Origin of the sequence: Aquimarina sp. U1-2 (genome assembly GCF_017897595.1) — a bacterium.
Taxonomy (GTDB): domain Bacteria; phylum Bacteroidota; class Bacteroidia; order Flavobacteriales; family Flavobacteriaceae; genus Aquimarina.
The window spans coordinates 1-57,671 of the sequence record NZ_JAGKIK010000018.1; the positions used below are offsets into that span (position 1 = coordinate 1).

The 57,671-nt window shown below is 34.1% G+C and carries 52 protein-coding genes (1 of these 52 running past the window's edge); 26 read left to right on the forward strand and 26 right to left on the reverse strand.

Annotated features, from left to right (window positions below; genetic code table 11):
• Positions 1–541: 541 nt before the first annotated feature.
• Positions 542–1,174, forward strand: coding sequence for a hypothetical protein (locus J8281_RS16960; protein ID WP_210198851.1), 633 nt, complete (start codon positions 542–544; stop codon positions 1,172–1,174).
• 680 nt (positions 1,175–1,854) lie between these two features.
• Positions 1,855–2,361: a histidine phosphatase family protein gene (locus J8281_RS16965; RefSeq protein WP_210198852.1), complete on the forward strand. Its 507-nt coding sequence runs from the start codon at positions 1,855–1,857 to the stop codon at positions 2,359–2,361.
• Positions 2,362–2,370: 9 nt separating this feature from the next.
• Here the strand turns inward: J8281_RS16965 and J8281_RS16970 are convergent, their stop codons facing one another.
• Positions 2,371–3,123, reverse strand: a complete 753-nt coding sequence (locus J8281_RS16970) for a DUF6503 family protein (RefSeq protein WP_210198853.1) — start codon at positions 3,121–3,123, stop codon at positions 2,371–2,373.
• 362 nt (positions 3,124–3,485) lie between these two features.
• Between J8281_RS16970 and smpB the strand changes: the two genes are divergently transcribed.
• Positions 3,486–3,941, forward strand: coding sequence for an SsrA-binding protein SmpB (gene smpB / locus J8281_RS16975; RefSeq protein ID WP_210198854.1), 456 nt, complete (start codon positions 3,486–3,488; stop codon positions 3,939–3,941).
• 6 nt (positions 3,942–3,947) lie between these two features.
• Here the strand turns inward: smpB and J8281_RS16980 are convergent, their stop codons facing one another.
• Positions 3,948–4,589, reverse strand: a complete 642-nt coding sequence (locus J8281_RS16980; protein WP_210198855.1) for a protein-L-isoaspartate(D-aspartate) O-methyltransferase — start codon at positions 4,587–4,589, stop codon at positions 3,948–3,950.
• 482 nt (positions 4,590–5,071) lie between these two features.
• Between J8281_RS16980 and J8281_RS16985 the strand changes: the two genes are divergently transcribed.
• The 7 genes from J8281_RS16985 (at position 5,072) to miaA (ending at position 12,309) form a co-directional block, all read left to right on the forward strand.
• Positions 5,072–6,034: a Gfo/Idh/MocA family protein gene (locus tag J8281_RS16985; RefSeq protein ID WP_210198856.1), complete on the forward strand. Its 963-nt coding sequence runs from the start codon at positions 5,072–5,074 to the stop codon at positions 6,032–6,034.
• A gap of 45 nt (positions 6,035–6,079) precedes the next feature.
• Complete coding sequence (locus J8281_RS16990) at positions 6,080–6,967, forward strand: 3-hydroxybutyryl-CoA dehydrogenase (protein WP_210198857.1); 888 nt, start codon at positions 6,080–6,082, stop codon at positions 6,965–6,967.
• 21 nt (positions 6,968–6,988) lie between these two features.
• Complete coding sequence (locus J8281_RS16995) at positions 6,989–8,227, forward strand: DUF1015 domain-containing protein (RefSeq protein ID WP_210198858.1); 1,239 nt, start codon at positions 6,989–6,991, stop codon at positions 8,225–8,227.
• Positions 8,228–8,331: 104 nt separating this feature from the next.
• A complete protein-coding gene (locus tag J8281_RS17000; RefSeq protein WP_210198859.1) occupies positions 8,332–8,994 on the forward strand; it encodes a YggS family pyridoxal phosphate-dependent enzyme in 663 nt (220 codons plus the stop codon).
• A gap of 168 nt (positions 8,995–9,162) precedes the next feature.
• Positions 9,163–10,533 (forward strand): exonuclease domain-containing protein, encoded by a 1,371-nt coding sequence (locus tag J8281_RS17005; RefSeq protein WP_210198909.1) that lies wholly within the window; start codon positions 9,163–9,165, stop codon positions 10,531–10,533.
• Positions 10,534–10,574: 41 nt separating this feature from the next.
• Entirely contained in the window at positions 10,575–11,411 is an 837-nt protein-coding gene (locus J8281_RS17010; protein ID WP_210198860.1) for an ion transporter, read from the forward strand.
• On the forward strand, positions 11,404–12,309 hold the full coding sequence (gene miaA / locus J8281_RS17015; RefSeq protein ID WP_210198861.1) for a tRNA (adenosine(37)-N6)-dimethylallyltransferase MiaA: 906 nt from the start codon (positions 11,404–11,406) through the stop codon (positions 12,307–12,309). Before J8281_RS17010 ends, miaA begins: the two co-directional genes overlap by 8 nt.
• 39 nt (positions 12,310–12,348) lie before the next feature.
• On the opposite strand, the gene J8281_RS17020 is transcribed toward miaA, so the two are convergent.
• From J8281_RS17020 to J8281_RS17045, 6 genes are all read right to left on the reverse strand, one after another.
• Complete coding sequence (locus J8281_RS17020) at positions 12,349–13,062, reverse strand: response regulator transcription factor (RefSeq protein WP_210198862.1); 714 nt, start codon at positions 13,060–13,062, stop codon at positions 12,349–12,351.
• 3 nt (positions 13,063–13,065) lie between these two features.
• Positions 13,066–14,634, reverse strand: coding sequence for a HAMP domain-containing sensor histidine kinase (locus J8281_RS17025; RefSeq protein WP_210198863.1), 1,569 nt, complete (start codon positions 14,632–14,634; stop codon positions 13,066–13,068).
• 84 nt (positions 14,635–14,718) lie between these two features.
• Positions 14,719–15,297, reverse strand: coding sequence for a dephospho-CoA kinase (gene coaE / locus J8281_RS17030; RefSeq protein ID WP_210198864.1), 579 nt, complete (start codon positions 15,295–15,297; stop codon positions 14,719–14,721).
• Positions 15,298–15,305: 8 nt separating this feature from the next.
• The gene (locus J8281_RS17035; protein WP_210198865.1) at positions 15,306–16,265 is read right to left on the reverse strand and encodes a CdaR family protein; all 960 of its coding nucleotides are present in this window, start codon (positions 16,263–16,265) and stop codon (positions 15,306–15,308) included.
• 166 nt (positions 16,266–16,431) lie between these two features.
• Positions 16,432–17,436, reverse strand: a complete 1,005-nt coding sequence (locus tag J8281_RS17040; RefSeq protein ID WP_210198866.1) for a glycosyltransferase family 2 protein — start codon at positions 17,434–17,436, stop codon at positions 16,432–16,434.
• A gap of 229 nt (positions 17,437–17,665) precedes the next feature.
• Positions 17,666–18,484 (reverse strand): enoyl-ACP reductase, encoded by an 819-nt coding sequence (locus J8281_RS17045; RefSeq protein ID WP_210198867.1) that lies wholly within the window; start codon positions 18,482–18,484, stop codon positions 17,666–17,668.
• Between the two features lie 637 nt (positions 18,485–19,121).
• On the opposite strand from J8281_RS17045, the gene J8281_RS17050 reads away from it, so the two are divergent.
• From J8281_RS17050 to J8281_RS17060, 3 genes are read left to right on the forward strand one after another with little or no spacing between them, the layout of a single operon-like run.
• Entirely contained in the window at positions 19,122–22,172 is a 3,051-nt protein-coding gene (locus tag J8281_RS17050) for an Ig-like domain-containing protein (protein ID WP_210198868.1), read from the forward strand.
• Between the two features lie 7 nt (positions 22,173–22,179).
• Positions 22,180–23,115, forward strand: a complete 936-nt coding sequence (locus tag J8281_RS17055) for a type IX secretion system membrane protein PorP/SprF (RefSeq protein WP_210198869.1) — start codon at positions 22,180–22,182, stop codon at positions 23,113–23,115.
• 10 nt (positions 23,116–23,125) lie between these two features.
• Positions 23,126–25,060: an OmpA family protein gene (locus J8281_RS17060; protein WP_210198870.1), complete on the forward strand. Its 1,935-nt coding sequence runs from the start codon at positions 23,126–23,128 to the stop codon at positions 25,058–25,060.
• 22 nt (positions 25,061–25,082) lie between these two features.
• Here J8281_RS17060 and J8281_RS17065 read toward each other — a convergent pair whose 3' ends face one another.
• From J8281_RS17065 to J8281_RS17125, 13 genes are all read right to left on the reverse strand, one after another.
• Positions 25,083–25,577 (reverse strand): CAP domain-containing protein, encoded by a 495-nt coding sequence (locus J8281_RS17065; RefSeq protein ID WP_210198871.1) that lies wholly within the window; start codon positions 25,575–25,577, stop codon positions 25,083–25,085.
• A 251-nt stretch (positions 25,578–25,828) separates the two neighbouring features.
• Positions 25,829–27,487: a DNA repair protein RecN gene (gene recN / locus J8281_RS17070; RefSeq protein ID WP_210198872.1), complete on the reverse strand. Its 1,659-nt coding sequence runs from the start codon at positions 27,485–27,487 to the stop codon at positions 25,829–25,831.
• An 80-nt stretch (positions 27,488–27,567) separates the two neighbouring features.
• Positions 27,568–28,455, reverse strand: coding sequence for a DUF4835 family protein (locus J8281_RS17075; protein ID WP_210198873.1), 888 nt, complete (start codon positions 28,453–28,455; stop codon positions 27,568–27,570).
• On the reverse strand, positions 28,448–29,659 hold the full coding sequence (gene coaBC, locus J8281_RS17080) for a bifunctional phosphopantothenoylcysteine decarboxylase/phosphopantothenate--cysteine ligase CoaBC (RefSeq protein ID WP_210198874.1): 1,212 nt from the start codon (positions 29,657–29,659) through the stop codon (positions 28,448–28,450). The genes J8281_RS17075 and coaBC overlap by 8 nt, the downstream gene beginning before the upstream one ends.
• 4 nt (positions 29,660–29,663) lie before the next feature.
• Positions 29,664–29,996, reverse strand: a complete 333-nt coding sequence (locus tag J8281_RS17085; RefSeq protein WP_210198875.1) for a DNA-directed RNA polymerase subunit omega — start codon at positions 29,994–29,996, stop codon at positions 29,664–29,666.
• A gap of 14 nt (positions 29,997–30,010) precedes the next feature.
• Positions 30,011–30,805: an outer membrane protein assembly factor BamD gene (locus tag J8281_RS17090; RefSeq protein WP_210198876.1), complete on the reverse strand. Its 795-nt coding sequence runs from the start codon at positions 30,803–30,805 to the stop codon at positions 30,011–30,013.
• Positions 30,806–31,195: 390 nt separating this feature from the next.
• The gene (locus tag J8281_RS17095) at positions 31,196–32,128 is read right to left on the reverse strand and encodes an ion channel (RefSeq protein WP_210198877.1); all 933 of its coding nucleotides are present in this window, start codon (positions 32,126–32,128) and stop codon (positions 31,196–31,198) included.
• Between the two features lie 7 nt (positions 32,129–32,135).
• A complete protein-coding gene (gene dapA, locus J8281_RS17100; RefSeq protein ID WP_210198878.1) occupies positions 32,136–33,011 on the reverse strand; it encodes a 4-hydroxy-tetrahydrodipicolinate synthase in 876 nt (291 codons plus the stop codon).
• Position 33,012: 1 nt separating this feature from the next.
• Entirely contained in the window at positions 33,013–33,534 is a 522-nt protein-coding gene (locus J8281_RS17105) for a hypothetical protein (RefSeq protein ID WP_210198879.1), read from the reverse strand.
• Positions 33,535–35,210: 1,676 nt separating this feature from the next.
• Positions 35,211–35,900, reverse strand: a complete 690-nt coding sequence (locus tag J8281_RS17110) for a lysoplasmalogenase family protein (RefSeq protein WP_210198880.1) — start codon at positions 35,898–35,900, stop codon at positions 35,211–35,213.
• A complete protein-coding gene (gene ligA, locus J8281_RS17115; protein WP_210198881.1) occupies positions 35,897–37,891 on the reverse strand; it encodes an NAD-dependent DNA ligase LigA in 1,995 nt (664 codons plus the stop codon). The genes J8281_RS17110 and ligA overlap by 4 nt, the downstream gene beginning before the upstream one ends.
• An 84-nt stretch (positions 37,892–37,975) precedes the next feature.
• On the reverse strand, positions 37,976–38,827 hold the full coding sequence (prmC, locus tag J8281_RS17120; protein WP_210198882.1) for a peptide chain release factor N(5)-glutamine methyltransferase: 852 nt from the start codon (positions 38,825–38,827) through the stop codon (positions 37,976–37,978).
• Between the two features lie 11 nt (positions 38,828–38,838).
• Positions 38,839–39,327 (reverse strand): GNAT family N-acetyltransferase, encoded by a 489-nt coding sequence (locus tag J8281_RS17125; protein WP_210198883.1) that lies wholly within the window; start codon positions 39,325–39,327, stop codon positions 38,839–38,841.
• 635 nt (positions 39,328–39,962) lie between these two features.
• On the opposite strand from J8281_RS17125, the gene ribD reads away from it, so the two are divergent.
• From ribD to J8281_RS17145, 4 genes are read left to right on the forward strand one after another with little or no spacing between them, the layout of a single operon-like run.
• Positions 39,963–40,985, forward strand: coding sequence for a bifunctional diaminohydroxyphosphoribosylaminopyrimidine deaminase/5-amino-6-(5-phosphoribosylamino)uracil reductase RibD (ribD, locus tag J8281_RS17130; RefSeq protein WP_210198884.1), 1,023 nt, complete (start codon positions 39,963–39,965; stop codon positions 40,983–40,985).
• Positions 40,978–41,586, forward strand: a complete 609-nt coding sequence (locus J8281_RS17135; RefSeq protein ID WP_210198885.1) for an HAD family phosphatase — start codon at positions 40,978–40,980, stop codon at positions 41,584–41,586. The genes ribD and J8281_RS17135 overlap by 8 nt, the downstream gene beginning before the upstream one ends.
• Complete coding sequence (locus J8281_RS17140) at positions 41,583–42,452, forward strand: DMT family transporter (RefSeq protein WP_210198886.1); 870 nt, start codon at positions 41,583–41,585, stop codon at positions 42,450–42,452. Before J8281_RS17135 ends, J8281_RS17140 begins: the two co-directional genes overlap by 4 nt.
• Positions 42,453–42,468: 16 nt before the next feature.
• Entirely contained in the window at positions 42,469–43,080 is a 612-nt protein-coding gene (locus tag J8281_RS17145; RefSeq protein ID WP_210198910.1) for a YigZ family protein, read from the forward strand.
• On the opposite strand, the gene J8281_RS17150 is transcribed toward J8281_RS17145, so the two are convergent.
• Positions 43,066–43,479, reverse strand: coding sequence for a thioesterase family protein (locus tag J8281_RS17150; RefSeq protein ID WP_210198887.1), 414 nt, complete (start codon positions 43,477–43,479; stop codon positions 43,066–43,068). The genes J8281_RS17145 and J8281_RS17150 overlap by 15 nt on opposite strands.
• A 194-nt stretch (positions 43,480–43,673) precedes the next feature.
• On the opposite strand from J8281_RS17150, the gene dnaA reads away from it, so the two are divergent.
• The 3 genes from dnaA (at position 43,674) to J8281_RS17165 (ending at position 46,424) form a co-directional block, all read left to right on the forward strand.
• Entirely contained in the window at positions 43,674–45,101 is a 1,428-nt protein-coding gene (gene dnaA, locus J8281_RS17155; RefSeq protein ID WP_210198888.1) for a chromosomal replication initiator protein DnaA, read from the forward strand.
• Between the two features lie 32 nt (positions 45,102–45,133).
• Positions 45,134–45,598 (forward strand): low molecular weight protein-tyrosine-phosphatase, encoded by a 465-nt coding sequence (locus tag J8281_RS17160; RefSeq protein WP_210198889.1) that lies wholly within the window; start codon positions 45,134–45,136, stop codon positions 45,596–45,598.
• Between the two features lie 97 nt (positions 45,599–45,695).
• A complete protein-coding gene (locus J8281_RS17165) occupies positions 45,696–46,424 on the forward strand; it encodes an SAM-dependent methyltransferase (protein WP_210198890.1) in 729 nt (242 codons plus the stop codon).
• Between the two features lie 101 nt (positions 46,425–46,525).
• On the opposite strand, the gene J8281_RS17170 is transcribed toward J8281_RS17165, so the two are convergent.
• The 4 genes from J8281_RS17170 to dapF all read right to left on the reverse strand — a co-directional run bounded on the left by J8281_RS17170 (position 46,526) and on the right by dapF (position 49,862).
• A complete protein-coding gene (locus tag J8281_RS17170; RefSeq protein WP_210198891.1) occupies positions 46,526–47,170 on the reverse strand; it encodes a peptidoglycan-binding protein LysM in 645 nt (214 codons plus the stop codon).
• 353 nt (positions 47,171–47,523) lie between these two features.
• A complete protein-coding gene (gene mltG, locus J8281_RS17175; RefSeq protein WP_210198892.1) occupies positions 47,524–48,567 on the reverse strand; it encodes an endolytic transglycosylase MltG in 1,044 nt (347 codons plus the stop codon).
• Positions 48,557–49,084, reverse strand: coding sequence for a GNAT family N-acetyltransferase (locus J8281_RS17180; RefSeq protein WP_210198893.1), 528 nt, complete (start codon positions 49,082–49,084; stop codon positions 48,557–48,559). Before J8281_RS17180 ends, mltG begins: the two co-directional genes overlap by 11 nt.
• Positions 49,065–49,862 carry a diaminopimelate epimerase gene (dapF, locus tag J8281_RS17185; RefSeq protein WP_210198894.1) on the reverse strand — a complete coding sequence of 266 codons (798 nt, stop codon included), beginning with the start codon at positions 49,860–49,862 and terminating at the stop codon, positions 49,065–49,067. Before dapF ends, J8281_RS17180 begins: the two co-directional genes overlap by 20 nt.
• A 159-nt stretch (positions 49,863–50,021) precedes the next feature.
• On the opposite strand from dapF, the gene J8281_RS17190 reads away from it, so the two are divergent.
• The 6 genes from J8281_RS17190 to J8281_RS17215 form a co-directional block, all read left to right on the forward strand.
• Positions 50,022–51,446, forward strand: a complete 1,425-nt coding sequence (locus J8281_RS17190; RefSeq protein WP_371812631.1) for a trypsin-like peptidase domain-containing protein — start codon at positions 50,022–50,024, stop codon at positions 51,444–51,446.
• Between the two features lie 192 nt (positions 51,447–51,638).
• On the forward strand, positions 51,639–53,087 hold the full coding sequence (locus tag J8281_RS17195; RefSeq protein ID WP_210198895.1) for a glyceraldehyde-3-phosphate dehydrogenase: 1,449 nt from the start codon (positions 51,639–51,641) through the stop codon (positions 53,085–53,087).
• Between the two features lie 894 nt (positions 53,088–53,981).
• On the forward strand, positions 53,982–54,596 hold the full coding sequence (locus tag J8281_RS17200; protein WP_210198896.1) for a tRNA (guanine-N1)-methyltransferase: 615 nt from the start codon (positions 53,982–53,984) through the stop codon (positions 54,594–54,596).
• Positions 54,597–54,749: 153 nt separating this feature from the next.
• Complete coding sequence (gene trmD / locus J8281_RS17205) at positions 54,750–55,427, forward strand: tRNA (guanosine(37)-N1)-methyltransferase TrmD (RefSeq protein WP_210198897.1); 678 nt, start codon at positions 54,750–54,752, stop codon at positions 55,425–55,427.
• Positions 55,428–55,539: 112 nt separating this feature from the next.
• A complete protein-coding gene (rplS, locus tag J8281_RS17210; protein ID WP_210198898.1) occupies positions 55,540–55,890 on the forward strand; it encodes a 50S ribosomal protein L19 in 351 nt (116 codons plus the stop codon).
• Between the two features lie 1,176 nt (positions 55,891–57,066).
• On the forward strand, positions 57,067–57,671 hold the 5' end (the start) of the coding sequence (locus J8281_RS17215) for an NADP-dependent isocitrate dehydrogenase (RefSeq protein ID WP_210198899.1). It continues 1,621 nt past the right edge of the window; only the first 605 of its 2,226 coding nucleotides appear in the window; it begins with the start codon at positions 57,067–57,069; its stop codon lies off the right edge, out of view.

Sequence of the window (57,671 nt, forward strand, 5' to 3'; positions counted from 1 at the left end):
TCCCCCAAACCCCCTCTTTTCAACATCATTATCGACATTTATTATTAGTTTTATTTTCAGAAAACAAATCTAAAGGCACCGCTACGGTGAAACTTAAAAATACAACGTAGTGCTTGGTTTTGCAGTAGTTTAAAGCCATAATAGATTTTCTAATGCATAAAACGGGTTAAATACTCACAATGCATTATGGAAGGAATAGTAACAGAAGTGACAATTCGAATGATTTTTTGTAATAACCTCTCGACTCCGCTCGAAATAACATGAAGAAAAATCAGCCTACCTTCAATTTAATTGGGGTATCGAGAATAGCTTTTTGGATCCAAAATCCTATGTTGTCCTGAACTTGTAGAAGGGCTCGACACACTTGTTCCTTTGGTAGAAGTATGCTAATTGACTGATTTTTAATAAAAAATCAAAATGCACGATGTGTGCTTTAATTATAATAATTACGGTTTTACCGTAGTTATTAACAACTATGCCTGTATCACGGTTAATAACTAAATCTAGAAAGAAAAGCGCTTTTAATTACATTGCACCTATAATGAAACCAACCGTATTTATTTTTTTTCTAATAGGAAGTCTCTGTTCGGGTCAAAAAAAAATTGGCCCTCTTTCAGATATTTCTAATAAGTATAAATTAATACGAGAACTAATAGCGTCTAATGCACTTAGACAGTACCATACCGACTATTCTTGTGATGAAACGTCAGAACAGGGTTCGCTTACATTTTATTTTAACAGTAGAGAGCTAAAGCATATTTTACATACCTATAAGAAAGGACATGTAGCATTTAGGGATGAGTATTATGTGTGGAATGATGAATTATTCTTTCAATATGCAATACATGATGTTACTTATAAAGATTACAAAAGAAATACATACGGTAAGCGCCAATTAGCAGATGTATCTCTAACTCTCGAAGAACGCTTTTATTTCAAAGATCAAAAGGTGATCAAATGTCAATTCAAAGACTATGAAAATAGAAGTGATCGCTCTAAAAAAATAAAAACGAATCATGTGCCTAATAAAAGTGTGGGCTGTGATCAAGCGACACAAGCTCTCGAAAAATATAAAACTTTACTACAACATAGCCATCTAAAAATCGAAGATGCTTGCAATTTACCACGTAGCATTTCGAATGCTGCTTCTGAAATAATTGCAGGAGAAATGTAGTGTTATTTTTAATGTAAAATACGCCCTTCGGTTTATTTTCTGGTACATCCAAAGAAAAGATGTTATACTCAAATCCGGATTATGTATTAGAATTTCGTAACGAGGGTTGAAATACCACGACAAAGTATTGCTTTGGGCGAGATGTAGCGTTGGAAGAGTGTTTTCTCAATTTTAGCATAGCAGTTTACCCTGAGCGGAGTCGAAGGGCTACGGTAAAATTGAAAAATACAGCGCAGCGTTTGTTTTTGAAGGTATTTCAAGCCATAATAGATTTTATAATGTATAATCCGTGTTAAAACTTCACAAAGTGTAACATTTACTTTTTTTGTAAGTCTATTATAAATAGACAACCACTTAAACAAGCCACATGAAACCTTCTGACGGCATTAAATCCTCTAATAAGAAGAGAAGTTACTATATTTATATAGGTTTTTTTATACTAGCCATTTTATCTATGATTATTGTGATATGGAAGACGGGAATGCTGGAGTAACCATCGCGTTTTGGTAGCATAGTTGATTGAAAAAGTTTAAACCTATAGTACCCATTTAAAATCCTAATGAGTACACATGACAGCATCTTTTTGTATATATTGAAATCTTTTTTCTATATTGAAAATGAAATATCCCCCGAGGCAGAGCCTGGGGGAATGCAATTGATTAAATTTCACAACATATGCTATGAAGTTCATTCCGCTTATTTTTCTACTGCTAATCTCTTTTACAGGCAATACTCAAACCGATCAAAAAGAAAAAACCACGACATACTTTTTTATACGACATGCAGAAAAAGATCTTAGCGACTCAAAGGATCGTGATCCTGCACTTACCGAAAAAGGAAAGCGAAGAGCGCAAAATTGGGCAGTGTTATTTAAAGATACAAAAATAGATTTCGTTTTCTCTACAGATTATACTAGAACTCGGGATACCGCAAAACCTATTGCCAAAAGTCAAGATGTAGACATTACACTATATGATCCAAAAGCATTAAATAACCCTGAATTTCAGGAAAAAACCAAAGGAAAAACTTGTGTTATTGTAGGTCATAGCAATTCCACTCCCAATTTCGTAAATCGCGTGATGGGACAGCAAAAGTATACTGCTATCGATGAGAGCCACTATGGTAAGCTTTTTATTGTAACTACTACAGATGAAATCGTTACCGATATCGTACTTACTGTACATTAGAAATTTTTCTCAACAACATTCCCTTTCTAAAAACACATAAATATTTTCTAATTTTATATCAGATAAGAGTTTAAGTTTTCCAGTTTCAAATACATCATCCAGATGCTTTAATTCTATTTTTAAAGTATCGGGTTTATAATTCTTGTAATTCACAAATCGAATACCATTGACAATTCGAGGATGGTAGGCTTCTCTGAACCGTATTCCACCTCCGTTTACAGCATATTTATAAGCCAGATAATCTACAGTAAAATTCTCTTTATGAATCCAGTATAAAAATTCGTCTTCAAAATCAGTTCCACCTCCTTCTTGATCAAAAGTAACTTTAATTTCATAATACGATACTCCTTTGATTACACTCTCACCGATCAACTCTTTATGCACCGCGACATCATTAAGACCAAATGGTAAAGTCGCAAAATAATGTACAGAATTTACTCCGTCACTAAGTTTAGAAATCAACGAATCCGCAACCTGCACAGTACAATTTTCAATAGTCCTTTCAAAACCAGAATTGCTGACCTTATCATTAATTATTCCTTCGGGACTGCTAACAAATCGTTCTAATTCATACAACCCCTTATTTCTTATACTTCTATATCTTTTGTTTCTGAAAGTAAAATCAATAATAGCGTTATCGTATTTTGAACCCCCGGCATTTTCAATAGTTTTATCTATAATTTCTTGTGCTGAATACTGGAACGAAAACCCTGTAAACGACGAAAACAGAAACACTACGAAAACTAACAAATATCTTATCATAATTATAATTTTAAAAAATGACCCTTTACCCCGGATAGGCTCAATCGAAAACTATTTACGAAGACGAAAAGTTATCGACTGCGCTACAGACATCTGGTAAGTTTTTAAATTACTGAAAACAATTTTTTGTAATTAAAATCCTGATGTATTTATCTACCGACCTTTAAAAATATATTCTCTTTGACGGTAAATAAAATGAATTCTTACCAAAATTGACTATAGATTTTAAAAATTAATGGATGTAGTCCTATTTTTTAAATTATACCTAAAATGAATATTTTGAGCTACTTAATGAACCTATGTATTCTTTAAAGCATTCTTTCAAGAAAGCTTCGTATGTTTGTAACCAGTTATTGAAATTTATGAATCAAAATAAAATTAACATACTTAATCGCAAAGCGAAGTTCGAATACGAATTTCTAGATAAATACACTGCAGGGATAAAACTGGCAGGTACTGAGATAAAAGCTATTCGCGAAGGAAAAGCCAATATCGCCGAAAGTTTTTGCGAATTCAATAATGGAGAGCTTTTCGTCATTAATATGCATATCGAAGAATATTCGCATGCCACTTATTTTAATCACAATCCTAAAAGCGAACGAAAATTACTTCTCAACAAAAAAGAGCTAAAAAAATTAGAAAAAGAAGTAAAACATAGCGGTCTTACCATAATCCCTACCCGATTATTTATTAATGATCGTGGATTAGCAAAATTAGCTATTGTACTTGCAAAGGGTAAAAAAATGTATGATAAACGAGAAACTATAAAAGATAGAGACAATAAAAGGGCTCTTGACCGGATTAAAAAGAACTTTTAACTCGCTTTAGCTTTTATTTTCTAAAAGAGGAACAAATTTAAATTCACCAAACTCTCTTTTTTCGAATTGTTTTTCGCTTTTACGAACAAAAAGAGTCATGATTTGTACCTTTTCACCAACTGGTATCACCAGGCGTCCATTTATTTTTAACTGACTTAATAAAGGTTTCGGCACATAAGGAGCTCCTGCAGTTACGATGATAGCGTTGTATGGCGCATGTTCTTCCAAACCCTTATAACCATCTCCAAAAGATAAGTGTTTAGGCCTATACCCGAGTTTCGACAAAAATAATTTGGTTTTCTTAAACAGTTCTTTTTGTCGTTCAATACTATAGGTTTTAGCTCCTAATTCGCACAAAACAGCAGTTTGATACCCAGAACCTGTACCAATCTCGAGTACGTTATCTCCATTTTTAATCTGTAATAATTCACTTTGAAAAGCCACTGTATATGGCTGCGAAATGGTTTGATCTGCTGCGATAGGAAAAGCTTTATCTTGATACGCATGATCTTCAAAACCAGAGTCCATGAAAAGATGTCTCGGTATTTTTTCAATAGCCGCCAGTACAGAGGTATCTTTAATTCCTTTTTTCATCAAAGTTGTAACCAACTGTTTTCTTTTTCCGGCATGTCTAAGGGTATCTTTCACTTTTCCAAGGGTATTTAGTTGGCTAAAATTACAGAAACATTTTAAAGAATTATAAACTATTTCTTTTTTAGTACTTAATTTTAATTGATTGTCCGTTAGTATACCTAAAATTTAACTGAGAAGTCATCCTGAATTCATTTCAGGATCTCATTACGTTTATTTTCAGTACATCGAGATGAGAAGCTGAAACGAGCCTATGCTGAACTCGTTTCAGTATTCAGCTTGACGAAAACCGTTTAGGTTAAATTATGCATATTCGTTTAGTTTTATAAGTTTTTTGAAGAATATTGATCTGGTTCTTTTACAATCTTAACAACTTAATTGAACATTCGTTGTCGAATCTAAAATTTAACCTGCCATCATTCTAAATACTGAAGTGGATGTAGCTTTAAACCCAATGCATAGCAGCTTATGTTAGTATTTTCAAAATCATGTACCCATTACTGTGTAAATAATACTATTTTTGTGTAAAACTTGAAATTATGCTCAAAGCTGGGGTATTAGGTGCAGGACATCTCGGTAAAATCCATTTACGACTTCTTGAACAATCTGAAAATTATGAACTTGTAGGCTTTTATGATGCCAGTACCACTCAAGCAGAGCTTATTGCTGATGAGTTTGGATACCATCTTTTTGAGTCGGTAGAAGATTTGATTGCAGCCGTAGACGTAGTAGATATCGTTACGCCTACCTTTGCACATTTTGAAGTGGCAAATCAAGCGATCCAAGCTGGCAAACACATTTTCATAGAAAAACCCATCACAAATACCGTAGCAGAGGCCGAAGCATTGATACAACTCGCTCAAAAACATCAAGTAAAAGGACAAGTGGGTCATGTAGAGCGTTTTAATCCTGCTTTTACTGCTGTAGCTGATAAAATAGACACCCCAATGTTTATTGAAGCACATCGGCTTGCAGAATTTAATCCTAGAGGAACGGATGTCCCGGTAGTCTTAGATTTGATGATTCATGACATTGATGCCATTTTGAGTGTAGTGCATTCTGAAGTAAAACATATCAGCGCAAGTGGAGTTTCTGTAATAAGCGAAACTCCAGATATTGCCAATGCAAGAATAGAATTTGAAAACGGTTGTGTAGCCAATCTTACAGCGAGTAGAATATCTTTGAAAAACATGAGGAAATCAAGGTTTTTTCAACGTGATGCTTACATTTCTGTAGACTATTTTGAAAAGAAATGCGAAGTGGTTAAAATGAAAGATGCTCCTGATCACCCCGATGATTTTGCTATGATATTGCAGAATGCCGAGGGAGTAAAAAAACAAATCTACTTTGACAATCCTGATGTTCCGTCAAACAATGCGATTCTCGATGAGCTAGACGCGTTTGCTTTGGCTATAAAAAATGATACTACGCCAATTGTTTCGCTAGAACAAGGTAAAAAAGCGCTCGAAGTAGCTTTACAAATCATAGATTGTTTTAAATAATTGTCACTAATATCAAAACACACATATACACAATAGAATACTATCATGAAGAACATTGCAGTAATAGGTGCAGGTACCATGGGAAATGGAATTGCTCATACCTTTGCACAAAAAGGTTTTAAAGTACAGCTTATAGATGTCTCTCAGCAAGCTTTAGATCAAGGATTATCCACAATATCGAAAAACCTAGATCGAATGATCGCTAAAGAAAAAATCTCTGAAACTGACAAAGAAAATACACTTGGCAACATTTCTACCTTTACCAGTATTAAAGAAGGCGTAGAATATGCAAGTCTTGTGGTAGAGGCCGCTACAGAAAATATAGATCTAAAACTCAAAATATTTGAAGAATTAAGTAGTGCTTGCCCCGAGGATACAATTTTGGCAACAAATACATCTTCTATATCTATTACTCAAATTGCTGCTGTGACCAACAAACCCGATATGGTCATCGGAATGCATTTTATGAATCCTGTACCTGTTATGAAACTCGTTGAAATTATAAGAGGATATAATACCTCTGATAAAGTCACCGAAACCATTATGGAAATGTCAAAAAAGTTAGATAAAATACCTGTAGAAGTAAATGATTATCCAGGATTTGTAGCCAATAGAATTTTAATGCCTATGATTAATGAGTCCATCGAGACGCTTTACAATGGTGTTGCCGGCGTTACAGAGATAGATACGGTAATGAAACTAGGTATGGCACACCCTATGGGACCATTACAATTAGCTGATTTCATAGGTTTAGATGTTTGTCTATCTATTCTAAATGTAATGTACGAAGGATTTAAAAACCCCAAATATGCACCTTGCCCGCTCCTTGTTACTATGGTAATGGCAGGTAAACTAGGCGTAAAAAGTGGTGAAGGTTTTTATGATTATGCTGAGAGTAGAAAAGCTGAAACCGTTGCCAAACAGTTTGTATAATAGATTATCAAAATACTAACATTGGCTAAAATTCACCCTTTTAGAGCGGTTCGTCCTACCAGAGATAAGGTAAGCCTTGTTGCTTCCAGGTCGTATCAAAGTTATACTCCGAATGAGCGCGATTCTCGAATGGATTATAACCCATATTCTTTTTTGCATATTGTTAATCCTGGATACAAATATCACAAAGAAATATCAGGAGAAGATCGTTATAAGCTGGTTCGTAACAGATACTTAGAATTTAAAGAAGACCGAATTCTTATTCAGGATGACACACCTTGTTATTACATTTACAAAATCGTAAATCGAGAACAAGAATCGTTCTCTGGGGTTATTGCGGCTACGAGTGCCAAAGATTATGAAAATAATGTAATCAAAATACATGAGGATACACTAGAAGAACGTGAAAACACATTCAAAGAATATTTAAAAACAGTAGGATTTAATGCAGAACCCGTACTTCTTACTTATCCTGACTGTGATACTATTGCTCAAATTATAGCTGCAGTAGTGGCAACCAGAGCCGAATATGAATTTACAACAACCTATCGAGACACTCATTATCTCTGGAAAATTAAAGATCAGGCATCAATCAATGAAATTAAGTGTGCTTTTTCTTCTATCGAAACGCTCTACATTGCCGACGGTCATCATCGATCATCATCGTCGTACCTACTGGCTAAGGACCGTGAGGAAAACAATCCTAATCACAAGGGTGACGAAGCTTATAATTTTTTCATGAGCTATCTCATCCCAGAATCTGATTTAAGGATATACGAATTTAATCGATTAATTAAAGATCTAAACGGCCTGTCAAAAGAAGAATTTTTAATACAATTAGATGCGAGCTTTCGTATAGAAAACAGAGGGATAGAAGTCTACAAACCTTCAAAACCACATCATTTCAGTATGTATCTGGATGGAGAATTCTATTCACTTTATCTTCGGAAAACATATTATGATTTTGATGATGCCTTAGCAGAGCTCGATGCACAAATTTTGTTTAAAAGAGTACTTCAGCCTATTTTAGGAATACATGATCTAAGAACAGATAATCGAATAGCATATTCGCATGGCAAAAATGATATTATTTCAGTAAAAAGTAGCATTGACGAAAATGAATTTAAAGTAGGATTTGGTTTATTTCCTGCGTCTGTTGATCAAATGAAAAAAATAGCAGATCAAGGCTTAAAGATGCCTCCTAAAAGTACCTATATCGAACCTAAATTGCGTAGCGGTATTACTATTTATGAGTTTTGAATACCAAATTGATTTTAAAAATTTTAATGTGAGAGCGTAGCGGTTACATACGTTCTCAATTTTTTAAGTATTTCGTTTTCTAACAATTAAAAAGAGTTAACCGTATGAATACAGTTGAAAAAAAACTTCAGAATATAAAAGATTCTTTACCTGATACTATTACTCTAGTGGCCGTATCCAAAACTAAACCTATCGCTACATTGATGGAAGCTTATACTGCCGGGCAGCGTATATTTGGTGAAAATAAAATTCAGGAAATGGTCGAAAAATGGGAAGCCATGCCCAAAGACATCCAATGGCATATGATAGGCCATGTACAAACGAACAAAGTAAAGTATATGGCTTCGTTTGTTGATCTTATTCATGCCGTTGACAGTATTAAACTACTGAAAGAGATCAATAAACAAGCTAAAAAGCATTCCAGAATCATCAACTGCTTACTTCAGATTAAAATAGCTGAAGAAGAAAGTAAGTTTGGACTATCCAAAGAAGAAGCAATTGCTCTATTGGAATCTGAAGAAATCAAAAACTTAGCTAATATTCATATTCAAGGTCTTATGGGAATGGCCACTTTTACTGATGACCAGAGTCAAATCAAAGCAGAATTTGAAAAAATTCAAACGTTGTTCAAACATTTAAAACAAAATAACCCTAATCTTAAAACACTATCTATAGGAATGAGTGGCGATTTCAAAATAGCAATCGAAACTGGTAGTACTATGGTAAGGGTAGGAAGTTCTATCTTCGGTTCTAGGAACCAGGCTTAAGGATTACTAATAATTAGTAGTGTATATTTCTTAATTAATTACTAATTTACGAATTATTGTATCGTTTATATTAAAATGAATAACTGAAACTATTCATTTTGATCGTATGCGGTTCATAAAAAATTGGGATATAATCGGTAATTAGGGAAGATTCGCGACAAGCACATGATGTACGCAATACTAGATATAGAAACTACAGGAGGAAAATATAATGAAGAAGGAATTACAGAAATCGCTATATATCGTTTTGATGGTCAAGAAATAGTTGATCAATTTATAAGTTTAATTAACCCAGAACGTCCTATCCAACCTTTTGTAGCAAACCTGACCGGCATTACTAATGAGATGCTCAAAAATGCACCAAAATTTTATGAAGTAGCCAAACGAATCATTGAGATTACTACAGACTGTGTTATAGTTGCCCATAATGCAGGTTTTGATTATAGAATACTTCAAACTGAATTCTCTAGACTAGGTTTTGAGTATAAACGACAATCGTTATGCACAGTAGAACTTTCAAAAACACTTATCCCCGATCAAAAATCGTATAGTTTAGGGAAATTAGTGCGTGGTTTGGGTATTCCGCTATCCGATAGACACCGCGCTAACGGCGATGCTCTGGCAACGGTTCAATTATTTAAATTATTACTTACCAAAGACTTAGATAAAAAAATTATTACCAAAACAGTAAGAGCAGATCTTAAGCAGCAAATCGATGACAAATTAATACGACTTATCGAAGAGGCTCCTACAAAAACAGGAGTATATTATATGCACCGAGAAGACGGGACTATCATTTATATTGGCAAAAGTAGAAATATCAAAAAACGACTTAACCAACATTTTACAAACGATGATCGAAAATCAAGGCGAATTCAACTAGAAGTTACCCAAATCACATACGAAACCACAGGAAGTGAGCTTTTAGCGCTTTTAAAAGAAAGTGAAGAGATAAAACGCAATACACCTAAGTACAATCAAAATGTAAGAAAATCAAAATTTAATCAAGCACTTTATCAATTTATAGATCACCAAGGGTTTATAAATTTGAAAATAACTAAAGTTGATCAACGAAAAAAAAGTATTACTACATTTTCTAATAAACAACAGGCCAAATCCTATTTACATCGCTGGACAGAAGAGTATCATCTTTGTCAAAAACTTATGGGATTGGATATACATAAAGGGAATTGTACCCATCATACCATTAAGCCCTGTATAGGCACATGCTTGTTATCAGAATCTCCTGAAGCATACAATACCCGAGTACAAAAATTGATAGATGATAACTCATTTGGTCAACAAAATATGATTATTGTAGATCGCGGTCGGGATATAGGGGAACAAAGTGTAGTTTTGATAGAAAACGGAAAATTTAAAGGTATTGGTTATTTTACCTTAAATCATCAAATTAATAATGCAGATATTTTAAGATCAATTATCACTCCTATGCCACACAATAAAGAGGCACAACACATCATTCAAAGTTATCTTAGAACCCATAAAAAGTTAAGAGTAGTACCTATAGCATCTATTTAATTTCTAAGTTTTAGTATTTTTGGTGAAACTATAAGACACATTTGAAAGAACATTCTAATTATAAAAACTGGAAAGAACAGCTACATGATATTATTTATGAAGCAGATACGCCATTAGGCAGAATATTTGATGTTACTCTATTGATCCTTATCCTATTGAGTATAATTTTCGTCATGCTAGAAAGCGTAAAAGGGCTATCAAACGAAATGTATACCTTTTTATATTATGCAGAATGGGTAATTACCGTCTTTTTTACTATGGAATATATTGCAAGAATCATTTGCATAAAAAAACCTTCTCGATATATTTTCAGCTTCTATGGACTTATTGATCTTTTGTCTACGTTACCCTTATATCTTTCATTTTTTGTTACAGGAACAAGTGCACTACTGGCCGTAAGAGCCCTTCGATTACTTCGTGTGTTCAGAATATTAAAGATTTCTAGATACATCGGGGAATCCAATCGACTGGTACAAGCCATAAGAGATAGTGCCGCCAAAATCTTGGTTTTCTTATTTGCGGTGTTGGTACTTTGTATTATTTTGGGTACAGTGATGTATTTGATAGAAGGAGAAGAAAGTGGTTTTAAAAGTATACCTATTAGTGTGTATTGGTGTATTGTAACGATGACCACAGTTGGATACGGGGATATTGCGCCTGAAACTCCGCTAGGTCAATTAATCGCAGCATTAATCATGATCGTGGGGTATGGCATTATTGCTGTCCCTACGGGAATTGTATCTGCAGAATATGCTTCTGATCGCGGAGCAAAGAAGATTCATCTTAATACTCAGATTTGCTCTAATTGTCACTGCGCCGATCATAGAGATGGAGCAAAACATTGTTATAAATGCGGAGAAAATCTAAATAATGAATAATTCGCTTATCGTAATTGCAGGTCCTACGGCCATTGGCAAAACTAATGTAAGTATACAACTGGCCAAAAAACTAAAGTGTGAAATTCTGTCTGCTGATAGTAGGCAATTCTACAAAGAAATGAATATCGGTACCGCTGTTCCTTCAGTCGATGAATTAAACGAGATTACGCACCATTTCATTCAGCACAAAAGTATACACGACACCTATACTGTGGGTGATTTTGAAAAAGATGCAATACAAAAACTAAATACGTTGTTTACGCAACAAAAATATGCGATTTTAGTAGGGGGATCTGGTTTGTATCTGGATGCGGTAACTAACGGATTGGATCATTTTCCGGAGGTAAATCATGATCTACGTGAAAAACTGATATCAACATACAAAAATAGCGGAATTGAAAGTTTACAAAAGCAACTTAAACGAGTAGATCCAACCTATTATAACAAAGTAGATTTACAAAACTCACAACGTATATTGCGAGCATTAGAAGTATGTCTAAGTAGTGGAAAACCTTATTCTTCTTTTTTATCGGCACCTAGAAAAAAAAGACCTTTTAAAGTTCTAAAAATAGGGATTACAGCAGACAGACCTATTATTTACGATCGTATTGAAAAAAGAGTAGACATAATGATCGCTCAAGGATTGGTAGATGAAGCTAAAAAGCTTTATGACTACAGAGCACTAAATGCCTTAAACACTGTGGGCTACAAAGAACTTTTTAATTATTTTGACGGCGTTTGGGATCTAGAATTTGCCATTTCAGAAATTAAGAAAAATACACGACGCTTTGCAAAAAGACAACTTACCTGGTTTCGAAAAGATGACCAAATCATGTGGTTTGACTATGAAGATGATTGTATACAAATTCTAAATTATATTCATAAAAAAACGCTATAAGTATATAGCGTTTTTGTATGTGGATTACCGTTATCCTCTTTAGGATTCTTCGTTACGAACTACGAGTCTAAACCCTTCTCCATGTATATTTAATATTTCAACATTTTCGTCCTTTTTCAGGTATTTTCTCAATTTGGCGATGTAGACATCCATACTGCGAGAGGTAAAATAATTATCATCTCTCCATATCTTGGTAAGTGCCAACTCTCTAGGCATAAGATCGTTGAGATGTAAAGCTAACAATCGTAAAAGTTCATTTTCTTTTGGAGAAAGCTTTACCGGATCTTCTTCTTTATAGGTTAAAAACCGAAGTTTTGAATTGAGATGAAAACCACCAACTTTAAATTCGAATTGTTTACTATCTGCTACCGATTCTGTATTTTTACGCTGCATGATGGCCTGGATTTTCATCAGCAATACTTCGCTATCAAAAGGCTTATTGAGATAATCGTCTGCACCTACTTTATACCCTTTAAGCACATCTTCTTTCATGGCTTTTGCCGTTAAAAATATAATAGGTATCTCTTCATTTTTATCTCTTATCTCTTTGGCTAGTGTAAAACCGTCTTTATAAGGCATCATGACATCCAGAATACACATATCATAGTCATCTTTTTTGAATTTTTCGAAGCCTTCCATACCATTTTTGGCATGTACCACATCGTAATCATTCATAACCAGATAATCTTTTAATACTGTTCCAAAATTAGGATCATCCTCTACAAGTAAAATCTTTTTGTTTTCTGTTTCCATATTTTATGATATTAACGGTAATTTTATAATAAATGTGGAGCCTTTTCCCCTTTCGCTCTCCACCCAAATTTGACCATGATGGTCATCTATAATTCGTTTAACATAGGTTAATCCCAAGCCATGACCTTTTACATTATGTAAATCTCCCGTATGCTCTCTAAAAAACTTTTCAAAAATCTTTTTTTGAGCTACTTTACTCATTCCAATACCTTGATCACGAACTTTTAAAATAATACTATTTTTTACATTCTCGGTATACATATCTATTTTTGGTTCGTTTTCAGAATATTTTATGGCGTTATCTAAAATATTCACAACAACATTAGTCATATGACTATCATTGGCTAAAACGGTAGTCTTAAGCGCGCCTAAATGTGTTTTTATATATCCGTTTCTACTTTCGACTATAAGAGAAACATGGGTTACTGCATCTTCAATAATGTCGTGTAGCTCTTGTTGCTCCTTTTTTATGTTCAACTCATTTTTCTCCAGTTGTGATATCCTCAACACATTTTCAACCTGAGCATGCATCCTTTTGTTCTCTTCTCGTATCATTCTCATGTACCGATGAACTTTTTCGGGATCACCACCTATTTTTGGATTTTTAATAGAGTCCAATGCCAAATTAATAGTAGCAATAGGCGTTTTTAACTCATGAGTCATATTATTAATAAAATCGGTTTTAATTTGAGATATTTGTCGCTGTTGCAAGAGTTGCGACAAGGCACTGGAATATGCGATTACAATAATCAAAGTAAAAATTATAGATAATATGGCCATTCCTTTAATGGTGGAAAGAACATATTGCTTTTTTCCAGTAAAATTTACATATAGCTGATACTCACTTACGCCCTCATCATCCACAAAAAGAGGTATTGCATATGTACTTGGATAATCCAAACTAAAATCGTCAGAACGTACTTTGGTGGCTAAAGCATTACTATATATTGCGTACTCAAAATCAACTTTTATATCTCGTTCTTCAAGTTCTTTTTTAAGCAAATATTCTATTTCCTTTTTTTGAACTCTTCTATGAATAGGGATAAAACTTGCTATGGCCCCAATTACAATTTCATAGTCCTTACGTTGAAGATCGGTTAACCCTCGAATTCTCTCCAATTTAGACTTCGCACTGCGTTTGGTAACGTCAACTTGTGTATCTTGAGCTGCAATATCTACACTGCGGTTCAAGATATTCCTCAACTTAATGGTGTCAATATTAAAATTGACGAAAGATGAAAACAGTTTGTAATCTTCATCTAAAATACCATTGGCGTAAGCAAAGGACTTCGTTGTATTGTCTATACTTATATCCAAAAGCTCACGAATTGTCTTATCATCTGGGTCTTCTCCTATGCTGTCCATAATTCCCTGTAAAGGGAAAAACATCTCTTCAAATTCTCGATATTGAATTCCGTTAGAAACTGATATCAATATCTGTTTGGCATTAAAAGAAAACTGTTCTTTATTATTCTCAACCGTGTTGTTAATCCAATATCCCTGAACGAAAATAATCCCGATTAATGATAAACTCATAAGGATTATCAGCAATACGAATAACCTTTTATTCATAAACCAAAAGTAAGACTTTAACATTTAGCTACTTTACGGTTTAACCAAATGTTAACAAAATGAAAGATTAAGATTACAAACGTATCATAAGCTTAATTGCATGTGGATTTTATTTACCTGATTTTCAGTGTTTTTAAGGTCATCATTGTGAATTAAAAAATCGGCTAAAGGAATTTTTTTCGAATCTTCCCATTGATTATCAGCTCTAGAAAGTACTTGCTCTCTAGTCACCTCATCTCTCTTTAAAACCCTTTGAATTCTTACTTCTAAAGGTGCAAGCACAAGAATGGTGTGATCACAATTTTTGTATCCGCCATTCTCAAATAATACGGCTGCCTCTTTGATTACGTAACTTCCCGTTTGCTTTTTTTTCCATGCTGCGAAGTGTTTTGCTACAGCAGGATGAACAATGGCATTGAGATGATCTAACTTGTTCTTATCGTTGAAGACAATATCTGCAATATACATTCGATTAAGCTTACCATTTACATAGGATTGGTCTCCTAACAATGCTATAATTTGTTGTTGAACACCAGGATCCAAATTCATTAACTTCTTCGCTTCTTCATCTGCTATATAGGTAGCAACTCCTAAAGAAGCAAACATTTTTGCTACCGTAGACTTACCGCTTCCTATCCCCCCAGTTAATCCTATAGTTTTCATCTTTGCGACTATTTAACTACAACAAATTGAATCTGTTTATCTTGTAAACGCACATCATGAACTGCTTTGGGTCGAGCTATCAATTCTAAAGTAAGAAAGGAACTATCCTCAGAAACTTTAGCGTAATCTGCCACTACCTGAAAATCACGTTCGCTAATTTCATTATAGCTATCAAGCCCTACCCTATACACTATAGAAACATCTTTAGGAAAAATTTTAATGGTAACCCCTTCCGGAACGTTACTTACCGTTATCGGTATTTTTTGATGACCTTCGGTAAATTTGCTCACCAAAATATTCGCTTCAACAACCCCTGGAGATACTTCTATATTAGAAGCTAGATTTGTTTTTTCAATAGATATATCAGCTACATAATCCTGATTTAAGTCCTCTAAAGTCAATAATTCTGTAAATATGGTATTTAAAGTATCTATTATTTTTGAAGGACCGCTAACTTTTACAGAGTCTGGTACCACTACCAGCCCCTTGTCACTTCCGTACCCTGCTGCATATTGAATATCCTCTCTCGCAGTTACGGGGATCATTTTCTCTAAACTCACATCGAGTTTTAATCGTAAACTATCCTTCTGCAACTCAAGAATTCGACCCTTAAAATCAAGTTTATTTTTTAATATTGAAGATTCCTTATTGACATGAAAATAATATTGATCTTCTCTGCTTGAGGCAGCATCGTCTACATTAAATTCTAACGCTGGTTGTTTCCAGTGATGATTCATTAATCGAAAACCGTTTCCATTAAGGGTCATACGTAAAGTTTGATCGCTTTCTTCATTAAAAATTCTATCTTCTGGAATATTGACATAGGTAATACCAACCTCTACTTCTTGTGTATAATTTTTTGAAAACTGAATTAACAACCAAAGTATTGAAGTAAATACCAAAAAAAATAGAAACGTCTTTACGTTACTTTTTTTGAATGAGAAATTCTTTTTTGTTCTGTCAGACATAGCATGCTACTTTTTGAATACCAGTTACGCTACTTAAAAAGAACTGGTCAAACTGAATTGATGTCAGCTTCTCATCTAATTTTTTAAGAATGAAATTTATGCAACCTTGAATCAAGCTCAGGATGATTTTAATTGTACTATGAGGTAGCGTAGAGAACATATGTATTTACTCTTTAAAAAACAACTTCGGAAATTGCTCCTCAGGATCTTTTTTAAGTAGATGAATATAATAATAAGATGTGAAGAATCCTTTTCCGTAGCCATAAAATTGTATCAAAACAGCTAGAATCGACTGTATGGCTATAGAAATGTTCTTAAAAGTTATATATGCGCCTATACCAATTGTAACCAAATATAAGCCCAAAAACGCCATAAAGTACCAAAATCCTAAAATTAGAGCACCAATGGATATCGCCAGATAGAGTATGAAAAAAGTAGGAAACCAATAGGTGATTTTTGATGTTTCGGGATGCCAATGCGTTAAAATAGGTCTTACCAACCCAAATTTGCGCACCTGCGTATGAAACTTCTTCCAGGAAATTCTTCTCTTATGAAATACTTTGGCATCTGGAATTAAGGCAGTCGTAAATCCTAATTTCCAAAGTCTAATGGTAAGGTCTGGATCTTCTCCCGGATGAATGTTCCCGAATCCTTTGGAAGCTTGAAAGGCTTCTTTAGATAATCCCATATTAAAACTTCGGGGTTCGAACCTGTTCACAGCATTTTTGCGACCTCTTATCCCACCGGTAGTAAGGTATGAAGTCATGCTGAAGCTTATTGCTTTTTGCAGATTTGAAAAGCTCTGGTGAGCATCATCTGGACCTCCAAAACAGTGTACATAATTTTTTTGTAAGAAACTCTCAACTTTTAATAAGTAACTCTTAGGCAAAATTACATCGCTATCCAAAATAAGGTAATAATTACCTTTGGCTTTTTGCATACCAAAATTACGAGAATCGCCTGGCCCTGTATTCGGTTTTTGATAATAGCTAATTGACAACCGATCCTTAAAACTCTCGATACAATCTGCAGATGTCTCAAATGAACCGTCTTCTACAATAACTATTTCAAAATCTTTATTGTACTCTAAAGCCAACATACTTTGTAAAAGCTCTTCAATTTCTTTTGGTCGGTTGTATACCGGAACAATAAAAGAAAAGTTCAGTTTCATCTAGCTACTTTAATTTTTTATGCAAAAATATGACATACATAAACTACTACAAGACAAGCCCAGAAGGCATTCATTGAAAACAATTTTTCAATTTCGAAGCAAGCCACGTAATATTATACCTTTTGGCGGTGCCAATACACTATAGCTCAACTGGTAAGAATGCGCAAATGATTTTGAAGATCCAAAAACAAATTTCAAGATCTATTTTACTTCAAGGTAGCCAGATGGTCTATTCTTCCTCTACAAACTTATCCATAACCAATTGACTTACTCCCATGTTAGAGAACCCTCCATCGTGATATAAATTTTGAAGTGTCACTTTTTTGGTAAGATCAGAAAATAAGGTTACTGTATAATCTGCACATTCTGCAGCAGTAGCGTTGCCTAGTGGAGACATTTTATCGGCATAGGCTATGAAACCATCAAATCCTTTTACTCCTTTGCCGGCAGTGGTAGGTGTAGGAGATTGCGATATGGTATTTACTCGTACCTTTTTATCTCTACCAAAGAAATAGCCAAAACTACGTGCAATAGATTCTAAATAGGCTTTGTTATCTGCCATGTCGTTATAATCGGGAAATACTCTTTGTGCTGCCATATAGGTTAAAGCGACAATACTTCCCCACTCATTCATAGCCTCTTTCTTGTATAATGTCTGCATGGTTTTATGAAAAGATAACGCCGACACGTCCCATCCCTTTTCGCTAAAGCTATAATTGAGATCTGTATAATGTCGTCCTTTTCTAACATTGACAGACATTCCTATAGAATGTAACACAAAGTCAATTTTACCTCCTAGAATCTCCATAGATTTTTCTACAAGATTTTCTAAATCTTCTAGCGATGTAGCATCTGCCGGTATAATTTGTGCATTTGTTTTCTCGGCCAATGTATTAATAGCTCCCATACGCATAGCAACCGGAGCATTGGTAAGCACAAAGCTCGCTCCTTCTTCAAACACGCGTTCGGCTGTTTTCCAAGCGATTGAGCTTTCATCAAGTGCACCAAAAATAATTCCTCTTTTACCTTTTAATAAATTGTGTGACATTTAGTTGTAAATTAAAGTATAGTTCTACAAGGAAGTAAAGATAACAAAACGACCCAAACCAGCGCTGTTCAAATATAGAATTTAGCACTATAACAGTATTCGTTTATTACCTTTACTTAATTGACCTATACCGTAACAGAACCGTTTACGTATCAGAATAAAAACCACTTGCTTTGAGAATCAAGAAACTAGATTGTATTTTGTGTAGGCTCTTAGTTCTACTAACATCAGCAATTTAAGTATGTATACCAAAAGGGGCATTTTACCCTATCAAAAAGGGTCAAAAATTGAGCATTTGAGTCAAAAATTAGAAACGAAATAATTGATTATTTCACTTTTAAAATATACTTTTGACTAGAAATCTTTCCCCCGTTAGCGCTCAATTAGATTCCCAAATACTTGTTGAGCGATATTAGATATTTTATTTTGATATGCCCTATTCTTTGCAAAAAGAATGATCTGAATAAGAACTTAACTTCATCATATCGTAGCATCTTATCTATACAATAGGTAATGATTCTATTTTCAAAACTGATGTTCATTTATGCCTGTGGTACTTATATGCAACTTTTGTTGAGATATAATGTATTAGAGTTTAAAATTTTCACAACACATAAATCATGACAATCAAGGGCCTATGAAAAAAACTACTTTAGACCTATCTCTTAGAGAAACCATTTTAATTGCTCACATTGCTATTTTTTATCTCGCTTTTTTTCAATCTTATGGTAATGCTTCTTATTTGATTTCAGATAACTATACTGACATTCGTTTCGCTATAGAAAATGATTCAGTAGCTAATCATCGGGTAGAGAAACCTCAATTAAGAGAAATCTCTATGGGTAATGAGCAATATAAAGATGTCTACGTAAGTGCTTTTCTATCTGCAGATAGATATGACAATGCACCCGTACTTTCCAATTTGGAAGAGCGTACGAAAATGCTACAGGTAACCATAGTAAAAATTCAGGATGCTACAACTACTGGGTCTTGTTGCAACGGTATAGCTAAAGTTATCGCCACCGGCGGAACACCTGGTTACACCTACCGATGGCATGATTCTGCTCGAAACCAAACAACCGCAAAAGCAATTGGCTTGACCAGCAGGTATCACTGTGTGACGGTTACAGATGGTAGTGGAGCTGAAATTACTAAAGCCGTAAAAATCAATTGCATTGATGATTGCAAAATTTCTTTAACACATGCAATAAGTGACGTTTCTTGCGTAGGGGAAGCTACAGGAAAGATTGATTTATGTGTACGCAATGGAACCCCACCCTACACCTTTACTTGGGATACCGGTGCTACGACTGAAGATCTTATAGATGTCGTTGCAGGTGAATATACTGTTACTGTAGAAGATGCAAATAATTGCTCTTTTACCGAAACATATACGGTTACCGAACCTTTGCAACCGCTAACACTTGCTATAACCTCTAATCCCAAAAACCCTTGTAACGAACCGGGCAGGCTAATTGTTTGCGGAAGAGGTGGAACAGCTCCATACTCATACTCGATAGATGACAGAAATACTTTTCAAACTAGTGGGAGTTTTAAAGACTTAGATCCAGGGCGTTATCATATTATTGTGCGTGATGCTAATGAATGTGAAACCTTACGGTGTATTGATGTTACTACCAATTGTACCGAAGCAATAACCGACATTAACAATACATTTATGAATACCCCGGTATCTGGCAGTGTGCTAACCAATGACAAAGATCTTGAAGGCGATACACAAAAGGTGATAACAACAACTGTCACAACTGCGACAGGTATAGTGGTGACTATAGATCCTGATACTGGTACATATACCTATGCCCCTCCTTCAAATTTTATTGGTGAAGATACTTTTGAATATACTATTGTTGATAATGGTAATCCTATGGCTAAAGATACTGCTATGGTATATATTGAAGTACTTCCAAAGCAAAATATAACTAATCGTCCTCCGATTGCCAATGTAGACGCTGTTTCTACGAATATAGATACCGAAGTTACAGGAAATGTGCTTATTAATGATTTTGATCCAGATCGCGATGAGTTAACCATTACCACAAGCGCTGTGACTACCACAGAAGGGATCCCAATTACAATCGACACGAATACAGGAATATTTACGTATACACCCCCTTTAGGATTCATTGGAGAAGATACTTTTGAGTATACCATTTGTGACAACGGTGATTCTACCATATGCGATACTGCTCTTGTAACGATTACTGTGTTTAATACATCAAATAACAGTACCTACGCTAACGATGATGCCTATTTTGTTACCGAATGCGAAACCCTATCTGGCAATGTACTAGATAATGACTTTGATCCCGAAGGAGATACTCAAATCGTAGCCATTCGACCTTTGCATAGCGTAAATAATGGTGTTCTAACCATAAATGAGACAGGGGCGTTTACATATGTACCTAATTCACAATTTGTAGGTACAGATAGTTTTGTGTATACCGTTTGCGATACAGGTAATCCCGAAGCTTGTGATCAAGCCACAGTATACTTTACAATTTCAGATAATGTACCACCAGATATAGTTTCTTGCACTACTACCAACACTACTATTGAGTGTAGCGGTATGGACAATGAGGCCATCGCAGACAACTGGAACTTAGATAATATCGAGCAGTTATCATCCTGCATATCGAATGCTTGCGGAACCGATTTTAATGGAACAATCTCCTCTAATTATGATTTCAACTCTTTGATACCCTCTTGTGGTTTGGGAGGAACACTAGAAGTTACCTACACGATAAGCGATGAGAATGATAATAGCACCACATACGCAGCAACGTTAACTCTAATTGACACCACACCACCTGCTCTTGAAAGTTGTGTACTCGAAGATATAAACCTGGAATGTTCTGCTTTAAATGCTCAAGAATTAGCAGATCAATGGGACGTTGATAATATACTACTTCTTGAATCTTGTGTAACAGATGGCTGTAGCGAAAATTCTTTCACAGTGACCTCTAACTATGACTTTACCAGGATTGAAGACGGAACTTTAACTGTAGATTATATCGTTACAGATGAATGTAATAACTCAAATACTATAACCTCTCAACTCCGCTTAGATAATAACGATACGATTGCTGCAAGTGATATCAGTTTATGTGCAGCTAGTGACATAGAGTCACAGATAGTAGATTTATTCGACCTGATTGAGGGCGAAATTAACTTCGACGGCACCTGGGAGGTAATATCAGGAAATGCTACCATTATCGACAATCAGTTTTTTGATCCATTAACTGTAGCGTTATCGGGCCAAAATGATTCAGAGACTATCACTCTTGGCTATACCGAGGATAGTTCGGGATGCCCAATTTATGTAGAAACCGAAATCGAAGTACACAATCGCTGTGCAGTTTTTGCCTGTGGAGACGAGGATATCAAAATTTCAAAGGTACTTACACCAAATGGTGATTCCTTTAACGAATTTTTTATAGTTGATGGCGTAGAAGAGTGTAATTATGTGATTGATTTAAAAATTCTAAATCGATGGGGCGCTCTTGTGTATCAATCCCAGAATTACAAAAATGATTGGAACGGTACATCTTCCCAAGCTTCGATTGGAACTGCCGATCAAGTACCCACAGGAACGTACTACTACATCGTCACACTAAACAATAGTGGACTTCAACCCTTTAGCGAACCATTTTACATAGGAACTAAATAACTAATTGATGACAATCTTAAAGCAAACAATAACAGTAGTAGCACTGTTCATTAGTTCATTGGCATTTACACAGCAATTACCGCAATTCACCCAATACATGTTTAATACTATTTCGATAAATCCTGCCTATGCAGGGAGTCGTGAAACACTTAGCATTGTCGGGTTGCATAGAAGTCAGTGGACAGGTATAGAAAGGGGGCCGCAAACACAAACTTTATCAGCGCATGCTCCTCTAAAAAATGAAAAAGTTGGACTTGGTGTTTCGGTTATTCGAGATGCAGTTGGATTTGAAAATTATCTATTTCTCTACGGAGATTTTTCTTATACCTTAAATCTTAGTGAACAAACAAAATTAGCCCTGGGCGTTAAAGCCGGTGCTACGCATTATAACCTGGATCAGGAATTTTTAAATGACCCTGCTGTCTCAGAAGATCCATTTTTTGGTAATTATGCAAATCGTTGGAACCCTAATATCGGTGCAGGATTATATCTACATTCTAAGATGTGGTATCTTGGAGCCTCTGCCCCAAGATTGTTAACTATCGATAATAACCGAAGTGAAACATCTGGAGTAGACTATGTCGCCCTAGAACGGGTTGGGTATTATTTTACAGGAGGCTATGTTTTCAATCTAGGTGCAAATACAAAACTAAAGCCTTCTACATTGGTAAAAGTTACTAACGGAGCACCTCTTTCTGTAGACCTTAATGCCAATCTACTCTTTTTTGAGAAGTTTTGGATTGGAGGGTCTTACCGATACAATGAAGACACTTCGTCTGTTGGAGCCATAGCAGATGTACAAGTCACTAAACAACTAAGAGTAGGTTATGCATATGAGCATTTTGTTTCAGATTTAAGGCCCTTTTTAGGGGCTACCCACGAAATATTACTCATATACGAGATATTTAATGATCGACGTGTTAAATCCCCTAGATATTTTTAATTATAACATTATGAAAAGCAAAACAGGTTTACTTTTATTTCTCTTTTTTAGCATATCTATTTATGCACAAAAAGTTAAGGTTGCAGATAAATATTTCAGAGATTTTGCCTACATGAAAGCTGTAGAACTTTATATCGAAAGTCTGAAGAAAGAAGATAGCAGCAAACATGTACTTACCAGAATTGGTGACTGCTACTACAACAATTCAAATTCTGAAAAAGCAAATTATTGGTATCAAAAAGCGATCAATAACTATGACGATGTTCACCCTGAGTATGTGTATAAATATATACAAACATTACGAAGTTTAGGTCAATATGAAGAAGCGAATACTTGGCTAAATGAGTTTAAAAAGCTTCAGAAAAATGGTGAATATGTACGCGGCATTGAAAGAGTGAGCCTGGAGAAATTTCAAGAGTTATCGGCTTCCAAAGATTCGCGTATTAGGGTAATCAATTTAAATTCCAATACAAAATATGCAGATTTTGGTGGTGTAGAAAAAGATGGTACTTTCTTTTTTACATCATCTAGAAAAGATGATCAGTCCACATCAAAAATGAAAATTTACAAATGGAACGGTGAGCCTTTTTTAAATATGTATACATCCAAAATTAATAGAGTAGATTCATTAGTTGATATTAGTGATGTAACTCCCATAGCATCAGATAACATTAATCTGGTAAACGAGCACGAAGGAGTGCTTACTATGACCAAGGATGGCAAAACCTTATATTTTACAAGAAATAATGTGAACAAGAGAAAAAATACTTCTTATGATAAAAAAGGCACTTCAAATTTAAAAATATACCGAGCTCAGTTACAGAATGATCAATGGACTGCTATCGAAGAATTGCCGTTTAATGATAAAACATTTTCTACAGGTCACCCTGCATTAAGCCCTGACGAAAAAACATTATTTTTTGTTTCTGACAGAGCGGGAGGTTTTGGTCAAACAGATATTTACAAAGTAGCCATACGCGATGATGGTTCTTTTGGAAATGTAGAGAATCTAGGAGAGAAGATTAACACTGAAGGCAGAGAGGTTTTTCCATTTGTAGCCAAAGATACTACACTTTATTTTTCTTCAGACAATCATATTAATCTAGGTCTTTTGGATATATTTTCTTCAAATATTCTGAAAAAGAAAACTGAAGAAGAGGTTGAAGTCAACAACATAGGAGCTCCTTTTAACAGTGGATATGATGATTTTGCTTTTTTTACTAACCCTAACGGTGATTCTGGTTATTTTTCATCGAATAGAATGGGCGGTAAAGGAAGTGATGACATCTATGCTTTTGATCGTTACGAATGTCAACAATCGCTACTAGGTACTACGTATAATAAGCGAACTTCTGAAATATTACCTAATACGACTGTACAGCTAATAGATCAAACAGGTAAAATCATAAGTACAACCACATCAAATGAACAAGGTGTGTATACCTTCGAAGAAATTTCGTGTGAAAAAACATATACGGTTCTAGCTTCGAAAAAAGATTTCAGGTCTGATAATCAACAGTTTTCAACCTCTACAGTTAATGCATTTGAGAATACACTAGACATATATCTAAGTCCATTAATTATCGATAAAGAAGTGGTACTCAACCCCATTTATTTTGATTTCGATAAATATGAAATTAGACCTGACTCTGCTTACGAATTAGAAAATCTGGTAAATGTGATGAAAGATAACCCCAATATGGTGATTCATATAGAATCTCATACCGATAATCGTGGATCAGACAGATATAATATGAGATTGTCTGAAAAACGTGCTAATGCTACAAAAAATTATATTTTATCCAGGGGTATTGATCCCTCTAGAGTTCCTGTAGCAGTTGGCTATGGCGAATCTCAATTATTACACGATTGTAAACGTTGTACTGAAAAAGAACATGAAGAAAACCGACGATCGATTTTTAAAATTAATACTAATTTTCTTTAATTTTTAAAAGTTTGATGTGTGACTAATTTTTCATAAAGATATTGGTAAAATACAATACGCCTTCACTATTTTGTTCTACCGAAATATCAAAATGCGTAAAATCACCTTCTATGGTACGTCTATGCCCTTCGCTTTTTAGCCAGGCATCAACAACAGCGGCAGCAGATGAATAGCCGTATCCAACATTCTCTCCTACTTTGGTGGCGCCTTCACTATCGACAAGGTAGTTTCTTCTGGTATGAAAATAATCATGAGACATCGTATTACTTTCTACCATATACATGGTGTGTAGATAGGCTTGTGATTTAATGGTTGAAGAAGGTTGTAGAAATGATAACTGCAGAGAAGATCTGTATGCATTTATTTGTTCTAAAATTTCTGTTTCAATCGGTTTGACTTTGGGAATGTAGAATTCTTTATCCGTATTAGAAAGAGTATCATCAACATCTTCTGCAGAACAGGATACCAATAAAAATACTATAGAAATGATCGAGCAAAGTCTAATAGGCAATTTCATCTGTTTCTTTCTATTTTTTTTAATAGTTAGATGAGATCGCCATTTAATAAAGTAGGTAGGTATTACATTCATTGATAGGGCATATTTCATAATTTGGGGCTTGTAGATCTGAAACTACAACGATGAAATTACAAAATAATTATACCTATAAATGTGAAATAATGTTAAAATCGATAAAAAACATACTTTTCATCGATTAAAAATGAGTATTATCGATCAAACAACCAAAAACTACCGGTTAGAAAAATATGCTAATTTAATTTTAATAAGGCTTTAGCATGTAATAAAGCAGATTCTGAAATGTTCTTTCCTCCTATCATTTCTGCGATTTCCTGAACACGTCCATCTTGATTTAATAACTTAAGTTGTGTTACTGTAGCATTATTAATATCTTCTTTAAATACCTTGTAATGGCTCTGTCCGTTTGCTGCGATCTGTGGTAAATGTGTAATACTAAACACTTGTAAATTTTTACTCATATCCATCATGAGATCAGCCATTTTTTGAGCGACTTCTCCAGATACCCCGGTATCTATTTCGTCAAAGATTAGTGTAGGTAATTGTGCATATCTCGACAAAATTGCTTTAATAGCAATCATAATTCTTGATAATTCTCCGCCAGAAGCTACCTTTTTTAGTACACCATAAGAAGCGCCTTTGTTTGCAGAAAATAGAAAATCAAGCACTTCTTTACCATTAGGCAAATACTTTTCTTGTAAATGAAGAGAAGCTTTAAAACTTGCATTAGGCATTCCCAGTGCTTTGAGAATATTTTCAAGTTCGGCAACTAGATTAGGAAGCGCTTTTTTTCTTTTATGATGAATTTTACCAGCTAAGTCATCTAATTGAGATTGGATTTTTTCTATTTCAGATTTTAGGGTTGCTATATCTTCAGAAAGTGATTCTGTTTTCGACACTTTATCGCTAAGTTGATCCTTGAGATCAATAAGCTCTTCTATAGAGGTGACTTTATGTTTGACTTGTAGATTATGTAATACTTGCAGACGTTGACCAACTTCTTCTAATTGTTGGGGATCGGCTTCAAGTTTTTCAAGTTCGTTAGTTAAAGATTCTTGTATATCGTCTAACTCTATAGCAACACTTTGCATTCTGGTAGAAAGCGTTGCTAACGTATTTGAATATGTTGCTATCTTAGAAAGATTACTTTTTATAGTATTTAACTGATCGGCAACTCCTATTTCTTCCGAAGAAATAACTGAAACAGCACCAGATAATCGTTCTTGAATTTCTTCGACATTGTTTAATTGCTCATAACGCTCTTCTAAGGTAATTAATTCTCCTTTTTGAAGTTGAGCTTCTTCTAATTCTTTTAAAAGAAATGCATTATACTCATACTCTTTGGTGAAATTTTCTTGGCTCGACACTAAAACAGCTACAGCTTTCTCTTTCTTCTTTAACAAATCCAATCCTCTTTTATAAGAGTCGATTTCTCGATCTGCGTTGGCTAACGCATCTAACACCTCGAACTGAAAATCATTGGTAGTAACTTCTAGCGTTTGATGTTGACTGTGAATATCGATAAGTTTTACCCCTAAAGCCCCTAACGACTGCAAGGTTACAGGAGTATCATTTACAAAAGCCCTGGATTTTCCCGAAGGCAAAATTTCTCTACGAATAATAGTTTCATCCTCATAATCCAGTGCTTCTGCCTCAAAAAAAGAAGATAAATTGTAGTGTTGTATGGCAAATGTACCTTCGATCACACATTTTTGTGAATTATCTTTAACACTACTTAAGTCTGCACGCTTCCCTAATAATAAGCCTAGGGCTCCTAATAAAAGTGATTTTCCCGCACCGGTTTCTCCTGTAATAGTAATCAGTCCAGCATCAAACGATACTTGGAGTTGTTCTATAAGTGCAAAATTCTTTATGGAAAGACCTTTAAGCAAGGGATAGCGAAATTTTTATGATTTGAAGCGTAAATATACTATAGTTTCAAAAAGGTTTAGCGGATTTGCTTTCAATTTTTTTAAAACTTTATATCTTTCCAGTTATCTGTATACGTAGGTGCTATTTTGTTGAGCGTGGTAATCGTATCAGCAATATTAACCGAGGGACCACCAGATAAAATACTAGAAATTTCGTCTGCTTTTGCGTCGAAGAAAACACGCATAATATAGGAATTTGGTCTTACGTTATGCATTTTTTCTAGAGACTCCATAGCCTCAGTAACAGTCTGCTTTCCCTTTTTTACATTGTTATGCATGATATCAAGTCCTTCTCTATGATAGGTATACATTGCTGATCTATATCCGTCAAAAGTACCAGACAGCAAATCATCGTTTAATCTGAACCTAGATTGGTTTCCATCCTGAGCGTTCCAGCCAAGTGCATTACTACTTTGCGCATTTCCTACGATATTTTTGGCCTCTTCATAATATGATGTTCCACCATTAAGCTCAAAAGTATCAGCATCTACTCCAAGAATCATGTATAAATAGAAAGAAACTACAGAGATTAAGTTAGATTCAAAATTATTCGGATTGTAATTTAAAGGCTGAAATTCTAGATAGTTAAAATTAAACTGCTTATCATTTATATTAAATATGGCGGTTTTATAATTTGATCCATAAACCGGTCGTGAAGCTTGAACTTGTAAAGTCGCATTAAAGAAATCATTATCAAAATTTGCGATCGTAATAAAAAAACTACAATCAATACGCTCTTCGGTGCGATAATCGGTGGTGGTCCATTTTGTATTATTAATAAACTCTGCCAACTCGCGTTCCAGAGTTTTAAATACCTGTAAATTTGCATTTCCCGTTTGCTCGGCATTTACCAGAACCTTGGCATTAAACTCCTGGGCACTCACACTAAAACCAATTGCTAATGCTACAATTAATAAAAATTTATTCATTTTTAAGCAAATTAATTTCGTCGAATATATCTTCAGCTACTTCAGACTTTGTTTTTAAATCAAACGCTTTAGTCTCTAATTTATGATTAATTAAAGTTATTTTATTCGTCTGTTCTTTAAAACCGGCGCCTTTATCGTTTAGAGAATTAAGCACAATCAAATCTAGGTTTTTACTTTTTAATTTTTTGATAGCGTTTTTTTCTTCATGTTCTGTTTCTAAAGCAAAACCAACCAGAAATTGATCTTTCTTTACTGATCCCATCCATTTCAAAATATCTGGAGTCCGTTCGAGAGCTATAGAAAAATCGGCTGCTGTTTTCTTAATTTTCTGCGCTTCAACGTGCTTCGGTCTATAATCTGATACGGCTGCAGATGCAATAGCCAGATCACAATTATCATAATTTTTGACTACTGCCGCATACATTTCTTCGGCATTTACTACAGGAATTAAGGTGATCAAATCATGAGTTACAGATAATGCGGAAGGACCTAGCACAAGAACAACTTCTGCTCCACGATTAGCTGCTGTTTTGGCAAGTTCTATACCCATTTTACCGCTAGAGTGATTTCCTATAAACCGAACAGGATCTATAGCCTCATATGTTGGCCCTGCAGTAATTAAAACTTTTTTTCCTTGTAAAGGTAGTTTACACAGTATATCATTTTCAATAAAAGTAACAATACTTTGCGGTTCTGCCATTCTACCTTGACCAACTAATCCGCTAGCCAACTCACCAGATGTAGCCGGTATCATTATATTACCAAAACTCTGAAGTTTAGAAAATGTAGCATGCGTAGACGGGTGATTGTACATATCCAGATCCATCGCCGGAGCAAAATAAACCGGAGACTTTGCAGATAAATAGGTCGCTAGTAATAGATTATCACTAGCTCCAGAAGCCATTTTTGATAACGTATTTGCGGTGGCAGGAGCTATTAAAATTAGATCTGCCCACATCCCAAAATCTACATGATTATTCCATACTGCATTTTCGTCTTCTTCATCAACAAATGAAGAATAAACGGGCCTTTTCGACAGTGTAGATAAGGTAAGCGGAGTTACAAAATCTTTAGCAGCCGGTGTCATGATGACCTGCACTTCTGCACCGGCTTTTATAAAAAGACGTACTAAAGCAGCTGTTTTATATGCGGCAATACCGGCGGTGACACCAATTAAAATCTTTTTACCGCTTAAAACAGACATAGTTTTAAAGAGATTCTGTGTCTGTTTTGGTATTTCGGTGGTAGATTTTATCTTCTAACCATTCTTGCACTGCCAAAGCATGAGGTTTGGGTAATCTTTCATAAAACTTTGACACTTCGATCTGCTCTTTATTTTCAAAAATCTCTTCAAGACTATCATTATACGTAGCAAACTCGTCAAGTTTTTCTAGTAATTCCTTTTTGATATCGGTATTAATTTGCGTCGCTCGTTTCGATATAATCGATATGGCCTCGTAAATATTATCAGTCGGTTGATCAATTCGATTTTTATCGATGGTAGTTGTATTTACAGGAGCATTACTTTTTTTCAAATCCATTATTGCGGTATTATCTAATTGTATTGTTCTAATCTATTGCGTATATCTATTCCGATCGTTTCGGCTTTCTCCAGATATTCACCTTCGTTTTTATAGTATTTTTTATAATTATTATAATATTGTTGTGCTATTTCCAGACGACCTTCTACTAAATTTTCATAACTCCCAATGGCTAGAAGATATTCTGATTCGAGTTTGTAATACAATACGTTTTCTCTAAAAACAGAACCTGGATAATCTACTAAATAGTTGTCAAAAGCTGCAATAGCTACTTTATAATCTTCCCTATGATGGTATTGCTTTGCAATTTCGTATGCCTTTCTTTCCTTCTTTTCCCTAAGCTCTGATACCATTGCATTTGCCTCCTTCAACTTTTCGCTATCGGGGTATGTATTAATGTAATTCTGCAATTTTTCTATCGCTTTTGTTGTCTCTTCCTGATCGAGTGTATGTCTAGGAGATAATTCATAATAGCTTTTTGCACTTTTGAAGGAAGCATCTTCTACTTTATCACTGCGTGGATAGGATTTTGTAAATCGCTCAAACTGATATCCCGCTAAATAGAAATCTTCTAATTGATAATAGGTATCAGCATAATAATACATTATTCTTTCAGCTTGTGGTTTTCCTCTGTATTGAGGCACTATCTGTTCAAAAAGACGAAGTGCTTTTTTATACTTCCCTGCTTTATAAAGATTTTCTGCAGCTTTGTATTTAACCGCCACGTCATCATCTTTTAAAACTTGTTGGTATTCGCTGCAAGATCCTAAAATCAGTACAAAAATAAGTAAAAACAATAATTTATTCATATACAAAAAACATCTGGCAAAAATAGCTATTTCTACCGTATTACAAAAACTTTAATTTGAACTGGTTTAAACTTTTTGAATTTAACCCGGTTTATGCATTAGAATTTCGTTATGAGGTTTGAAAATGCAATAAAACCAAGTATTTTCTAAGTTTCAGCATAGCATCGCTACGGTGAAACTTAAAAATACAACGTAGTGCTTGGTTTTGCAGCAGTTTAAAGCCGTAATAGATTTTCTAATGCATAAAGCGGATTTAAGTAAAAAATGAAAGTTTAAACCTGGATTATGCAGTAGAACTTCGTTGTGAAATTTTCTAATACATAAAGCGGGTTAAACCAGTTCTTTATCCAAATAACTTGAAATACATGTCATTGTTGCATATTTGTATATCTAATTATGCTCATTGGTAATGGCTGTCGTTTGGTCCAGTTTGTCATGATCGAGAATGGTATAGCCGTCTTCATCAAAATAAAAAGCTTCTACAAACTCTTTATCGTGTTGTATATTTTTAAGAATATAGGAATGTGCCTGATGTACTTCTTGAGTAAAAGATTCGTCATAATAGGTTATGAGTAACAAAATTTCTCCATGAAGCTGAGATAATTCTTGTCTGTCAAAATCATACAACGGACTAGACTCATCGATAGCATGAACTACAGTCCATGTAGTTGGCAAATATGTAATTGAATTTCTTTCGAGCTTTAGGTTATAGAAATTATTGACATATTTCTTATCTTCACCTTGTTGCGTTAAAGATAATGTAGCTTCTATTCTGGGCCTAATCATGATGTTGGTACTTCGACTCATCAATCGGAACATAATGCAATCTACCTCTTTAAATTTTCTCAAAATTATGCTTTCGCTAAATTGAATATTAGCTTTGGGTTTTGAAAATCGCCCATATAGCAACCCGGTAACGAACGAAAAACTTAGCAAGCCTATCAAAGCTTCGAACGATGATATAACTCCTAAAAGCATACCTTTTGGTGCCATTTTACCATACCCTACTGTCGTAATAGTCTGAGCTGAAAAAAAGAATGCATTCCAAAAGTCTCCAAAAAAGTTACCGGTAGATTTAGTTATACCTGAAATACCAATACAAAGATATACTGTAGCAAAAACAACATTAATTGATATATATCCTAAAAGCACCCATAGAAAGAACTTGCTCCAAGATATACTTATGAGATACTCATAACTTTCAGATACAGAACTTGGCCTATTGACGTGTTTAATATTAAATGATCCGTCAGAACTAATGAAACGCTTTGCTCTTTTATTAGAGCTCATCCCTACTCCTGGATCTTTAATCTTTTTAGCCATGGTGCAATCAAAGATCTTGAATAAACTTATCTATATTTTTTGCCAAACTTTTAGATACCGGAACTAAAGGCAATCGAAGATGATCTTCACAAATTCCTCTGGCTTTCAGAATATTTTTAATACCCGCGGGGTTGCCTTCTTCAAAAGCATATTCCAAAATTGGTAAAAGCTTGTACAATATTTTAAAGGCTTGTTCGGTATCTCCAGCCAACCCTAATCTGATCATTTTGGTGAATTCTTGAGGAAAACCCTGTCCGATCACACTAATTACTCCGTCACCACCAGCAGCCACTGCTGGTAATGCCAGGGTATCATCGCCAGAAATCACCAAAAAATCTTTTGGTCTGTCTTTTATGATTTTCAAAACTTGCGTAAAGTCACTTACTGCTTCTTTAATACCAACAATATTGTTTAACTGAGCCAAACGCAGTGTTGTTTCTGCAGTCATGTTAGTACCCGTACGTGAGGGAACGTTATACAATAAAACCGGTATAGGCACTGTATCATTAATCTTTTTATAATGAGCATATATACCTTCTTGGCTCGGTTTACTATACATAGGAACTACTGAGAGTATCGCTTCAAAATAAGATAAATCTGTTTCTTGGATCTCTTGAAGAATTGCAGCCGTATTATTACCACCGATGCCAATTACTAACGGTAATCTATTATCGTTAACTTTTACAATATGAGCTACCAGATCTCTCTTTTCTTGTTTTGATAAGGTAACCGATTCTGCTGTAGTACCCAACAAAACCAAATATGACACCCCCCCTTTACTACAAAAATTAACCAAAGAAGTAACTCCCGAATAATCAATTGAACCATCTTTGTTAAACGGAGTAGCTAATGCCACTCCTGTTCCTCTAAGAAAACTACTCATGTTATAGTACCTGTAAAATTTTCAAATATTTCTTTAATTCTTTCATAAAGAGATTGGGATTATGCACAGAGGCCCCGATAATCAAATCATTAATTCTATGATCCACTTTGGAGAAACCAACTTTAAATTTAGCCTTTGATGCAGCTGCTACATAATTAAGTTCTAATTTATCTTCTTCATAAAAGTTAATAAGTACATCATAATCTCTTTTTAAGAAGTCTAACAAAGATGAGCTTTTAACCATTCCTTTTACGCCAAAACTTTTATCATTATAATGCAAAATATAGGCATCGTCTTCCAACTCATTGTCACCTTTGTATCCTAAGATGTGCAATCGATCTTTGGACACCCCCAAATCTTCTGCAAACCTAATTAGTGATGACCTGTTAATTTCATAAGAAGCATCTATTATAATAGCTAGCGTATGAAGGGTTGAAATTGATACTGAAGAGATTTTTCTACCCTCTAGATGCGATTCAATACTTTTCTGTATGGCATTTCTTTTAAGACCCTTTAAAATCATTTATCAAAAGATTACGAAGCCACAAATGTAGCTATTTTACAAATTAAATCACTTTAACAACTTCAAGAAAAATGAAAACGCTGAAAATCAGTATACCTTATACAAAAACTAGTCAATTTATGTATCCTTACTATAAAAAGTTAAGTAACATGAGGGTATGAAACGAATAATAGTAAAATTTTATGAGTATCCTTAATTTAACCAAAACGGTTTGCGTCAAGCTGAATACTGAAACGAGCCTGTGCTGAACTCGTTTCAGTATTCAGGATGACTTCTCAGTTAAATTTTAGGTATACTAACGTCAAATCAATTAAAATTTTAAAAAACTTTACAAAAAGGAATGTTTAAAAATTTTAAATGCAAAAGCGTAGCGGTTACATACGTTCTCAATTTTTTAATTATTTTGTTTTCAAATAATTAAAAATAGTCTTCGCTACTAGCAACGAGTTTGTGTTGTTCAATAAAGAATTTGATTAAAAAAAACTGTCCCGATATCTGTATAACTGTCATTATGATCGGAAATATCTCAAGATGAACATAAAAACTATTTAATGCCGTGGTAATATTAACTATTAAAAAACAAGAAGCGGCTACCATAAGAGAATAACTCACTACTGTTTTACTGTTTAAGTAGATGTAATAACATACTGCAATAAAAAAAATGAACACTATAATTAGCGAAAAAAGAACTGTTTTGTGATTAACAATTTGTGGCAATATTAAATCTGCTACTGCATAAAGTATATACCCAATTAGCACCATCGAAATTGCTAATTGTAAAGTAAATATCTTTTTAATGTGTATTTTTACTACATGTAAACTTTTCCATAGCATGATGATATTCACCAGATAGTAAGCCAATAAACAGATGTGTAAAAGTTCAAAATTCCCGGTATAATCTTGAAAATATAAAATTTCACATACTAATACCAATACTAAGCTAAGTACTACCAAAAAATTCTTATGCGATGCATGAGCTATGTAAAGAAAACACAAAGATATAATTACTGATGGTTTAACGTATATTATTGAATTATAGGAGAAAATTGCCACTATCAAGGTTATAAAACTTGTAGCAAAAAAAAGCAAGTATGTAAATCGTTGAATTTTCAAGTACACCTTATTTTTTTGAGGATCCCATATTGGTAACCAAGTTGAGCTTTATTTTATTCAGTGAAACAATGCAAAAAAACAATACATATTTGCAGGCATAGCATACACAAAATCGTAGACTTACTGCGCAACAAAAATTGTTTTCTTGGTTACTCAAAAATAAAATTTCGCTTACAGATTTAAAAATCTATATTACAATCAAAAAAGAAATGAGAAGTTTGAGTAACTTTTCTACATTCATTAATATTTTTTGTAGAACTGGTTTACACTTTTTTGATTTAGGCAGAACCAACCGATAGGAAGGTGCCAAATGGTGCCGTTGCGAAAGGTTTTGTACTTAGATAAAGTAATTTTTTACTTGCATAGCAGCGCTACGGAAGTAAAAAATCATAAAATATAAGTGCAAAACAGCATTTTTTTAGCATATTAAAAAAGTGTAAACCAGTTCGTATTCAAAACGTTATATTATTTTAACATGAATACGCCCAATGTATTTGAAATGTGTGATTTTTCCCAACGTGAAGATAGTGAATTGCGAGAACAATTGAAACTTTAAAAATCATTCAGTTTAAATTATTTAATTTTAATGAAGTTGGGCTAGACAACCTAAATTGCACCAAAAAAAACACCGCTAATAATTGATATAAGGAATTAATTATTTCAAACTCTATAGATGCTATATAAAATTTATTTAAAGCAAAACACGCATCACTTATTACAAAATTTAAAACAGCAATTAAAAACCATAAAGACTGAGAAGATCTCACATTAACATAATGAAGTACAGACCCCGTAAACAGCAGATACAAAATAATTAAGTAACCTATACCGTAAGGCTTAATACTGCCCATAGCGGCTTCGGTAACCGCATAAATTTCGTAAGTAATAAAAGTCCATGATACAAAAAAAATGACCAAATATAAAATATCTGCATTACTATAATCGACAGGAACATAACCTTTATGCAAATAATAAAATAGAAGCAAATAACAAATTGCGTAGCTTAAAAGAACATATATAAAACTATGCTCTATATTCGTTAAGAGAAAGATATCTCCCAAAAAGCATAATAGTAATATACATAAAAACAAAGGATCTAATCTTTTGGCATTAAACCAATAAAGCATTAATAACAAAGGAACAGTAGCAGGTTTTGCATAGAGTTCTAACTGTGGCCATTGTAAAGCTTTACTTAAAACACATAGCCCTCCTGTAAGCAATAACAATATTTTGATTAGTGTTCTTGTTTTCATTTTATTTTATCCAAAAACTCATCTTCACTACAAATAGGTATATCTAATTTGTTAGCTTTTTCTAGCTTGCTAGGTCCCATATTGGCACCAGCTACTACATATGATGTTTTAGAGGATATAGCACTAGACACTTTACCACCATTATCCTCTATGAGTTTTTTAAGTTCATTTCGTGATACTTTCTCAAAAACTCCCGAAACAACAAAAATTTGTCCTTTTAATGTATCGGTTTGATTTGCTAATTTTTCTGCAGAAATTTCTAATTGCACACCATATTGTTGTAACCTATGTATCAATACTTTATTTGCTTCGATTGCAAAAAACTCAGTAACACTTTGCGCTATTTTAATACCAATCTCATCGACATTCACCAATTCTTCTTCAGTAGAAGCAATTATAGCATGTATAGATTTGTAATGCTTAGCTAATTTTTTTGCTACTGTTTCTCCTACATATCGTATACCTAAAGCGAATAATACCCGCTCAAAAGGAATGTCTTTGGATTTTTGAATCCCCATAATTAAGTTCTCTGCACTTTTTTCGGCCATTCGTTCTAGAGGCACTATTTGTTCTTTCTTTAATTCATACAGATCGGCATAATTGGTGATTAAGCCTTCATGTACTAATAAAGCTACGGTTTCTCCTCCCAAACCATCAATATCCATTGCTTTTCTAGAAATATAATGTTGAATACGCCCCACTATTTGTGGGGTACACCCCTGATCGTTTGGACAATAATGTAGCGCTTCTCCTTCCTTCCGAATTAAAAATGTTCCACACTCTGGACAGTTATTAATGTATTGCGTTGGCATAGAATCTGGGGTTCTTTGTTGAAAATCTACACCAACAATTTTAGGAATAATCTCTCCCCCTTTCTCTACAAAAACAGTGTCTCCAACTCGTATATCTAATTTTTCAATCTGATCTGCATTGTGCAACGAGGCTCTTTTAACGGTAGTTCCCGCTAGCGATACCGGCTGCAAGTTTGCTACTGGAGTAATCGCACCTGTTCTTCCTACCTGATAGGTGATTTGTTCAAGAACTGTCGAGACCTGTTCTGCTTTAAATTTGTAAGCTATTGCCCATCTTGGTGCTTTTGCTGTAAAACCCAATTCTTCTTGTTGCTGCAGATTATTTACTTTGATCACTACACCATCGGTTTCATAAGGTAAATCATGCCTATGTTCATCCCAATATTCAACAAATTCAAGAACCTCATCGATTGAGTTTACCAACTTTGATTCTTTTGGAACTTTAAACCCCCATTCTCTTGCTTTTTCAAGACTTTCATATTGGGTTTTTATCGCTAAACGATCTCCGGTAATTGCATACAGCAGGCAATCCAATGGTCGTTTCGCTGTTTCGGTACTATCTTGTAGTTTCAAACTGCCTGATGCTGTATTTCTGGGGTTAGCGTAGGGTTCTTCTCCGGCAGCGAGTCGTTCTTGATTCATCTTGGCAAAACCCTCATAGGGCAATACTATTTCTCCTCGTATATCGAATTTAGGAGGAAAATTACCCTTTAGTTTTAAAGGAACCGATCTAATGGTTTTTACATTGGTGGTTACATTATCTCCTTGTATCCCATCACCTCTGGTCACTGCTCTTAGTAAGACTCCGTTCTCATAGGTTAAGCTAATTGAAGCTCCGTCATATTTAAGCTCACAAGTATAATGAATATCGCCATCAACCAATTTTTTAATTCGCTTTTCCCAATCTAGCAAATCCTCTTTGGAGTATGAGTTATCCAAAGAATACATTCTATGCTCGTGTACTATGGTCTCAAAATTTTTTGTAATTTCTCCTCCAACGCGTAATGTTGGCGAATTAGGATCATAAAATTCTGGATATTGTTCTTCTAATTTCTGAAGCTTTTTGAGTTTCATGTCAAACTCATAATCACTTATAGTAGGGGCATCTAAAACATAATAATTGTAGTTATGTTGACGTAATTCTTCTCGTAATTGATTGATTTGTTGTTCTGTATTCATTTTTTAACTTCTCATTTCTAAAACTTTCTCGATACTTAAAAATAATCAGCAGCATTTAGGTTACAAACTTCTGCATATTGCGAACTATGGCTTACGCGCTTGTATCATACGATTGTTTCCGTATAGATCTTTTCGCAATATTATTGATTCAAAACCCAAAGATTTTATAATAGTAACCGTTTCTTCTCCTAAATATTGATTAATTTCAAAATACAATCTTCCTCTGAACTTTAATCTTCTTTTTGCCAATATGGTAATTTTCTCATAAAATAGTAAAGGATCATGATCAGAAACAAATAGAGCCTGATGCGGTTCATTATCCAAAACATTAGGTCTGATTTCTTTTTTTTCTAATGCTCTTATGTAAGGCGGATTAGAAACAATGATATCAAATTCTTGAGTTAGATCCTCGCACATTAATATATTTTCATGAATACATGTTACTTCTACTTCATTTTTAATTGCATTCACTTTTGCTACTTCTATTGCCTGTTTTGAGATATCCATAGCATACACTTTGGCATTCGGTAAATTTTTAGCCAAAGCAATGGCGATACATCCACTTCCTGTACCTATATCTAAAATTTTTATAGTGCTCTCTAAACTTTCCTGATCTTTTAAAATCCAATCTACAAGCTCTTCTGTTTCGGGTCTCGGAATTAGCACATTCTCATTCACAATAAAACACAATCCATAGAAATAAGTGTGCCCTATAATATATTGGATCGGTTCCTGATTTAAGAGTCTTGTTTTTGCCTCATTAAACTGAACGATTTCACTTGCTGATACTTCTTTCTCTAAAGCTATCGCTACATCAACCCTTCTTAATTTCAAAATTTCTTCAGAAAGTATATAAAAAAAAGACATGACCTCTTCTTCTTCATATACTTCTGATAAAGAATTCTTAAAATCAACCCTTACATCTTTTATTTTCAATGTGAATTATTTTAGACCAAATCTTTTATCATCCATGCCTCACAACTATAGTGTCCTGTATCACCCAGGGGACCCGGTAATTCTGTAAAACCCACCTTTTTATATAGTCGTCGTGCTGAGGTCATATAAGGCATGGTTTCCAAATAGCATTTCGAGTACCCATGATGACTTGCAAAATCAAGACAACGATGTATCATCATACTACCTATACCTCTCCCCCTGGCTACGGGCAAAAAATACATTTTTTGCAGTTCACAAATAGTAGCATCTCCCCTTTGTAAAGGGGCTATGCCTGCACCGCCTAGAATAGCATCGTTTTCTTCTACTACAAAATAAGATCGTTTGGGTAACTCATAGGTTTCAAACATCATATCTAGCTCTTTATCTTCATAAGCAGTACCTACCTTGGGAACTCCCATTTCTATCAGTACATTTCTTATTACTTGCGCTATAGCTGTATTATCTTTAGGTTCAATTTGTCTTATTATTATGTCTTCCATTATATTTTAAATACTGATCGGGTTTAAACTTTTTTCAATTTGCTAAAAAAATTAAACCAGTTCACTACATTTGTGATGCTGATACTAGATAATGAACTCATCTTGACTTTTTATAATTAGCTGCAAAATGATCTTTTTTACCTACTTTTTATCATTTTTGAGTTCCGTAGCAAAGGCTATGCAACAAAAAAATGCTTTCAATTAAGCAAAAAATCTCTATTTTTCACTTTAATCAAAAAAGTCAAGATGAGTTCAATTCCTTTAATTTTTCAGCAAAAACACAAATCAAAAATTAATTTTTAATGCATCAAAAAATAAAAACTGATAACTTGGTTAATACCAATAAGAACCAAGAAGCGACTAATTTTATCTTGCATTAAAAGAAACTGTAAAAAGCACAGATGAAATATACATCAAATCTGCTCAGGAATCAACGAAGAAGTTTCCGTTATTATCAACAATCCTTGTAGCTCAAAAATGGTGTACTTTATGATACAAAGCACAATCTTTAACATATTGAAAAACAAAAAGTTGCCAAATACTATAGGTTTTTTACGTATTTGATTAAAAAATAGTCTTCAACATAAAAAAGCTTTATAAATATCTCATCTATATTGATCGACCATATTCCATACATGAAACGATGCATTGAACTTGCTCAACACGGTTTAGGAACTACATACCCAAACCCAATGGTAGGAAGTGTTATTGTTCATGAAAAACATATTATAGGTGAAGGTTGGCATTATAGAGCAGGTGAGCCCCATGCCGAAGTACATGCTATTCGATCGGTAAAAGATGAAACAAAATTAAAAGATGCAACGCTATATGTAAGTCTGGAACCCTGTAGTCATTTTGGAAAAACTCCCCCGTGCAGCGACTTGATTATTCAAAAAGGAATCAAAAAGGTGGTTATTGGCACAGTAGATCCGTTTGCCAAGGTATCTGGATCAGGAATTCAAAAATTAATGAATGCCGGTTGTGATGTAGTAGTAGGAATACTTGAAGCCGAATGTAACGAACTGAACAAGCGATTCTTTACATTCCACCAAAAAAAGAGACCTTATATTATATTAAAATGGGCGCAAACTAAAAACGGTTATATAGCGCCAGACACTTCTACTCAAAGAGCTCCTGTTTGGATCTCTAATCAATATTCTAGACAATTAGTACACAAATGGCGTGCAGAAGAACAGGGTATTTTGGTCGGTAATCAAACTGTGATAAAAGACAATCCTAAGCTCAATATACGGGACTGGTCTGGTAATCCGCCCACAAGGGTTATAATTGATCGCTATGGTCGCATCCCTGTAAATTCTGAAGTATTACATGGTAAAACGAATACTATAGTGATTACTACAGAAGATTATAAAAAGGAAAACAAAGATACTCTCGTTTATGAAACTTTGTCTCTTAAAAAAAATCAGGTGATTCAAATATGCGATATTCTTTATCGACATCAAATTCAATCGGTTATTATAGAGGGGGGACGATTTACACTTCAATCGTTTATTGATGAAAATCTATGGGATGAAGCTAGAATTTTTGAGGGAAACGTAGATTTTAAAAATGGCATTGAGGCTCCCAAACTTCGAGGACGTTTGCTCTATGAAAAAAAAATCATCGACGATACATTAAAACTGCTATACAATGATTAAAACGATCATTTTTGATTTTGGGGATGTGTTTATCAATTTAGATAAAAACGCAATCTTTAAAGAACTATCGGCCTTGGGAATCTTTGATTTTAATGCTGAATTACAAGAATTGAATACGCTCTATGAAACTGGAAAAATAACTACCGCTACATTTCTGGATCATTACCAAACACTGTTTCCTGAAGCTTCGAAAACAGCATTAATACAGGCCTGGAATGCTATATTGCTAGATTTTCCGAGATATCGTTTGGATTTTCTTGAAAAATTGAGCGCAAAACAACACTATCAACTCATCCTCTTAAGCAACACCAACGAATTGCACATCAAGGCTATAAAAGAAACTGTTCCCTTCTATGAAACTTTCAAATCATGTTTTGATGCTTTTTATTTATCTCATGAAATACAGTTACGAAAACCCAATGCCGATATTTTTAGATTTGTGTTGGAACAACATCAGATACAGCCCCATGAAACTCTTTTTATAGATGACACCCCAGAAAACACCATCGCGGCAGCACAATTAGGCATTCATACCTGGAACAATGATCCAAAAACGCAAGATATTATCAATTTATTTACTATTAAATCGCATTTATTTTGATTTACCTAATTCTTAGCATTTTAGTATCCAGCCTTATCTTTATTATATTTAAACTATTTTCTAAATATAATGTAGATACGCTACAAGCCATTATCATCAATTATATTGTAGCGTGTTTCTCTGGACTTATTGCTTATTCGCAACCTATTCACATAATTACAATAACAAAACAAAACTGGTTTTATGGTGCAGTAGTACTAGGTGTTATCTTTATCGCAGTATTTAATTTAATGGCCATAACCACACAAAGAAATGGCTTATCGGTAGCTGCGGTGGCCACAAAGATGAGTTTAGTGATTCCTATTCTCTTCGGAATATTTATGTATCAGGAAAGTACAGGAATCTTAAAAATTAGCGGAATCTTAATCGCGTTAATTGCCGTATATTTAACTTCGATAAAATCTGGCGAAGGCCTTTCTGTCACCAGAGAAAATCTTATATTTCCTGTATTAGTTTTTATAGGAAGTGGGTGCATAGATACAAGTTTAAAATATTTTGAAACTTATTATGTAGCCAAAGATGACATTCCAATATTCTCTGCCACTATCTTCGGTTTTGCTGCAATAGTAGGGCTTTGTACTTTGGTATATAAAAGAATGGTAGGAACATTAAGCATATCGATTAAAAATGTGATCGCAGGAATCGGACTAGGAATCCCTAATTATTTCTCAATATATTTTATCATACAAGCATTACGCTATGAACATATGGATAGCTCTACTGTATTCACCATCAACAATGTAGCTATACTATTGGTATCAACCGTTGCCGGAATTTTACTATTTAAAGAGCGGTTAACCTTAAAAAACTGGATAGGCATTACCTTGGCGATTATAAGCATACTTCTTGTAACTCTTTCTATATAAATTAAGTACGTTGAAAATAAGCGATACATACCGAACCATAGCATCAAAAAGTGAAGAAGTACTTTACAAGGAAAAAAACAGCAAATTTTACGGATATACCTTTCCAGTAGTTGCTGAGGAAGAAATAAACACTATTCTAGAACAACTTAGAAAGCAACATCATGCTGCTAGACATTGGTGCTATGCATGGAAAATAGGAATAGAAGTAACAAAATATCGTGTTAATGACGATGGTGAACCTTCTAACTCTGCAGGAAAACCTATTTACGGTCAAATACAATCCTACGAACTCACTAATATCTTAATCGTTGTTGTTCGCTATTTTGGAGGGGTCAAATTAGGAGTTGGTGGATTAATCAATGCCTATAGAACTTCGGCACAATTGGCAATAGAAACTTCTGAAATTATAGAAAAAACGATAAACGTCGACTACTGTATTAGTTTTGAATACAAAGATATGAACAAGGTAATGCGTATAATTAAAGAGCAAGGTATACGTATCACAAAGCAAGAATTGACATTAGACTGCAAAATTTATATTTCTGTCAGAAAAAAGAAAGCTAATAAAATAAAAGAGGTTTTTTCCCCGTTATACCAAATTAAAATTAAAGCTTTAAAAAGTCGATAGTTTTTTAATTTTATCAAGCACATAAGAAGGGCAAGCAATAGGTTTTCTGGTTGTACTATCAACAAAAACCAAAGTCGTAGAAGCAATTGTTAATAATTCTTGGGCATCATTGAAAATTTGGTAATCGAAAGTGATACTTGCTGTAGGAATTTTCGTCAATGAAGTTTTAACAGTCAATTCATCATCAAAGAAGGCGGATTTCTTAAATTTAAGGTGTAGAGAATATACGGGAAGCATAACCCCATTTTCCTCCATCGATTTATAAGAAATGCCTAATCGGGATAACCAGTCGATTCTTGCCAATTCTAAATATTGTGCATAATTCCCATGATGAACAACACCCATTTGGTCTGTTTCAGAATAGCGCACTTTTAATTTTGTTTCTGAGGTAATTGACATATATGTGTTTTAAAAAATTAAAGACTGGATTAAAAGTAGTACTATCAAATTATGCGAAAAAAATAATTAAAATTCAACACCCAAAATGTTTTTTTTTTACATTTTTTGTTCACATATTTGTCAGGCAAAACAGTAAGGAGTTTTTCAACAATTTAGTTTTAATAACTTAAAAAACAGTAAATCTAACCACTCGAATGAATGTAACTGCGCAATCGGTTTGGGATAATTGTTTATCTTTTATAGAGGATAACATTACACCACAAGCTTTCAAAACTTGGTTTGAACCAATCAAGGCCGTAAAACTTACAGATGGCGCATTAAGCATTCAAGTTCCTAGTAAATTTTTTTATGAGTGGCTCGAAGAACATTATGTAAATTTACTCAAGGTATCGTTAACTCGTGAGTTGGGTGAAACTGCAAAACTAGTGTATGTTATTAAAATGGAAAACACTTATGGTAACAAAAAACCATTTACTGAAAAGATACCTAGTGCCAATCGTACTGCTGTAAATTCTCAAGAGGTTGATGTACCAATTAAAAGTAAAAACCCAGAACTTAAGAATCCTTTTGTTATACCTGGTATACGCAATGTTAAGATTGAGTCTCAGTTAAATCCCAGTTACAATTTTGAAAACTTTTTAGAAGGAGATTCAAATAGATTGGCTCGCTCTGCAGGAATGGCTGTAGCCAATAAACCAGGAGGCACTTCTTTTAATCCGTTATTGATATTTGGAGGGGTGGGACTCGGTAAAACCCATTTGGCACATGCCATTGGTGTAAACATCAAAGACAACTACCCAGAAAAAACAGTGCTCTACATTTCCGCAGAAAAATTCACCCAACAATACATAGAGTCTGTAAAAAAGAATAATCGTAATGATTTTATTCACTTTTATCAAATTATAGACGTATTAATTGTTGATGATATTCAATTATTATCTGGTAAAGCCGGAACACAAGATGTATTTTTTCATATTTTTAATCATCTTCACCAAAACGGAAAACAAGTAATCTTAACCAGCGATAAAGCTCCCGTTGATATGCAAGATATCGAGCAACGCCTACTCTCTAGGTTTAAGTGGGGATTATCTGCAGAATTACACCAACCGGATTTTGAAACTAGAGTCTCCATCATTAGAAATAAGTTATATCGAGATGGCGTTGAAATGCCTGAAGATATTGTTGAATTTCTAGCTAATAATATTAAAACGAATATCCGCGAGTTAGAAGGTGCTATCATTTCGCTTATTGCACATTCTTCTTTCAACAAAAAAGATATTACAATCGATTTGGCTAAAGCCATTGTAGATAATTATGTTAAAAATACAAAACGCGAGGTTTCGATTGATTACATACAAAAAGTAGTTAGCGATTATTTTCAAATGGACGTAGAGACACTACAATCTAAAACTCGTAAACGCCATATCGTCCAGGCACGTCAACTAGCTATGTTTTTTGCAAAAAAACTCACCAAAGCCTCTCTAGCTAGTATCGGTACTCAAATTGGAAAGAGAGACCATGCTACCGTTCTTCACGCATGTAAAACTGTTGACAATCTATCTTCTACAGATAAACAGTTTAGAAAATATGTCGAAGATTTAGGAAAAAAGCTCACGCTTTAAACACACATTTTTTTTTAAAACTATCTACCAAAATGAAAACTAAAATTCTAATGGTATGCCTTGGTAATATCTGTAGATCTCCTTTGGCAGAAGGTATATTAAAATCTAAATTAGATAGCAATACATATATCGTAGAATCCTGCGGCACCAGTAATTATCATATAGGAAAACGACCTGACAAAAGATCTATCGATATTGCTAAAAAACACGGTATTGATATTACCGATCAAAAAGCAGCACAGTTTAACACCCATCATTTTGAAGCATATGATTTTATATATGCGATGGATAATTCTAATTACCAAGATATTATAAAGCTTGCTCGTAACGCAAAAGAAAAAGATAAGGTTACACTTATTCTAAACGAATTACACCCCAATAGCAATCTAGATGTTCCCGACCCATACTACGATGGCGAACAAGGTTTTGAAGATGTTTACCAAATGCTCAATAAAGCATGCGATCTTATCGTTACTAAACTAGAGAAGTCATCATAAATATTCTCTGATACAAAGTTTTTGTATATTTAATTTATGTAGTATTACATTAGCCTAAAACTTTAGTTAAAGATTTAGAAACTTAACCTAAAATAATATGGAGCTTAAACCCCTAGATCCCAAAGGCAAATTATATTTAATTCCCACTAGATTGGGAGATGATGTCCCTCTGGAAGTACTTCCCATATCCATAAAAAAAGTATTAGAACAGGTCAATCATTATATAGTTGAAAATGAAAAGCCTGCTCGCAGGTTTATCAAGAAAGTAAGCCCTAGTAAATCTCAACGATCATTGGTTATCCATTCTGTAAACAAGTATACCGATGTTACAGAAATACCAAATTACTTAACACCATGTCTTAATGGAGAATCTATTGGATTACTATCTGATGCGGGTTGCCCAGGCGTTGCAGACCCTGGTGCAGAGGTAGTAAAAATTGCTCATGAGAAAAATATACAGGTAGTTCCTTTGGTAGGTCCGTCATCAATAGTATTAGCGATGATGAGTAGCGGAATGAATGGGCAAAATTTTACATTTAATGGATACCTTCCTATAGATAAAAACGAAAGAAAAGCTGCCATTAAAAGTTTAGAAAAAACGTCACTAGAGAAAAATCAAGCGCAAATATTCATCGAAACCCCTTATAGAAATGATAAAATGTTCAGTGATTTGAAATCTATATTGCATGCTAGCACCAGATTATGTATTGCGAGTAATATTACACTAACCTCAGAATTCATAGCTACAAAACGAATAGAAGAGTGGAAAAATGAAGAAATTGATCTACATAAAAAACCGACTATCTATATCATACAGAGAGATTGAGCGGAGCAAAACTTTAATAATTACAAAGGATAAGACAAGCTTCGTGGAGTAAACCCTTTGGCGGTGCTAATAAAGATTAATCTTAGAATATTTGGCAAATACTAAAGTATAGCCTTTGCTTTTCGATTTGGAACTACATATGAAGTGTCGTATCCTCCAAATCTCTTCATATAATATCGTATAGTAGTACCAAAAGCATCAGCGAAACCTTCTACTCCTCCGCTTCGAAGATATCTCTTTACAGCGTTAGGCCCCGCTAGATGTGCAGCTGCTAAGATTCCTGATTCAGTAACTTTGACGCCATTCATAGTTCGACCTACAAACCATTTAATATCCCTGCGTAGTACCCATTTATTTCGTGAAAGATATGCATAAAAGGCTTTTTCCTGAAGTGCTGAGTCCTTCAAAAAATCTTCTCTACTCATATTTTTGACACCAATTAGCGCTAAAGTTCCTCTTCCGAACTGGTACTTTCCCATATAACCAAATTGATTCACTACGCCATAGTCTCCTCTGGATTCTTTAAATGCTAGTGCTTCTTTAAAACCAAGATACGATTTTCCCAAATTAGGAGCCGTAAATGTATTTTCGTCTTCAATCTCGTTAAAATTAGGTGCAATATAATACAGATCAAGACCGGCGGTGCTATAAGAACTAAAATCAGTCTTTTCTTTTGTTGTAAAACTTAACAAAAATATACCCCCAGTTGTAAGTAAAATAGATAATCCAACTATCTTGTTTATCATATAAAAATTTTCTAAGTAGCCATCTAAAAAATGGTCCCCTCTACTTAAATTTTTGCCGTGCAAATATACAATAAATAATTAAATATATAACTACAATGTGTTAAGGGAATTATAATACTGAAATACAGTTGTTTACAACTTAAAAAAGAGTTAAAAGTATGTAAAATCACTGCTTAATATAAAAAAAATAGCACTTAAACGACAGATTATGTGTTTTTACCGAATAAATTTTATACTCTTCGCCATAGATTCATCCTCCAAAAAAGACAAAATTTGTTAATAAATTGGTTTCAATTTTAACCTTTTCCTCAATAAAAATTGAAGTTTTTCCTACAAACTTATAGTACGAATAGTTATCGTTTTACTCCTTGTTTATTGATCCAGTTTACATATTGCTTTTTGTTTTGATTATGCTGACTTAAGGTTTTGGCAAATTTATGATATCCAAAATTTTCAATATCGGCTACAAAGAAATAATATTCATGTTTTTCATAGTTCAATACTGCATCTATTGATGAAATATCAGGCATAGCAATAGGACCAGGAGGTAATTTGGCATATTTATAAGTATTATACGGACTGTCAATTTCTAAATCCTTGTACAAAACGCGCTTAATAACGGTATCCCAGTTGTTTTGATGTTTTTTCAACGCATAAATAACAGTAGGATCTGCATCAAGTTTCCAACCGTTATTATACCTATTCATGTAAACTCCGGCCACACGCCTACGCTCATCAACCTTTGCAGTTTCTTTTTGAACAATCGAAGCCAAGGTCATTACTTGATCGGGAGTCAAACCGATTTCGTTAGCTTTTTTTATACGCTTTTCATTCCAAAAACGCTTGTATTCTTTCAACATTCGTTGTCTAAATTGAGCTGCAGAAGTATTCCAAAAAAACTCATATTTATTTGGAATGTACATAGACAAAGCCGTTTCTTTAGAAAGTCCATTCTCTTTTAAAAATACTGAATCTTTAAACGCAGTTACTAATGAGGTACTATCTGCTTCAATTTGGGTAGCGACTCTTCCTGCTAGATTTTCAAGCCTTTCCTGGTTGTTAAAGGTTACATGAATAGGGCTATTTTTACTTCGTAAACGATCGATCATCTCATTATTGTTAGCTCCTTTTTTCAAAATATATCGACCTGCCTTGATATTGTTCATGTACCCTTTGCGTCTGGCAACTCTATCAAAACTATAAATATCATCAACCAAAGGGCTAATTTCTTCTATCAACTCGGTATATGTTGTACCGGTTGGAATATATAAAGCGGCTGTTTCTTTTTCAAAACTTGTGTTAGGAGAAAATACCGCCTGATACACATAATATGCAAAAATTCCCCCTGCTATTAGTCCTAATATTACAATTCCTAATAAGATTTTTTTAATGTACATATATTCGTTGATATAAATACTCGTCTTTATACGAGTTGTTTACTAAATTCCATTCTTTTTTGATTCCGATTTTTTTGAACCCACAGTGCTCAAACAATTTGATGCTCGCTAGATTATCTTCTGATATGTTTGCGTATAATTGATGTAATCTTAGATGAGTAACTCCATAATTAATTATGATCTCTAAAGCTTCGGCTCCGTAACCTTTACCCCTACTTTCTTCTTGAGCAATAATAATACCTACTCCGGCCCTGTTATGAGTTGGATTAAAATCAAAAAGGTCAATAAGACCTATAGGCGATTCATCTAGAGTACAAACAACAAGTCGTAGTTGTTTTACTTCATAAATATCCTGATGCGCATTCTTTAAATATTGCTTGATCAAAAAACGAGAGTATGGGGTTTGTGTAGCACTCATTTCCCAAATTTGCTCGTTATTTTCTATAGTGTAAATAAATTCTAAATCTTCAGGTTCAAGTGCCCGTAAAAAAACTTTTTCACCTTGTAATGTCAACATTAATTTCTCCTTTAAAAACCTGTTCTGCAGGACCTATTAAAAATATATTTTTATACCCATTTTGATCTTTAGAAAATGTGACCGTAAGTTCTCCTCCCTGGGTGTGAATACTAATTTCTCGCTCACTTGTTAGTTGTGTCGCATGCATCGCAAGAGCTACCGCAGTAACACCAGTACCGCAGGATAAGGTTTCATCTTCTACACCCCTTTCATAAGTACGTACAGCGAATGAACTTGTACTATTTTTTTCAACAAAATTCACATTACTTCCTGCATCAAAGTAAGGAGCTCCATTCCGTATTTTCTTTCCCGTATTTTTCACATCAAAACCTGATAACTCTTCTACAAGTGTAACATGATGAGGAGATCCTGTATCGAGAAACAAATGAGAATCGTATATTTCAATTTCAGAGACATCTTGCATTTGTAGATGCACCGAACCGTTTTTGATTTCGGCATGATGCTTACCATCGATAGCAGTAAAAATTGCCTTAGTTGTTATGATACCTAAGTTGGCTGCAAAAGCGACTAGGCACCTTCCGCCATTTCCGCACATAGAACTTTCATTTCCATCAGCATTAAAATAGACCATAGTAAAATCATCTTCATCATTCTTCGGTTGTTCTAATAACATTAGACCATCGGCGCCTATACCGAATTTCCTGTCACAAAGTCTTGCAAATAGTTTGGTATCATTTTTGGACACTTTTGGGTCACGATTATCAATAATTATAAAATCGTTTCCTGTTCCCTGATATTTATAAAAAGTAAGGGTCATTATAATCTGTATATGATCGCAAAGGTACAAAGAAAGTGAACATAAATGTGTTGTTAATTGTGAGTTAAATTTTTACGAAAACGTATACGATAATTGTAATTTTAAGTATTAAGTACAGTCTATTTAATAGAACTAATTTAATTAAACAAAAAAGAAAAGATGATGAAAAGATTTTTAGGTGTATTACTTGTAGCCATACTGGCTGGAGTGATAACATTAGGTGCTTATAAATTATTTATTCAATCAGATGCAGTTGTTATTCAAGATAGAATATCAAGAACAGATACCATTCCTGTGAATTATGCGATAGGTAATTCTAAAAATGCAACAAGTGCCTCTATTGCTAGTATTGATTTTACACTAGCAGCAGAAAAAACAGTAAATGCTGTTGTACACGTTAAGCAATACGGGGTTACTCGAACTCCAAGAAATTTAATGGAATTTTTACGAAATGGAGGAGCACAAGAACGAAGAATTCAGGGAGCCGGTTCTGGTGTAATCATTACTGAAGATGGGTATATTGTTACCAACAATCACGTTATCGATGGTGCTACAGATCTTGAGGTTACTTTAAATAATAATAAATCTTATAAAGCCAAGGTAGTTGGGACGGCACCACAGTCTGATATTGCACTAATTAAAATAGAAGCCGATAAAAAATTATCTTATATCCCATTTGGAGATTCTAACTCTGCCAAAATTGGCGAATGGGTGCTGGCGGTTGGAAACCCTTTTAATTTAACTTCAACGGTTACTGCAGGTATTATTAGCGCAAAATCGAGAGATTTGAATGAGTATGATAATAATGTACAATCATTTATCCAGACTGATGCAGCTATAAATCCTGGTAATAGTGGTGGCGCTCTGGTAAATACAAAAGGTGAACTTATTGGTATCAATACAGCAATTACTTCGCAAACCGGAAGTTATGTGGGCTACGCTTTTGCGGTACCTTCAAACAATGCCAAAAAAATTATAGATGATATTATAGAGTTTGGAGATGTACAACGAGGAATCATAGGAATAACCGGCGGAACCATTAACCCTAAGGCCATCGAGGCTTATGATATTTCTACATCGCAAGGAGTTTTTGTTGCCTCTGTAGCAGAAAATAGTGGTGCAAAAAAAGCTGGATTAAAAGAAGGAGATGTGATTAAAGAAATTGACGGATTACCTATAAAGAAGTTTGCTGATCTAACGGGTTACGTAAATAGTAAACGACCCGATGATATTATTAAGGTACGGGTGTTAAGAAAAACGAAAGAGCTCGTTTTACCTGTTAAATTAACCAAATACGAGATACAAAACTATAATATTAGCGATGTAGGTGTTGAAGTTGTTAATCCGCCTAATGGATATTTGAAGAAATTTGATCTTGATCATGGGGTTGTTATTAATAAAGCACTCAGTTCTAGAATGAAAAGATACAATCTAGAAGGACTTATTATAAGCGAGATAGATGGTAAAAAGGTAAAAAGTGTTTTAGAAGTGAAAGAAATTATAGAAAATAAATATCCCGATGAAGATATTACTATTAGTTTGGTAGATAGAAATGGTGATAAACGAGAATTTGTTTTTCAATAAACTATCTCAAGGCGAGTCCACGAGGTACTATACCCTTTGATGATGTTTATAAAACTATCGAAAGCCTTGTAAATAGCGAGATCCCGTTACTATGTAAAGTGACGGGATTTTTTTATCAAAAAACGTTTTACGAAAACGTTTGAAATATATACTTTTGCACGAAATTTCAAGGTTTAAAAACACAACAACAAAATGAGCACTAACGAAGTTTACGAAAAAGAACTTGCCTTCCAGGCAGATCGACGCCGCGCTACTGTGGCCTTTATTAAAGCAGTAAGCGACTTATGGTACGATAACGCGATAGAATTGGTACTTTTTAGGAACCAATTGATCGATAAAAACGTAAGTGAAATTATAAATCTCCACGAATACGCTGGTGAATTTGTACAAAAGCCTATTTCTATATTTGACTCTGTAGAAATTGCTCAAGCTATAAAATTAATGGATTTACCGCCTTCAAAATTAGATATCGGTAAGCTCACTTACGAATATCATCTTTCTAATGATGAATATGGTTCTATTAATCGATTTGTTCAAAATAAACTTAAAGATGCTAAGAAAGTTAAGCCTATCTCACCAAAAAACGTCGTTCTTTACGGATTTGGAAGAATTGGTCGTCTTGTCGCACGTGAACTTATGACCATAACGGGTAAAGGAAGTCAGTTACGATTAAGAGCTATTGTAACCCGAGGAGAAATTACAGAAGAAGTTCTGGAAAAAAGAGCTTCATTGCTACGAAACGATTCTGTTCACGGAGATTTCGCAGGAACAGTAGAAACAGATATCAATAATAAAGCGCTCCTCATCAATGGCACTACAGTTAACATTATAAACGCTAGCAATCCCGAAGAAATTGATTACACTACTTATGGTATAGAAGATGCACTAGTAATCGACAATACAGGGGCATTTAGAGATAAAGAAGCTTTAGAAAGACACCTGAAAGCCAAAGGTGTTACTAAAGTGCTGCTTACGGCTCCAGGAAAAGGAGTGCCTAATATTGTACATGGTGTTAACCACAAAGAACATGATCCTGACAAAGTGGACATTTTTTCTGCGGCCTCATGCACTACAAACGCGATAACCCCTATTTTACAAGCAGTAGACGATAGTTTTGGCGTAGTAAACGGCCATCTAGAAACAATACATGCATATACTAATGATCAAAATCTGGTTGACAATATGCATAAAAAATATCGAAGGGGTCGTGCTGCTGCCCTCAATATGGTAATTACTGAAACTGGTGCAGGCAAAGCAGTTTCGAAAGCATTACCAAGTTTTGAAGGAAAACTTACCTCCAACGCAATTCGTGTACCTGTTCCCAATGGATCATTAGCGATTCTCAACCTCAATCTAGACAAGAAAGCCTCCAAAGAAAGTATGAATGCTATTATAAAAAAATATGCTTTAGAAGGAAATCTAGTAGAGCAGATTAAATATTCTCTCGACAACGAGCTTGTTTCTAGCGATATCGTGGGGTCTTCTGCTCCGTCGATTTATGATAGCAACGCTACTATAGTTGATGCTAAAGGACATAACGCTGTTCTATATGTATGGTACGATAACGAATACGGCTATAGTCACCAAGTGATACGGCTATCTAAATATATAGCCAAAGTACGCCGTTTTACTTATTACTAGTAAACTATCTCGGGGGTATTACACCCTATGGCGGTGCCAATAAGAGACAAGATTTAGAAAAGATTGGTTGAGAAAGCAGGTTAAACATAAGATCATTTTAAAGTTTCTATAGTTGATAATTTTCAAATTCTAGAACTTTAAAATAATCCAATTCAGGGGCTAGCCACTAGGCATTTGTTGAAAATAATTTTTCAATGTCAAGGCAAGCCTGTGCGTATTATACCCTTTAGCGTTGACAATACATTCAAGTGTAATATAGCTTTACGTTTTTTTAACCCGGTTTATGCATTAGAATTTCGTTATGAGGTTTGAAAATGCTACGACAAAGCATTGCTTTGGGCGAGTTGTAGCGTTGGAAGAGTGTTTTCTAAGTTTCATCATAGCATCGCTACGGTGAAACTTAAAAACACAACGTAGTGCTTGGTTTTGCAGCAGTTTAAAGCCGTAATAGATTTTCTAATGCATAAAGCGAGTTTAACCAATCTTGTTATTCATTTCCTGAAATTATACATTTCAACTTCTAATAAATCAGCAACATATTACTTTCATCCAAATTCTGTAAAAAAAAACTTTATAATTATCTACAATATCGTACATTTATTGTCGTTACAGAACAAACTTAATAAGAAACAAAAAATTTAAGTAGGAAAAATCATACAGTAACACTCCCAAATGCTGTTATGTTTATGCTCTACTACCTTGTATGTAAAGGTTAATACAATATATAATTAGTTAAATAAAGAAGAATAATTACATGAAACGAATAGTAAAAAATTTTAAAAATTTCTTCATCAAAGGGAATGTTTAAAATTTTTAATGTGAGAGCGTAGCGGCTATATACGTTCTCAATTTTTTAATTATTTCGTTTTCACACAATTAAAAATAGTTAAACGTATGAAATTATCGCAGTATCTATTCGTTGTTTTTACACTTTTATCGTTTTTCACAGCATCGTACGCACAAGAGACTGTATCTGTTGAACAAGCATTAAAACAAGAGGAAATAGAAAAACAATTTGATATTGTAATCAAAAAATCAGGAAGGTACCAAGAGTATAAGGTTATCAAGCAAGTTTGGATCAATAAACTAAAGGCTAATGTAAATGATTCCATAAAAAAATTAGAAACCAAAATAACTACCAACAATAAACAAATTGAGGATCAACAAGCTACGATAACCGGTCTCGAAGCCTCTTTGAATAAGACTAATGAAGATTTAGCTTTGGTAACACAACAAAAAGATAACATGAGTTTCTTTGGTGCTTCTGTTACCAAATCAAGCTACAAAACAATTATGTGGATTATCGTTGGAGCACTTTTAGCGCTTCTAGGCTTCTTTATTTACAAATTTAAAAATAGTAATGCCGTTACTATACAAGCAAAAAAGGCATTAGCCGAGACCGAAGATGAATTTGAAGATCATAGAAGAAGATCATTAGAACGCGAGCAAAAAGTTATGCGCAAACTACAAGATGAAATTAATAAACAGCGTAAAGCCGGAGCTAAGTAATACTAAATTTACCTAAATCTTGGTGTACTAAGATTTTTTTAAATTTTTACTATTGAGCTCATCTTGACTTTTTTGATTAAAGTAAAAAAGTCAAGATGAGCTCATTTTCTTTTTGCATCTTTGCACGTATTCTAAGTATTGAAATTGATAGTGATGCGAATCGATATTATTACTGTAGTCCCTGATATGCTAAAAAGCCCTTTTGAAGCTTCTATAATGAAGCGATCTATAGAAAAAGGTCTAGTAGATGTACAATTTCATAATCTGCGAGATTATACGACCAATACCTACAAGCAAGTAGATGACTACCAATTTGGTGGAGGTGCCGGTATGGTCATGATGATAGAGCCTATAGACAAATGTATTAGTAAACTTACTTCAGAAAGAGATTATGACGAGATTATCTATATGACTCCAGACGGCGAGACCTTACATCAGGGTATGGCTAATCAACTGTCTTTAAAAAATAATGTGATACTCTTGTGCGGACATTACAAAGGGGTCGATCAACGAGTTAGAGATCAATTTATAACTAAAGAAATATCGATAGGTGACTATGTTTTGTCTGGGGGCGAATTAGGCGCTTTGATCCTATGTGATGCCATTATACGACTTATTCCCGGAGTTCTGGGCAATGAAACCTCTGCACTTACCGATTCTTTTCAAGATAACCTATTAGCCCCCCCAATCTATACGAGGCCAGCAAATTATAAAGGCTGGAAAGTTCCTGAAGTACTCACCTCTGGTAATTTTCCTAAAATTGAGACATGGAGAGAAGAACAAGCGTATTTGCGAACTAAAGAAAGAAGACCTGATCTTTTAAAAGATTAAGTTCAAAACACTTGCGTGTAATCAAATTATCTTTATTTTTGCAATCTGATTAAAATAACCTCTGGCGAAAATCGTGAATGTTGTTTTGACAAAACCTAAGAAACTTTATAAAATGGAAGATTTAGTAAAATTCGTACAAAACGAATTTGTTACCAAAAAAGAAATGCCAGAGTTCTCTGCCGGTGATACAATCACGGTGTATTATGAGATTAAAGAAGGAAATAAAACACGTACACAGTTCTTTAGAGGAGTGGTTATTCAAAGAAGAGGATCTGGTACTACTGAGACATTTACGATCAGAAAAATGTCTGGTACTATAGGAGTAGAACGTATTTTTCCACTTAATTTACCTGCGCTTCAAAAAATCGAAGTTAATAAAAGAGGTAAGGTACGTAGAGCACGTATATTTTACTTTAGAGAGCTTACAGGTAAAAAAGCACGTATTAAAGAAAAAAGAAATTAATACATTACAGTATACTTTAATAAAAAGCTGCAAAAATGCAGCTTTTTTTATGAACAAAAGTTGATAAACTAGGTTCATAACCTTTTGATAACTAATATAATAACAAACCATTACTTCGATACTATTTTTCATTATCTTTAAATAAGAAATTACAAAATATATGAGATGACAAAAGGATTCCTAAATTTTGTAATAGCTACAAAACGTTCTTTGAACAACATACGCCATTTTAAAGTTGAAATAAATATAAGATGAAAGTTATTTTTTTGAGTACATCGTTGAAATCAATTTAAGGGCTTTACTTTGAAGTAATTTCAAAATGAAATTCAAAAGAAAAAATTAAGTTTTGACACCTTTTTAACTGTATAAAATGGTATTTGGACTACTATTGTGAGATCTGTAGAATGATTATAGTTATTGATCATGTATACAGAAATCGTTATTAGTCCTTTGCATAGCCGCAATTTATAAGTATGATTATGTCTATAATTTGTGACTATCACGAATTGAAAATGATGATCGTAGTATGATATAAAAACGAAAGTTTTTATGTAACAGCGAATAAAACAGCTATTATACAACCGAAGCATTTTCAATGAAGCCATATCAAGATATATGTATTTTGATATGGCTTTTTCTTTTATTTCTAGAACCAAACTCCTATCCGCTTTAGTCATTACATGCTAGGTCGAAAGATTATTTTTAGATTTAATAACCAGGTCTCGACTGCATTCGACCAGACTGGCGAAAGTAAACGAATACTAAGGTATGTTAAGACGTAATACCTGCCTACCTTTTTTTAAATACAATGGCAGGCCGGGATTTTATAATGCATAAACCGGGGTTTAACCTTAAAAATAACTTTGCTTCTTATTAACCCTCTAACTTTTAAAACCTATTCACATCAAGATACGTAAATAATTATAACTTCAAATTGAACTCATCTCAAAACTTATCCCATAGAGGTTGCATTTACATGAGTAGATTTGTATCTTCGCGCACGGAAAATCTCAAGGTATACTATCCTTTCTAAGTAATTGACAAAAAATCAAATACTACTGTTTACTTTGGGAAATTTAAACGACTAATATTTCCTTAAAAAATTTGACTAATATTTAGGTATCTAAAGCCTGAGTCGTACGTAAATAATGATATCTAGATAAAAAAATCAGTACTATGGGAGTTAATACCTCAAAAATTGTTTATACAAAAACCGATGAAGCACCTGCTTTAGCAACCTACTCTTTTCTACCTTTGGTTAAAAGATTCACCAGGGCTGCGAATATTGATATTGAGACTAAAGACATTTCGCTGGCCGCTAGGATACTTGCAAATTTTCCAGACTATTTGAACGATAAACAAAAACAGGCAGATGCTCTAGCAGAGCTTGGTAAACTTGCACAACAACCAGAGGCCAATATTATTAAACTTCCAAATATTAGTGCTTCAATTCCTCAATTAAAAGCAGCAATAGCAGAATTGCAGCTTCAAGGATATAACTTACCAGATTACCCTGAAGAACCCCAGAGTGAAACTGAAAAAGAAATTAAAAATAGATACGACAAAATTAAAGGTAGTGCAGTAAACCCAGTTCTTAGAGAAGGAAATTCTGATCGTAGAGCTCCGAAACCAGTAAAGCAGTACGCGAGAAAAAACCCTCACACTATGGGAGATTGGAATGCAAATTCTAAAACTCATGTAGCTACTATGTCGAGTGGAGACTTTAGGTCAAACGAGAAATCGGTGACTCTTTCTGAAGCGGGTAACGTTTCGATTGAGTT

Coding starts and splice junctions, on each gene's coding strand:
- J8281_RS16960 (WP_210198851.1), top strand. CDS start 542: ATGAAACCAACCGTATTTATTTTTTTTCTAATAGGAAGTCTCTGTTCG.
- J8281_RS16965 (WP_210198852.1), top strand. CDS start 1,855: ATGAAGTTCATTCCGCTTATTTTTCTACTGCTAATCTCTTTTACAGGC.
- J8281_RS16970 (WP_210198853.1), bottom strand. CDS start 3,123: ATGATAAGATATTTGTTAGTTTTCGTAGTGTTTCTGTTTTCGTCGTTT.
- smpB (WP_210198854.1), top strand. CDS start 3,486: ATGAATCAAAATAAAATTAACATACTTAATCGCAAAGCGAAGTTCGAA.
- J8281_RS16985 (WP_210198856.1), top strand. CDS start 5,072: ATGCTCAAAGCTGGGGTATTAGGTGCAGGACATCTCGGTAAAATCCAT.
- J8281_RS16990 (WP_210198857.1), top strand. CDS start 6,080: ATGAAGAACATTGCAGTAATAGGTGCAGGTACCATGGGAAATGGAATT.
- J8281_RS17000 (WP_210198859.1), top strand. CDS start 8,332: ATGAATACAGTTGAAAAAAAACTTCAGAATATAAAAGATTCTTTACCT.
- J8281_RS17005 (WP_210198909.1), top strand. CDS start 9,163: ATGTACGCAATACTAGATATAGAAACTACAGGAGGAAAATATAATGAA.
- miaA (WP_210198861.1), top strand. CDS start 11,404: ATGAATAATTCGCTTATCGTAATTGCAGGTCCTACGGCCATTGGCAAA.
- J8281_RS17020 (WP_210198862.1), bottom strand. CDS start 13,062: ATGGAAACAGAAAACAAAAAGATTTTACTTGTAGAGGATGATCCTAAT.
- J8281_RS17025 (WP_210198863.1), bottom strand. CDS start 14,634: ATGAATAAAAGGTTATTCGTATTGCTGATAATCCTTATGAGTTTATCA.
- coaE (WP_210198864.1), bottom strand. CDS start 15,297: ATGAAAACTATAGGATTAACTGGGGGGATAGGAAGCGGTAAGTCTACG.
- J8281_RS17035 (WP_210198865.1), bottom strand. CDS start 16,265: ATGTCTGACAGAACAAAAAAGAATTTCTCATTCAAAAAAAGTAACGTA.
- J8281_RS17040 (WP_210198866.1), bottom strand. CDS start 17,436: ATGAAACTGAACTTTTCTTTTATTGTTCCGGTATACAACCGACCAAAA.
- J8281_RS17045 (WP_210198867.1), bottom strand. CDS start 18,484: ATGTCACACAATTTATTAAAAGGTAAAAGAGGAATTATTTTTGGTGCA.
- J8281_RS17050 (WP_210198868.1), top strand. CDS start 19,122: ATGAAAAAAACTACTTTAGACCTATCTCTTAGAGAAACCATTTTAATT.
- J8281_RS17055 (WP_210198869.1), top strand. CDS start 22,180: ATGACAATCTTAAAGCAAACAATAACAGTAGTAGCACTGTTCATTAGT.
- J8281_RS17060 (WP_210198870.1), top strand. CDS start 23,126: ATGAAAAGCAAAACAGGTTTACTTTTATTTCTCTTTTTTAGCATATCT.
- J8281_RS17065 (WP_210198871.1), bottom strand. CDS start 25,577: ATGAAATTGCCTATTAGACTTTGCTCGATCATTTCTATAGTATTTTTA.
- J8281_RS17075 (WP_210198873.1), bottom strand. CDS start 28,455: ATGAATAAATTTTTATTAATTGTAGCATTAGCAATTGGTTTTAGTGTG.
- coaBC (WP_210198874.1), bottom strand. CDS start 29,659: ATGTCTGTTTTAAGCGGTAAAAAGATTTTAATTGGTGTCACCGCCGGT.
- J8281_RS17085 (WP_210198875.1), bottom strand. CDS start 29,996: ATGGATTTGAAAAAAAGTAATGCTCCTGTAAATACAACTACCATCGAT.
- J8281_RS17090 (WP_210198876.1), bottom strand. CDS start 30,805: ATGAATAAATTATTGTTTTTACTTATTTTTGTACTGATTTTAGGATCT.
- J8281_RS17095 (WP_210198877.1), bottom strand. CDS start 32,128: ATGGCTAAAAAGATTAAAGATCCAGGAGTAGGGATGAGCTCTAATAAA.
- dapA (WP_210198878.1), bottom strand. CDS start 33,011: ATGAGTAGTTTTCTTAGAGGAACAGGAGTGGCATTAGCTACTCCGTTT.
- J8281_RS17105 (WP_210198879.1), bottom strand. CDS start 33,534: ATGATTTTAAAGGGTCTTAAAAGAAATGCCATACAGAAAAGTATTGAA.
- J8281_RS17110 (WP_210198880.1), bottom strand. CDS start 35,900: ATGAAAACAAGAACACTAATCAAAATATTGTTATTGCTTACAGGAGGG.
- ligA (WP_210198881.1), bottom strand. CDS start 37,891: ATGAATACAGAACAACAAATCAATCAATTACGAGAAGAATTACGTCAA.
- J8281_RS17125 (WP_210198883.1), bottom strand. CDS start 39,327: ATGGAAGACATAATAATAAGACAAATTGAACCTAAAGATAATACAGCT.
- ribD (WP_210198884.1), top strand. CDS start 39,963: ATGAAACGATGCATTGAACTTGCTCAACACGGTTTAGGAACTACATAC.
- J8281_RS17135 (WP_210198885.1), top strand. CDS start 40,978: ATGATTAAAACGATCATTTTTGATTTTGGGGATGTGTTTATCAATTTA.
- J8281_RS17150 (WP_210198887.1), bottom strand. CDS start 43,479: ATGTCAATTACCTCAGAAACAAAATTAAAAGTGCGCTATTCTGAAACA.
- dnaA (WP_210198888.1), top strand. CDS start 43,674: ATGAATGTAACTGCGCAATCGGTTTGGGATAATTGTTTATCTTTTATA.
- J8281_RS17160 (WP_210198889.1), top strand. CDS start 45,134: ATGAAAACTAAAATTCTAATGGTATGCCTTGGTAATATCTGTAGATCT.
- J8281_RS17165 (WP_210198890.1), top strand. CDS start 45,696: ATGGAGCTTAAACCCCTAGATCCCAAAGGCAAATTATATTTAATTCCC.
- J8281_RS17170 (WP_210198891.1), bottom strand. CDS start 47,170: ATGATAAACAAGATAGTTGGATTATCTATTTTACTTACAACTGGGGGT.
- mltG (WP_210198892.1), bottom strand. CDS start 48,567: ATGTACATTAAAAAAATCTTATTAGGAATTGTAATATTAGGACTAATA.
- J8281_RS17180 (WP_210198893.1), bottom strand. CDS start 49,084: ATGTTGACATTACAAGGTGAAAAAGTTTTTTTACGGGCACTTGAACCT.
- dapF (WP_210198894.1), bottom strand. CDS start 49,862: ATGACCCTTACTTTTTATAAATATCAGGGAACAGGAAACGATTTTATA.
- J8281_RS17190 (WP_371812631.1), top strand. CDS start 50,022: ATGATGAAAAGATTTTTAGGTGTATTACTTGTAGCCATACTGGCTGGA.
- J8281_RS17195 (WP_210198895.1), top strand. CDS start 51,639: ATGAGCACTAACGAAGTTTACGAAAAAGAACTTGCCTTCCAGGCAGAT.
- J8281_RS17200 (WP_210198896.1), top strand. CDS start 53,982: ATGAAATTATCGCAGTATCTATTCGTTGTTTTTACACTTTTATCGTTT.
- trmD (WP_210198897.1), top strand. CDS start 54,750: ATGCGAATCGATATTATTACTGTAGTCCCTGATATGCTAAAAAGCCCT.
- rplS (WP_210198898.1), top strand. CDS start 55,540: ATGGAAGATTTAGTAAAATTCGTACAAAACGAATTTGTTACCAAAAAA.